The organism is Shewanella sp. MF05913 (genome assembly GCF_059758095.1).
In genome coordinates, this window is record NZ_JCAYNT010000013.1 from 57,672 (window position 1) to 115,342 (window position 57,671).

48 protein-coding genes (2 of these 48 cut by a window edge) are annotated in these 57,671 nt (G+C 43.3%); 12 read left to right on the forward strand and 36 right to left on the reverse strand.

The genetic code is table 11. The features are described 5' to 3' along the window. The 3 genes from AC19MV_RS15050 to AC19MV_RS15060 form a co-directional block, all read left to right on the forward strand. Window positions 1-1,909, forward strand: partial view of a hypothetical protein gene (locus AC19MV_RS15050; RefSeq protein WP_498308592.1) — the 3' portion only. 572 nt of this gene lie to the left of the window's left edge; only the last 1,909 of its 2,481 coding nucleotides appear in the window; its start codon lies off the left edge, out of view; it ends in the stop codon at window positions 1,907-1,909. 215 nt (window positions 1,910-2,124) lie between these two features. Beyond that, window positions 2,125-2,526 (forward strand): hypothetical protein, encoded by a 402-nt coding sequence (locus tag AC19MV_RS15055; protein WP_432400889.1) that lies wholly within the window; start codon window positions 2,125-2,127, stop codon window positions 2,524-2,526. A gap of 330 nt (window positions 2,527-2,856) precedes the next feature. Beyond that, the gene (locus AC19MV_RS15060) at window positions 2,857-3,747 is read left to right on the forward strand and encodes a LysR substrate-binding domain-containing protein (RefSeq protein ID WP_498298736.1); all 891 of its coding nucleotides are present in this window, start codon (window positions 2,857-2,859) and stop codon (window positions 3,745-3,747) included. A gap of 57 nt (window positions 3,748-3,804) precedes the next feature. Here AC19MV_RS15060 and AC19MV_RS15065 read toward each other — a convergent pair whose 3' ends face one another. Then, window positions 3,805-4,197: a hypothetical protein gene (locus tag AC19MV_RS15065; protein ID WP_498308594.1), complete on the reverse strand. Its 393-nt coding sequence runs from the start codon at window positions 4,195-4,197 to the stop codon at window positions 3,805-3,807. 353 nt (window positions 4,198-4,550) lie between these two features. Here AC19MV_RS15065 and AC19MV_RS15070 point away from each other — a divergent pair, with 353 nt between their 5' ends. Beyond that, window positions 4,551-5,063 (forward strand): tetratricopeptide repeat protein, encoded by a 513-nt coding sequence (locus tag AC19MV_RS15070; protein WP_498308595.1) that lies wholly within the window; start codon window positions 4,551-4,553, stop codon window positions 5,061-5,063. A 165-nt stretch (window positions 5,064-5,228) separates the two neighbouring features. On the opposite strand, the gene AC19MV_RS15075 is transcribed toward AC19MV_RS15070, so the two are convergent. The 34 genes from AC19MV_RS15075 to AC19MV_RS15240 all read right to left on the reverse strand — a co-directional run bounded on the left by AC19MV_RS15075 (window position 5,229) and on the right by AC19MV_RS15240 (window position 46,251). Further along, a complete protein-coding gene (locus AC19MV_RS15075; protein WP_498308597.1) occupies window positions 5,229-6,377 on the reverse strand; it encodes an ABC transporter permease in 1,149 nt (382 codons plus the stop codon). Then, window positions 6,377-7,546: an ABC transporter permease gene (locus tag AC19MV_RS15080; RefSeq protein ID WP_498308673.1), complete on the reverse strand. Its 1,170-nt coding sequence runs from the start codon at window positions 7,544-7,546 to the stop codon at window positions 6,377-6,379. Before AC19MV_RS15080 ends, AC19MV_RS15075 begins: the two co-directional genes overlap by 1 nt. A gap of 21 nt (window positions 7,547-7,567) precedes the next feature. Then, window positions 7,568-8,554 (reverse strand): HlyD family secretion protein, encoded by a 987-nt coding sequence (locus tag AC19MV_RS15085; RefSeq protein WP_498308599.1) that lies wholly within the window; start codon window positions 8,552-8,554, stop codon window positions 7,568-7,570. Next, window positions 8,544-9,941, reverse strand: a complete 1,398-nt coding sequence (locus AC19MV_RS15090; protein WP_498308674.1) for a TolC family protein — start codon at window positions 9,939-9,941, stop codon at window positions 8,544-8,546. The genes AC19MV_RS15085 and AC19MV_RS15090 overlap by 11 nt, the downstream gene beginning before the upstream one ends. A gap of 240 nt (window positions 9,942-10,181) precedes the next feature. Further along, window positions 10,182-11,630, reverse strand: coding sequence for a metalloprotease TldD (gene tldD / locus AC19MV_RS15095; protein WP_432400875.1), 1,449 nt, complete (start codon window positions 11,628-11,630; stop codon window positions 10,182-10,184). Between the two features lie 59 nt (window positions 11,631-11,689). After that, window positions 11,690-12,526 (reverse strand): carbon-nitrogen hydrolase family protein, encoded by an 837-nt coding sequence (locus tag AC19MV_RS15100; protein WP_498298747.1) that lies wholly within the window; start codon window positions 12,524-12,526, stop codon window positions 11,690-11,692. Next, complete coding sequence (locus AC19MV_RS15105; protein WP_498308601.1) at window positions 12,450-16,688, reverse strand: YhdP family protein; 4,239 nt, start codon at window positions 16,686-16,688, stop codon at window positions 12,450-12,452. Before AC19MV_RS15105 ends, AC19MV_RS15100 begins: the two co-directional genes overlap by 77 nt. Continuing rightward, window positions 16,688-18,178 (reverse strand): ribonuclease G, encoded by a 1,491-nt coding sequence (gene rng, locus AC19MV_RS15110; RefSeq protein ID WP_498298750.1) that lies wholly within the window; start codon window positions 18,176-18,178, stop codon window positions 16,688-16,690. The genes AC19MV_RS15105 and rng overlap by 1 nt, the downstream gene beginning before the upstream one ends. Before the next feature lie 83 nt (window positions 18,179-18,261). After that, entirely contained in the window at window positions 18,262-18,849 is a 588-nt protein-coding gene (locus AC19MV_RS15115; protein ID WP_498308603.1) for a Maf family protein, read from the reverse strand. A 41-nt stretch (window positions 18,850-18,890) separates the two neighbouring features. Beyond that, a complete protein-coding gene (gene mreD, locus AC19MV_RS15120; protein WP_498308605.1) occupies window positions 18,891-19,382 on the reverse strand; it encodes a rod shape-determining protein MreD in 492 nt (163 codons plus the stop codon). Next, window positions 19,379-20,473, reverse strand: coding sequence for a rod shape-determining protein MreC (gene mreC / locus AC19MV_RS15125; RefSeq protein WP_498308606.1), 1,095 nt, complete (start codon window positions 20,471-20,473; stop codon window positions 19,379-19,381). Before mreC ends, mreD begins: the two co-directional genes overlap by 4 nt. Window positions 20,474-20,534: 61 nt before the next feature. Continuing rightward, the gene (locus tag AC19MV_RS15130) at window positions 20,535-21,584 is read right to left on the reverse strand and encodes a rod shape-determining protein (RefSeq protein WP_188956447.1); all 1,050 of its coding nucleotides are present in this window, start codon (window positions 21,582-21,584) and stop codon (window positions 20,535-20,537) included. Between the two features lie 193 nt (window positions 21,585-21,777). Further along, on the reverse strand, window positions 21,778-25,596 hold the full coding sequence (locus AC19MV_RS15135; protein ID WP_498308608.1) for a DUF6701 domain-containing protein: 3,819 nt from the start codon (window positions 25,594-25,596) through the stop codon (window positions 21,778-21,780). Next, window positions 25,586-26,041: an MSHA biogenesis protein MshP gene (locus AC19MV_RS15140; protein ID WP_498308610.1), complete on the reverse strand. Its 456-nt coding sequence runs from the start codon at window positions 26,039-26,041 to the stop codon at window positions 25,586-25,588. Before AC19MV_RS15140 ends, AC19MV_RS15135 begins: the two co-directional genes overlap by 11 nt. Further along, complete coding sequence (locus AC19MV_RS15145) at window positions 26,031-26,858, reverse strand: prepilin-type N-terminal cleavage/methylation domain-containing protein (protein WP_498308612.1); 828 nt, start codon at window positions 26,856-26,858, stop codon at window positions 26,031-26,033. Before AC19MV_RS15145 ends, AC19MV_RS15140 begins: the two co-directional genes overlap by 11 nt. Then, window positions 26,858-27,418 (reverse strand): type IV pilus modification PilV family protein, encoded by a 561-nt coding sequence (locus AC19MV_RS15150; RefSeq protein ID WP_498308614.1) that lies wholly within the window; start codon window positions 27,416-27,418, stop codon window positions 26,858-26,860. Before AC19MV_RS15150 ends, AC19MV_RS15145 begins: the two co-directional genes overlap by 1 nt. After that, a complete protein-coding gene (locus tag AC19MV_RS15155; protein ID WP_498308675.1) occupies window positions 27,408-27,926 on the reverse strand; it encodes a type II secretion system protein in 519 nt (172 codons plus the stop codon). Before AC19MV_RS15155 ends, AC19MV_RS15150 begins: the two co-directional genes overlap by 11 nt. A gap of 227 nt (window positions 27,927-28,153) precedes the next feature. Continuing rightward, a complete protein-coding gene (locus AC19MV_RS15160) occupies window positions 28,154-28,666 on the reverse strand; it encodes a type II secretion system protein (RefSeq protein ID WP_498308616.1) in 513 nt (170 codons plus the stop codon). 67 nt (window positions 28,667-28,733) lie between these two features. Then, window positions 28,734-29,339, reverse strand: coding sequence for a pilin (locus AC19MV_RS15165; protein ID WP_432400851.1), 606 nt, complete (start codon window positions 29,337-29,339; stop codon window positions 28,734-28,736). Window positions 29,340-29,447: 108 nt separating this feature from the next. After that, window positions 29,448-30,050 carry a hypothetical protein gene (locus tag AC19MV_RS15170; protein WP_498308618.1) on the reverse strand — a complete coding sequence of 201 codons (603 nt, stop codon included), beginning with the start codon at window positions 30,048-30,050 and terminating at the stop codon, window positions 29,448-29,450. A gap of 33 nt (window positions 30,051-30,083) precedes the next feature. Further along, on the reverse strand, window positions 30,084-31,298 hold the full coding sequence (locus tag AC19MV_RS15175; protein ID WP_498308620.1) for a type II secretion system F family protein: 1,215 nt from the start codon (window positions 31,296-31,298) through the stop codon (window positions 30,084-30,086). 2 nt (window positions 31,299-31,300) lie between these two features. Continuing rightward, window positions 31,301-33,061 (reverse strand): GspE/PulE family protein, encoded by a 1,761-nt coding sequence (locus AC19MV_RS15180; protein WP_498308622.1) that lies wholly within the window; start codon window positions 33,059-33,061, stop codon window positions 31,301-31,303. Then, window positions 33,058-34,398: a tetratricopeptide repeat protein gene (locus AC19MV_RS15185; protein WP_498308624.1), complete on the reverse strand. Its 1,341-nt coding sequence runs from the start codon at window positions 34,396-34,398 to the stop codon at window positions 33,058-33,060. Before AC19MV_RS15185 ends, AC19MV_RS15180 begins: the two co-directional genes overlap by 4 nt. Then, window positions 34,398-35,333, reverse strand: coding sequence for an ExeA family protein (locus AC19MV_RS15190; RefSeq protein WP_432400841.1), 936 nt, complete (start codon window positions 35,331-35,333; stop codon window positions 34,398-34,400). The genes AC19MV_RS15185 and AC19MV_RS15190 overlap by 1 nt, the downstream gene beginning before the upstream one ends. Before the next feature lie 19 nt (window positions 35,334-35,352). Next, window positions 35,353-37,011: a pilus (MSHA type) biogenesis protein MshL gene (gene mshL / locus AC19MV_RS15195; protein ID WP_498308626.1), complete on the reverse strand. Its 1,659-nt coding sequence runs from the start codon at window positions 37,009-37,011 to the stop codon at window positions 35,353-35,355. A gap of 13 nt (window positions 37,012-37,024) precedes the next feature. Continuing rightward, entirely contained in the window at window positions 37,025-37,360 is a 336-nt protein-coding gene (locus AC19MV_RS15200; protein ID WP_432400837.1) for an MSHA biogenesis protein MshK, read from the reverse strand. Next, complete coding sequence (locus AC19MV_RS15205; RefSeq protein WP_498308628.1) at window positions 37,341-37,997, reverse strand: MSHA biogenesis protein MshJ; 657 nt, start codon at window positions 37,995-37,997, stop codon at window positions 37,341-37,343. The genes AC19MV_RS15200 and AC19MV_RS15205 overlap by 20 nt, the downstream gene beginning before the upstream one ends. Continuing rightward, window positions 37,994-38,614 (reverse strand): PilN domain-containing protein, encoded by a 621-nt coding sequence (locus AC19MV_RS15210; RefSeq protein ID WP_498308630.1) that lies wholly within the window; start codon window positions 38,612-38,614, stop codon window positions 37,994-37,996. Before AC19MV_RS15210 ends, AC19MV_RS15205 begins: the two co-directional genes overlap by 4 nt. Beyond that, entirely contained in the window at window positions 38,611-39,492 is an 882-nt protein-coding gene (locus tag AC19MV_RS15215) for a biogenesis protein MshI (protein WP_498308631.1), read from the reverse strand. The genes AC19MV_RS15210 and AC19MV_RS15215 overlap by 4 nt, the downstream gene beginning before the upstream one ends. A 313-nt stretch (window positions 39,493-39,805) precedes the next feature. Further along, complete coding sequence (csrD, locus tag AC19MV_RS15220; RefSeq protein WP_498308633.1) at window positions 39,806-41,713, reverse strand: RNase E specificity factor CsrD; 1,908 nt, start codon at window positions 41,711-41,713, stop codon at window positions 39,806-39,808. A 160-nt stretch (window positions 41,714-41,873) separates the two neighbouring features. Then, on the reverse strand, window positions 41,874-43,121 hold the full coding sequence (locus AC19MV_RS15225) for a malic enzyme-like NAD(P)-binding protein (protein ID WP_498308635.1): 1,248 nt from the start codon (window positions 43,119-43,121) through the stop codon (window positions 41,874-41,876). Between the two features lie 435 nt (window positions 43,122-43,556). Next, the gene (gene rpmE, locus AC19MV_RS15230; RefSeq protein WP_432400825.1) at window positions 43,557-43,769 is read right to left on the reverse strand and encodes a 50S ribosomal protein L31; all 213 of its coding nucleotides are present in this window, start codon (window positions 43,767-43,769) and stop codon (window positions 43,557-43,559) included. Window positions 43,770-43,926: 157 nt separating this feature from the next. Then, a complete protein-coding gene (locus AC19MV_RS15235) occupies window positions 43,927-45,165 on the reverse strand; it encodes a hypothetical protein (protein WP_498308637.1) in 1,239 nt (412 codons plus the stop codon). 261 nt (window positions 45,166-45,426) lie between these two features. Continuing rightward, entirely contained in the window at window positions 45,427-46,251 is an 825-nt protein-coding gene (locus tag AC19MV_RS15240) for a FimV/HubP family polar landmark protein (protein WP_498308639.1), read from the reverse strand. A gap of 81 nt (window positions 46,252-46,332) precedes the next feature. Between AC19MV_RS15240 and priA the strand changes: the two genes are divergently transcribed. The 8 genes from priA to AC19MV_RS15280 all read left to right on the forward strand — a co-directional run bounded on the left by priA (window position 46,333) and on the right by AC19MV_RS15280 (window position 56,120). Beyond that, window positions 46,333-48,528 carry a primosomal protein N' gene (priA, locus tag AC19MV_RS15245; RefSeq protein WP_498308640.1) on the forward strand — a complete coding sequence of 732 codons (2,196 nt, stop codon included), beginning with the start codon at window positions 46,333-46,335 and terminating at the stop codon, window positions 48,526-48,528. Between the two features lie 189 nt (window positions 48,529-48,717). Further along, entirely contained in the window at window positions 48,718-50,463 is a 1,746-nt protein-coding gene (argS, locus tag AC19MV_RS15250; protein ID WP_498308642.1) for an arginine--tRNA ligase, read from the forward strand. After that, window positions 50,463-51,092, forward strand: a complete 630-nt coding sequence (locus AC19MV_RS15255) for an SPOR domain-containing protein (RefSeq protein ID WP_498308676.1) — start codon at window positions 50,463-50,465, stop codon at window positions 51,090-51,092. Before argS ends, AC19MV_RS15255 begins: the two co-directional genes overlap by 1 nt. 158 nt (window positions 51,093-51,250) lie before the next feature. Beyond that, window positions 51,251-51,775 carry an ATP-dependent protease subunit HslV gene (gene hslV / locus AC19MV_RS15260; RefSeq protein WP_498308644.1) on the forward strand — a complete coding sequence of 175 codons (525 nt, stop codon included), beginning with the start codon at window positions 51,251-51,253 and terminating at the stop codon, window positions 51,773-51,775. A 25-nt stretch (window positions 51,776-51,800) separates the two neighbouring features. Further along, window positions 51,801-53,126 carry an ATP-dependent protease ATPase subunit HslU gene (gene hslU / locus AC19MV_RS15265; protein WP_432400811.1) on the forward strand — a complete coding sequence of 442 codons (1,326 nt, stop codon included), beginning with the start codon at window positions 51,801-51,803 and terminating at the stop codon, window positions 53,124-53,126. Window positions 53,127-53,297: 171 nt separating this feature from the next. After that, window positions 53,298-53,684 (forward strand): gamma-butyrobetaine hydroxylase family protein, encoded by a 387-nt coding sequence (locus AC19MV_RS15270; RefSeq protein ID WP_432400809.1) that lies wholly within the window; start codon window positions 53,298-53,300, stop codon window positions 53,682-53,684. A gap of 127 nt (window positions 53,685-53,811) precedes the next feature. After that, window positions 53,812-54,033 carry a hypothetical protein gene (locus AC19MV_RS15275; RefSeq protein WP_498308646.1) on the forward strand — a complete coding sequence of 74 codons (222 nt, stop codon included), beginning with the start codon at window positions 53,812-53,814 and terminating at the stop codon, window positions 54,031-54,033. 854 nt (window positions 54,034-54,887) lie between these two features. Beyond that, window positions 54,888-56,120, forward strand: a complete 1,233-nt coding sequence (locus AC19MV_RS15280; RefSeq protein WP_498308648.1) for a hypothetical protein — start codon at window positions 54,888-54,890, stop codon at window positions 56,118-56,120. Between the two features lie 422 nt (window positions 56,121-56,542). Here AC19MV_RS15280 and acnB read toward each other — a convergent pair whose 3' ends face one another. Beyond that, window positions 56,543-57,671: the end of a bifunctional aconitate hydratase 2/2-methylisocitrate dehydratase gene (acnB, locus tag AC19MV_RS15285; RefSeq protein WP_432400803.1), read on the reverse strand. 1,469 nt of this gene lie beyond the right edge of the window; only the last 1,129 of its 2,598 coding nucleotides appear in the window; its start codon lies off the right edge, out of view; the stop codon is at window positions 56,543-56,545.

The window sequence follows — 57,671 nt, forward strand, 5'->3', positions numbered from 1 at the left end:
CAATCAAATAGTGACCTTTAATGCCGGAAGCGCTACGTTAACGCCTACCACGGCACTCACTAAAGCCTCTGGTATCGCGACACTTAACTTCACTCCGACAGATACTGAGTTAGGCGCTAGCTTACTCACAGCAACAACAGAATATGACAGCACCACTCTAACCAGCAGCAGCGCCTATGAAGTGTTAGCAACAAGTGATGTGCCGACCGATGGCACGATAAAGATCGGCTCGTATGATGCGACCGGTGACTTTGTTGAAAACGTCTTAGGGACAACACTAACCGCAGATGCCGATGGCGAATATACCATTAGTGCTGGCGGGACTTTTGGCGTTACAGCCACCTTAGTGACAGAAGCGATAGATGGCACAATTACTCGTTTACAAAACCCAACCAGCATCAGTTTTAGCTCTGATTGTAATACCAATGCAGACGCCAGCCTAGATTCACCAGTAACCACACTATCAGGCTCTGCAAGTTCAACCTTTACAGATAATAGTTGCAGCGGCAACAGCGAACGCAGCGATACCATTGTGGCAACAGCAACCGTTAATGACATCAGCTTAACGGCAAGCTTCCCTTTCATCTTAGCCCGTCAAACCTTGTCGAATATTAGTTTTGTCTCTGCTGAACCAACCCAAATTCGCATTAAAGGGTCTGGTGGTACCAATACAACAGAGTCTTCTTTGGTGACGTTCTTGGTTAGCAGTGCCAATGGTCAACCGGCAGCTCAGCAAGAAGTTGAATTTAGCCTCGACACCACAGTGGGTGGGTTACAGTTTTCAAATAACGATACAACAGACAGCAGCATCAGTAATTCAGAAGGCTTAGTCAGTGTTCGTGTGCAAGCGGGAACAGTGCCAACTCCTGTTCGTGTCATGGCATCAACAACCGACGCCGACACAGGTAATACGATTACCAGCCAATCAGAACTATTAACCGTTAATACTGGCTTGCCACAACAACTTGGATTTAGCATCTCAGCTTCGACATCGAACCCTGAGGCAGGCGATTACAATGGCGAAGCTGTCACCATGACCGTTTATGCATCAGACAGCTTTGGTAACCCAGCGCCAGATGACACCACGATTAACTTTACTGCAGAAGGTGGCCAAATCGAACCATCTTGTACTGTCGTAAGTGGCACCTGTGCAGTTACCTGGACCTCTGCCTCACCTCGCGTAAGCGATCACCGCATCACCATTTTGGCTTATGCTCTTGGACATGAGACCTTCTTCGACACCAATGGTAATAATGTATTTGACGATGCTGACGGCGCAGCGGTTAATGGCTGTTTAAGCGGATCGACACTCGTTGCTTGTAGTGGCAACGGTATGGATATTGAAACCTATAATACTGGCGGTTTTGTTGATTTACCTGATGCCTTTAGAGACGACAATGAGTCTCGTACTTACGACTTAGGTGAGCCGTATTTTAACCTTAAATCTAGTACGTCATATCAAAACGCTGATACTAAATTTAACGGTCCACAATGTGAAGGCAGTTTATGCGACAGCACGGCCATGACAACGTATATCCGTAAAGCGTTAGTGTTGACCATGTCAGGGTCAACGGCCAACATTACCGTGAGCCAAAATGGTACAGTCATTAATGACTACGATAACGATATTCAAGCAATAGCCAACGGCAGTACCGCGACATTTAAGGTGCAACTCGCTGACAGTGCTAACCAAATCTTACCTGCGGGCACGACCTTAACGGTAACAAGCACATTGGGTGACTTACAATTTGCAGGTTATAGCGTACCGAGTCAAAGCTCCGCTGGCGGTACGTCTACATCATTCACCCTGAAAAATGAAGACGCATCGGGTATTGGCCAAGTCACCTTAACGGCTACAACGCCAAAAGGTGTCGTTACTACGTTAAGCTTTTTTGTCACCTTATCGTAATTATTTTCAATTACAGTAACCTAAAGCCTGCTGACTCAGCAGGCTTTTTTGTGGTTGGCATTCGTTGATAAGTTGTTACAATAGCGGCCGAAATACGGTAAACAGTGTTGTAGCGGTATTTCAATGGCTTTTAAATCAATTCAATTTATAAACAGGGCTAGTTTATTAATACGAGAGACAGGTAAACGTCTTTCGACGCATACTAAGGAACAATAATGCGCAAACTTTATGTAATTTCTACCTTAACTGCAGGCGTGCTTCTTACTGCTTGTGCAGCTAAACCACCTATCGTGGCACAAAATAAAACGGTTGTGGTTAATGATCAAACCATCATCTTTGGTGGCATATACGACAAAGAAAAAAACAAACTGCAACTTATTGCTAATGGCGACGCTATTATGCAAGGTCAATTCCCACCAATGACCCCAACTCAACATCTTAACGCGAAATACAAAGGTATGGCTGTTAAGGGCGATTGCTATTTTGGTTCAGTTCTAGGCGATCAAGGTGGAGCTTTTGGCGTGGTAGCCAGTATTGTGCAATCAGCGAAAAACAGCACTGCTGACAAGTGCGACATCTTTATTGATGGCGAGCAAAAAGAAACTCTTTATTTCTAGTCGATAAAATTCACTCAGCACTAGCCCTGCTTGATGTTGCCTAAACGAGGTTACCTAACCGATACTGCACTACTGTGGTGCACATACTTATCCGCTAGGCACCATCACGACTCAATAACACCCTCCTAGATTACTTAACACATTGTTTTAAATATATATTAACAATGGTCTAATCTTTGCTGTATTAACTATTAACCCGCTAAACAGTTATCAAATCAGGTTAGTGGTCAATTTGAGTTAAGTGACAATGTCAGTTATGGATAATCCCGCCAATGATTGTCATCTTTGTCATTTACCCTATGAAAAGTCATTATAGTTGTTGAGAATTGAATGCTGCCTTTACACACTTCTATGCGCGGTTTACGGTGTTTTTGCGTTGCTGCTGAATGCTTAAGCTTTAAAGAAACCGCTAAAAAGCTGTATTTAACGCCTTCTGCGGTAAGTCATCAAATTAAACAGCTAGAAGAAACATTAAACCAAAGTTTGTTTATCCGCCAAACACGCTCAATAGCATTAACTGAAGTCGGGGCACGCTTTTATCAAGCCATAGAGCCTGTTATGCAGCAACTGGTCAATACCGTTAGCGAGTTTAATCAGTCTGACCGAATGCTTGAAGTGAGCATTTCCATGCCTGAATTTTTTGCCAGTGAATTGTTTATGCCAAAACTTATTGGTTGGTCATCGAAATACCCTAATATCAATCTAAAACTTGAAACCATTAAGTCGCGCAGTGATGTCATTAAGCATACTGATGTGTCGATTATGCTGTCGGGCAAGCAACAACCGAGTGAAGATGTTTACGATTTATTTCCCATCACGTATATCCCTGCCTGTAACCCACAACTTCACAGCGAACTGCATTTTCAAGGCTTTAAAGCACTGACAACAGTGCCGTTAATACTGCATAAAGCCAGACCTTACGCCTGGCATCAATGGGCTGAGAATGTCGGTTTTGAGCAATTTAAACCAAAACAAATTATACAATTAGACAGTATGTTCAGCGTCGCACGCGCCGCAGAGCAAGGACTAGGTGTGGCTTTAATTCCACTGCCCATTAGCCAAGCCTGGTTTGATAACAACACCCTTATTCCACTATTCTCTCACCCACTTTACAGCCATGACCGCTACTACCTTACCCGCCATACAAATGAGCAACAGCGCCCCGAAGTAAAACTGCTTATCGATTGGATCCTTAAAAGCTTTCATGACGAAAGTCATTAGTTAACGTCAATCCCACATTAATCGGTACAAAAGTTAATCGCACCAAACTGCCTTATGTTAACTGCGGCCTTCAGCCTTTTCCATTCTCCAGGCTATATAAGGGAATTGGAGCCAAAATGAAAAGTAGAAAAAGCTTAAATACCAATATGCAAAAACAAAATTGATGCCTAAATCTTTGTATACTCCGAGTAGCAAATAATCGTAAATAAACAAAGGTAAGGTTAAGTAAAACGCCAGCCAGCATGAGTTAATAACATGTCTGCCATCACTCCAGTATTTTCTCAGCGTCATCTTAGTGATAGGAATGTATAGCAAGGTCACAAGTGGCAATAAGGGTAATTTTATCCAAAACGGCCATTGTTGATAATAATCAGGCAGACCAATCAGATAAAAACTTAGCCAAGTCACAAAGCTGTAACCAAGCAGTTTACAGTGTTGAAGTATCGTCATTGTTATCCTTATTATATCCTCATCGATTTAGCTTAGCGGTCCAATATACAATGAGGTTAGTTTCTTGAGTAATATTAGGGGCTGTAGTTCTTTAAAGGCGGAGACTTTGAGGTGTAATGATTTTACATAAAAAGTCGATAAGGCAGCAAGGCAAGACCTTGTTAGCCAGCCGATTGTCCTTCACTCTAACCTATAGCGCTCTTGGTTATTTTTACTACTCGCATATACCTCTTTATGTATAGGTGAGTTTTTTTAACCCATTAATGCGTTTTTTATCGTTTGTCGCCTATGTGTCTTTTCACTAAAGTTCAGCTGTAGCACGGCGCTACACAAACATCACATGGAGCGATATCATGAACAAGAACATCATTAATGGTCTAATTAGTGCCACATTACTATTAACCGCATCTGCCAGTGTAATGGCTAATACTCAAGGTCAAAACATGAGTAGTACAGCATACAAAATGGTACTTGTTGAAGACGTGCCAGGCGTGAGCGCATTGCAAGCAGGTAATATTGAAGAAGGGTTAACAGCAACACTCTCTGCCAGTAAATATACCGTAGACGACTATTCTCGCAATGTGAACTTATGTGCCGGTTACGTGCAAATGTCTGATATGGAAAAAGCAGAAAAAGCCTGCAGCGCTGCAGTTAAAAGCGCACGATCTTTAGTGGCCATTCCATCTATGTCAGTTCGTGCTTACGCTTACAACAACCGCGGCGTAATGAAGTTATTGAACAATGATAATTTAGGGGCATTAGCTGACTTTAAACGCGCAGCTAAAGTCGATAGCAGCGGTATTTATAAACATAATGTTGAACGTTTAGAAGCAGCATTAAACACAGTGCAAACTGGTATTTTGTAATTGGAGAGCGACCAAATAACCGCGAAGGTTAACGTCAATCAGTCAATACTCATTAGTATAACAACATCACATCTAACTGAGTGTGATGCGATAGACAGGCCAATCATTGCGATGCCTGTCTTTTTACTTCGGCAACACTTAACTATGTTGAATGTGATCGCGCGTTTAACTTAACATCGCTTTAGCCTGTTTTTGCCTCGCGGCTACCCTCATGATTGCGATACACGCAAACACCGCAAATAATCCCCAAAGCTGCAGCCATTTAGGCATAACCGCTAACCACCCCGCACCAAGTTGATTGAGTTCTAGCATTCCCATAATGGCGGGCACTGCAGGAATGATCTGCGATATCATCACCAAAGGTTCAGGGATTAAGGCAATGGGCCATACAAATCCCGACACAAATAACACCGGCATCGACATGAGTAAGTACACCTGAGTTGATAAGTCGCGCCGAGTAAATAAACTACTAAACACAATCCCCAACGCACCTGTGGCTAATAAAAATGGCAGCATAAATAAGCCGACTTCAATAATGGTTGCCGCAACACTAACCTGATACCAATAAAAGCAGTACCCCAAGTAAAAGCTACTGAACACACTATAAATCAATAAAAATACACTTAAACGGGCAAACACCAATACACCGGGGCTCACGTGTTGCCAATACCCAGGCCTACGCCATTGGCCTGCACCTAAAATCCCAGTGCCAATTAATAACGTTTGATGCAATATCAGTAAAAAGAGACCGGGGATCACATAGGGTGTGTAACCCAAGCTCGGGTTAAATGCAGGTACTGAGTTGATATTAATTGAGTTAACACTTTGCTGAGCCAATTGCGGGTTTTGCCCACGGGCCAGCAAACCGATAAGTTGCACTTGTTTACTGGCATCTAAACCCGCAGCCACTAGCCCTTCTGCTACTGCAGAATAAATTAAAAAGTAACTGGCATCGCCGCCATAGCTTAACGTTGCGCCCTTACCTAGCAATAAATCACGTCTAAAATTGGCTGGGATCACCAATAAACCATGAGCCTTACCCTCGCCTATCCAGGTTTCAGCTTCATCAATGCTGGCAAGATTGGCTAAAATATGAATTTTGGCACTGGCATCGGCATGGCGAGTCACTAAACGACTGAGCGATGAGTTGTCATGATCAACCACAACCACTTTTTGCTCGGTAGGTACTTGGTTTAAATACGGTAATGGATACAATACCGAATAAAACAACACGCCACCAAATAGGGTCACCATAATCGCCTTGTCGGCAAAAATAGCCTTAAACTCAGCAAGCATTAACTGCCAGAGGTTCATTAACTGACCTCCTGATTAACACCACTTGAGGTTAAATAAGTCTTTGGGACATCTTTGGCTTTATTGGCGAAAAACACAATCAAAGGCGACAACAATAAAAAGCCCCAATAACCACTGATTTGCCCCAACACATGAGGTAATTCGACCCCATAACTAATCACGCTCACGTGAGAATCTATATAATGACTCGACGGCATGATTAAGCGCCACCATTGGGCGAGTAAAGGCATATCATTCACCGGGAAGGTAATGCCCATAAATGCAAACGCAGGGGCAAATAATGCGGTGCAAAAGCTCACACTACGAGCACTGTCACGCATCCCTGTAAATATCACTAATACCATTAACCACAGCGCCATTAGCATTGCTAACTGCGCGAGCATTAAGTCAACCAATGCGCCTGCGGCTGGTAACCCTAAGTAATGATATAACCACAATAAGATGAACCCGCCATGCAGTAACATAATAGGGCTATAAAACAGAACCTTAGTAGCGATTAATGCCCAGATTTGTTTAGGAAAATAATAGCGATTTTGGTATAGGACCAGCTCTTGATTGAGGCTATTAATAAACACCAACATCGATAACAATTGCCATAATGCAATCAAAATGGGCGGCACTAAAAAGCCGACATAATTGTTATTACGATTAAATAATGCGGTGGTTTGATTGGTAATGGGGCTCAAACTAACATCGACGGTGGCTTTGTTAGCGCCATTAAGTAGCAAGCGCTGCTGGCCTATTTGGGTCAGTCCTTCTGCCAAGCTCAACTGTAACTGGCTCGACAGCAATTTACCCACCAGCAAAAACTGACTGTTGTAGCGAATATCAATGGTGGGCTGTTGACCCGTCAGCAGATCTTTTTTCAGCTGATAAGGTAACACCACCATGGCATAAACTTGAGTTTGGCGCATTGCCTCTACGGCTTGGGCTTCATTGGCATAGGATTGTGGCGCAATCACAGCGTTAGCTGCCAGCTGGCGAGTTAACATACGGCTAATTTGGCTGTTGTCGACATCAACAACCGCGATAGGGAGTTGCCGTGGTAAACCTGCGCTGAACAACCACCATAAAGCCAGCACACCAATAAGCGGAATATAGCTTATCAGGGCCAACTGCCATGGCGAGTGCCATAGGGCATTGAATTCTCGCTTAAATAACTCTGTCATCATTAAGCTTTTTACCCTGGCTTATTGTGTAAGCGTGTCGACACGAAACAATACCGACATCCCCACGCGTAAATCTGCTATTGGCTGCTTTGGCGTTAACTCCACTTCAAAGGTACGCATGTCAAAGTCGTGGCCGCTTTCGGTAGAGCGCCAGGTGGCAAAGTTGCCCATCACACTGATATGCGACACTTCAAACTCTACCTGTTGTTGTAATGCTGGGATCTCTAAAGCTAAGGTTTGCCCTTGTTTAAATTGGCTCAATTGATCTTCGCGCACCTGCATTACTGCCCAAGCATCATTCATATCAATAATACTCACCACCGGAAAACCGCTGGGTGCGAGCTCACCCGCTTGCAGTAATACGTCACTGACTTCAGCTTTTTTAGGTGAGCGCATTTGACTGTCGGCTAAAATGGCATTGACTTCTTTTACTGCCCCTTCGGCCATGCGAGTTTGCCCTGCTGCAGCAGCTTTGGTTTCACTGCGCGCGCCCTCTTGTGCCATTTGATACATAGCATAAGCAGCTTGCTCAGTATATTTAGCACCTTGCCATTGGGTATAAGCTTCATCACGCTTTTGCCTGGCGACAACGCCTTCATCAAATAAATTTTCAACCCGTTGATAGGTTTTAACTCGTAACTCTGTGGCCGCTTTTGCTTTGCGCCATTGCTCTTGTGCGGCAGTGACTTCTTGTTGTCTTGCACCATTATTGGCTTGCTGTTGTTGAGCGGTGGCGGCATCTAACCCACCCTGGGCTTGCATTAATTTGGCATCTAACTCTGGGCTACTAATGGCAAATAAAATATCACCTTGAGCAACCATGTCACCTTTACGCACTAGGACTTGTTCAACACGCCCTGGTACCTTAGAGGAGATATTATATTCTCGCGCTTCAATTTGCCCCTGTAGCACTGTTGGCTTAGGCGTAAACGCCAACATGACGCCATAGCCCAGTAAAAACAATAACAGCAGCAATGCGAATACCGCGATCACTCTATTAGTTCGCATGTGAAGCTCCCTGAATTTCAATTCTATTAATATATTCGTCGACCTGACCACTCACGGCCATGACTTTGGCATAGGCTTGCATATAGCGATACTTTGCCCCTAACTGCTTGGTTTTTACTGCCGTTAAGCTCAGCTCAGCATCGACACGGTCAATTGAGGTGGATAACCCTTGATTAAAGGCTAATTCGCGTAAGCGTAGGTTTTCAGTGGCAAGTGCGAGTGAGGTGTCGAGTGCATCAACCTCTTCTTTGGCTTGCAGCATTTGCCGATAGCTTTGGTCTATCAATAAGCTTAAATCTTGTCGAGTTTGCGCCTTGGTATATCGCGCTTGCAGTAATGCACTTTTCGCTGCAAGCACTTTACCACTGCGACCGTCACGGCTAATAAGCGGAATACTCACACCGACGCCGACCATCCAGTCTGGTTCCACTTGAGAAAATAAGCTGTCATCTTCATATAAGGTGTAATTCCCGTATAAATACACCGTTGGAAAATAGCCGCCTTTTTCTAAATCGACCAATCCATTGGCTTGCGCTTCTTTAGCCTCAAGCAGTTTTAACGCAGGATGTTGGGTTAAGGTTAGCTGGCTTAAGCGCGATAAGGACGGTTGCTGATCAAGCATAAATAACGCGGTCGTTGGATTAACCGCTGGCACGTGTAGCATTCTCGCTAATGCGATTTCGGCCATTTCATATTGGCGCTTCGCCTTACCCCAATCAACTTTGGCATTTTCGAGTGCGACTTGCGCATTAAGGCGCTCGACTTTGGCTATCTGCCCTTGTTGCTCAAGCTTTTCGGCATGTGACACATGTAAACTTAACGAGTCCACCAGCTGTTTTTGCGTATCGGCCAACGTTTGCGTTACCGACACAGCATAATAACGGTCAACTAATTGTAAAAATAACTCTCGGCTGGCTAATGCAAACTCTTGTTCTGTCTCAGAGACTTGCGCCGCATGAATCCCTTGTGCCGCGGTAATTTTACCGCCAGTATAAATCGGCCACATGGCTTGCAAGCTGGCACGAAACACATCTTGTTCAGTAAATGGCGTGACATACATTGAGCTGGGAATAGTGGCTAACACGTCGGTAATCGCGCTAGGTAATGAGCTGACATCAAGCGAGGCAAGTGGGTTTAAATCTTGTAAATCTAATTCGATAGGTTTTTCTAAGCGCGTATAGCTGCCAGCAATATTGAGTGACGGGTAGTTTAATGCATCACCGGCACTTTCTTCCGCTTTGGCTCTGTTAACATGTTGATTTTTAGCCTGCAGTTGATCGCTCACTTGCAATAGCTGCTGCCACGCTTGTACAAAGCTCACGGTTTCAGCATTCGCCAACCCGGTAAAGGCTAACGCACTAAAACATAGCGCAATACAACCCGCCATACGTGCAGGGCGCAGTATGCATTGCCTAATCACATTCATTAAAATCATAACCACCTCTAGAGCTTATGCTCTATTTTCTTAATGAATTATACCCTGTCTCTACATTGCTTATCAGTCAATCATTGAGATCCACTGCACAGGTAAGCAATACAGTTAACCCTTAGAGAACAAATCGTTTCAATACATAAACGAGCTTAATCGACTGTAGCACTCAGCATTAAGCTCATTCACTAACGTTCGTTACGCTGTACCGCCTACGGTTAAACGATCAATTTTTAATGTCGGTTGGCCCACACCTACCGGAACACTTTGGCCATCTTTACCACACACGCCCACGCCTTTATCTAACGCTAAATCATTACCCACCATTGAGATTAACCCCATGGCTTCTGGGCCGTTACCAATTAAGGTTGCACCTTTAATGGCTTGCGTCACTTCACCGTTCTCAATTAGATACGCTTCAGAGGCCGAGAATACAAACTTACCCGAGGTAATATCCACTTGTCCGCCACCAAAGTTGGGTGCGTAAATACCTTTTTTAACCGACTTGATGATGTCGGCAGGGTTAGACTCACCCGCATTCATGTAAGTGTTAGTCATTCGTGGCATGGGTAAATGCGCGTAAGATTCGCGGCGTCCGTTGCCTGTTGGCGCTTGGCCCATTAGACGCGCATTGAGCTTGTCTTGCATGTAACCTTTTAAAATACCGTTTTCGATTAAGGTGGTCTTTTGGCTTGGCACACCTTCGTCATCAATACTTAACGAACCACGGCGATTCTCCATCGTGCCATCGTCGACGACTGTCACTAATGTTGATGCCACTTGCTGGCCCATTTTGCCGCTAAATGCACTGCTGCCTTTACGGTTAAAATCACCTTCTAAACCATGGCCTACCGCTTCATGCAATAACACGCCAGGCCAGCCATTACCGAGCACGACTGGCATTTCGCCAGCTGGTGCATCAATAGCATGAACATTAACCTGAGCTTGGCGCACCGCTTCACGAGCAAATTCAAAGCTAAGGGGTAAACCAGCCTCGTCAGTGGCTAAAAATACACTGTAGTCATGACGACCACCGCCACCAGCGCTGCCACGCTCACGCTTGCCGTTATCTTCTAAAATAACGCTGCAATTAAAACGCACTAATGGACGAATGTCGGCGGCTAATGTCCCGTCGCTAGCGGCAATTAATATCTCTTCATGCACACCAGATAAACTGACCACAACTTGAATAATACGGCTGTCGAGGCTGCGAATATAAGCATCGGCTTGCTTGAGCAAATCGATTTTCTTCACTTCGTCCATCGCAGCTATCGGGTCGGCGCTGTCATACAGTTTATGAGCCGTTTGGCGAGTAAATGCTTTTACTTTGTGCTGTTCACCTGCGCTAGCTATACCACGCGCGGCTTTAGCCGCGGCATCTAATGCTGCTGGGGTAATTTCATCGGCATAAGCAAAACCCGTTTTTTCACCGGTAATAGCACGCACCCCCACACCACGCTCAATGTGGAAACTGCCTTCTTTTATAATGCCATCCTCTAATACCCAAGACTCATGACGACAAGCTTGAAAATACAGATCTGAAAAATCAACATTGTGTTGATGAATCGTATTTAAGTAACCCTGCAGTCCATCTAAGGTTAATCCATCTTGCAATAAGCTTTGCTCTACTTGGGTTAAAAATGGCATTCAAATTCTCTTTTATTAATAGCTAACGCGTAGTGCGAATGAGGTTCTTAAGCGCCCACTTAAACAGGGGTTAATTGTGGCGCAATGAAACGATTATGGCCGATCACCGGCATTTGTTGGCGTATACGTTGTAGCTCACTGAGCTCAACCCTGGCTTGGGCCCAACCACACTCTGTAGCACGTTCGGCAATGACTCTGCCCCATGGGTCAACAATCATACTGTGGCCCCAGGTTTCTCGGCTACCTTGATTATGCTGGCCCCATTGGCCGGCACCCAATAAATAGCATTGAGTTTCGATGGCCCGAGCCTGTAATAATACTTGCCAGTGCGCTTCTCCGGTCACTTTAGTAAAGGCCGAAGGCAGTGCGATGTAATCAGCACCCGCTAAACGCAGCGCTCTAAACAAATCACCAAAGCGAATGTCGTAACATATCGCTAATCCTACTTTACCAAAAGGTGTGTCGACAACACACAGGTGATCGCCTGGATGAAAGGTGTCACTTTCGCGGTAGGTTTTCGTGCCGTCGGCAACATCAACATCGAATAAATGCAGTTTATCGTAATGACCTAGGGTGACGCCATGATCATCAAAAAAATAACAACGACTGAACACTCTGCCATCATCGGCGCGCATCGGAATAGTGCCAGCAATTAAATACACTTGATATTGTTTGGCCATATTGGCTAATGCGGTTTTTAACTCGCTTTGATGTTCGCTGCCGGCATATTGTAATTGCTGGCTTTCATGGCCGCCAAACAACAAACAGCATTCTGGCAATACCACCAATTGTGGCTCGTCTTGTTCACGCGGTAATAGCTTAAGCTGCGAGTCGATAAACGCGAGGTTGGCTTGAACGTCGCGACTGCTCTGGCATTGTAATAAGCTGATTTGCATAGTGCGCTCCTTGTAGCGTAACGACATTGCTAGCATCTGTATGTGAGTATGAGTTTCTATTTGAGTTAGAGTTTGCTTGTGTAACAGGCTCTTCAGTTGCGGATTGAATTTCTGGTACCACGTTGTCGCTATCAGTATCTTTCGCTTTTGGGCTGATGCTTTCAATCGCATCAACACTGGTTTCATCTGGTTGCGGCAATATAGCCTTTGGAATTTCGATCTCTTTACTCTTGCGCTCTAGCTCTTCTAATTCAGGGTTGTCCATGGTGCCCGTGACCCGAAAGCGAATTTCTGAAATCACTTCAATTACGGGCTCTAACACTTTGGTTAATGCAAATGCCCCTAACCCTAAAGTCCATGCACTGGTGCTCAGTAATACTACGGTGGGTACGCTTGAGGCTAATTGCGGCACAAAGCGAATATCGTAATTAAGGCTTTGGGTCGTTAAGTCGGTATACCCTCTCACCTTCATATTACCGGCTATGGCATCCATTTCAGTATCGGTGGTTTTTACTACCCCGTTATCAATGGTTACATTACCCGCAAAAGTATTAAAATATAGCCCTTGGCCAAATACGTCTGAAAAATCTAACGACAATTTACGCAATAATGAATCTAAGCTAAACAATGAAAACACCCGTGCGCCTTTATCACTGATTTCCGATAAATATCCTTTACCTAGGTCAAACTTAATTTGGCCGTTTAAGGTGTCGAGCGAAAAGTGATAAGGCGCTGCTTGCCATGATATTTTGCCACTGAGATCTAACGGCGCCTCTTTGAGGCCAGGGTTAATGCCCAGTGTGGTCGATAATTCGTCAAAGTTTTCTGCCAGCAGTTTGACATCAAACTCAGTATTGTCGACACCCTCATTTAATGACCATAAACCATTGGCTTGCAGAGATAGCGTAGGCTTAGTTAATGACAGTGTTTGGAATTGATAACCTTGCTCTGTGGGCAAACCTTGTAGTACCAAATGCCCTAACGACAGGTCATAAACGCTAAAATCATCAACATCAACGGCAAGCGTTGGCATTTGCTCAATCATGCTAGCTTCATTAGTCGCATCAACAGTTTCACTTGATATGGCGGCTTGTGTAGTCGATGGTAGCTTTTGTGTCGTTGGCGATAGATGCAGTTTATTTGCCACCACTTTTATACCTTGCTCACGCCAGTTTGAGTAAAAATCGATTCGACCGTCAAATTGTTCAGAAATCGCATCAAAACGCCATACATATTCCGTTGGTTGGGCGTCAAATTGTAATTGATCAAACGATTGGCCTAATACATTTAGCTGAGCAACATTGGCATGGATCCCCACGAGTGGTGGAAATGCCGCTGGAGCGGGAACATTGTTAACCGCTGCTAAGGTGGGGTTATTTAAAGATGATAATTCGGTATCAGTTAAAATCCGGTCTCGAACTGATGATGCGATAACTTCTGGCTCAGCGGCGGCACTAAACCGTTTAATCAGTGGTAACCATTGCGCTAACTCAACTTTTGGTAAGTCAAGATGTAAGTGACCATATTGTTTTCTCAGCTTGTCCCCTAATTTAAAATGACGGCCTACCATCACATCGTAAAATGCCAGGTTATCGCCATATTCGGCGTTAAACCCGCCCCAAAACTCAACATCGTTGCCGAGTTTAATGCTCAGTGATGACTGTTTATTGTCGCCGATTAGATCAGCACGCAGTTTTTTCGGTTCGTCTGCTGATTTTGCATATGGAGTGGGTAAATCGAGTGTAACACCGACTAAGTCTGAATTTGCCGACACTTGTAAACTGTAACCGCTTGGGTCAAAAACCATCGTCAGTGCGCCGTCCCAATCAAGCTCGCCATGGTATAAACCTGTCATGGGATTATTTAGCTGGTTTGATAAAGTATCCAGATCCCAGCGGCCACCCATATTGACGTTTAAGGCAAAGTTGTCGTTTTGCTTACCCGTGTTCACACTAAACGTCAGCGGCTGTTTAAACAATTTTGCCTTGATATCTTTGGCTTCAATGAATTGATTTACAAAACTGACTTGTCCTGTGACTTGTTGTAAATCTAAGCCAGGACTAGCAATAAAGATAGGATTATTGGTTAAATTAACCTGACCTTTTAGTTGCTGCTGACCACCTTGATAAAGTGGAATCGCTAAATCTAAATTAATGCCAATAGGCTGTTTTATCTGTACCACATCTAATGTCGTGCCGACTGAATCTTTGAGTGGTGATTGATTAATGACTTGAGTCGCGGCCTGACCATCTGCACTGATCTCGGCTTCGACTTTTAATAACGATGCTTTACCAAGCTGCGGGATAGACACTCTGGCACCATCGACAACCACTTTGCCTAACATCCCTTGTTCAATATGCAGGTCCATTAAGGCATTTTCAAACAATGCCGACAAGGTTAAGTCGCTTACGGCGGGCCAATCCGGTTGGAATTTAAAGTTGCCTTGCGCTAACTCAAAACTAGCTTGAAATACACCACTACTGTCTTGATACGGATAACCGCTTAACTCACCGTGCCACACCACTTGCGCGTCTTCAATGTTACCTGCTTGTAAGCCACCGTTAAGGTAATCAACTAAACTTGGGCTCATGGCCATTAACGGAAAATATCGCCCTGCATGGGCTACATCAAAAATACTTATGTTGGCGGCTAACGCTAAATGTTTCGTCTCGCTTAAGTCAAGGTTTACCCCTGCTTGCAATGCAATATCGGCATTGCGTAAGTTGATATTGGGAATTGTAAGGCGTTGTGCCGTCAAATCGACTCGGCCCTTCATCGCCTCACCTTGCAATGCCAATGGATGACTAAAACTGTCGCCAAAATCAAATTGGTAAGCTTGTTGTGGCAGAGCAAAATCAAGTTGATTATTAGCCCATGTAAGCTGTAAATCAATGGGGTTTAATCCGGGAATGGCATTAAATGACTGCCATTGTAATTGTTCAATATCGGCGGTGGCGATAAGGGGTTGTTGTGCTTGTTTGTATAACCGAATTGGCCCGACAACGCCTTGAGGATTAAGCTGTTGCCAACGGTTAACTTGTTCTAACCCCAAATCTGGGATTAAAGGCAGTAAAGGCGTTAATAAAGGTGGGATAATTTGATTAATATAACCAAAAAGTTGCCCTTTTTGAGCGCCAAGGGCCAGTGTCAATTGTGGCCATGCTTGCTCGTTAGTCGATAATGCTAAATCGTCACTGCGTATTTTCCAGCCACCTTGCTCAGGTGTCCATTGTAATACCCCAGAATCAATGGCAAATTTTTGCAGGCTATCACTATCTTGCCACTGCAACCAACTCGGTTTAAAGATCAATACACCATCACGAAGTTTACGGTTAGCAAACGTCATCCAGGCATCTAAATTGATCACGCCTTGAAACTCAATCTTGTCAGTTGCTTGTTGAGCATTATGCTGACGAGATGCCCACTCTCCCAAATCAAGCGATTCTGCAGACACATATAACTGCCCGCTAACAGACTCTGGCTGATAACCATCACCACTAAGATCAATTCGTAAGGTCAGCTGTTCATTGTTTGATTCTAGTTGATCAACATGAATTAATCCTTGGGCGCGATGGCGATTTTGGCTGTTTTGCCATTCAAGATTATCAATAAAAATAGGGCGGTAATCATGCTCACTACTGATTAATTGTAATGATGCATCTGTAATCGAAAAGTGGGCTAACTGTTCTAATAACAAGTGATAAAGCCAGTCTACATTCGTTTGCGGTTGGCTGTTGTCGCTGTTGTCGCTGTCGTCGCTGTCGTCATTAGCTGACAATTGGTCCAAATTTAACGCCACACTCACACCGTCAAACACTACGGTTTCAACTTGTGGACTCAGGGTAAAAAGAGACTGCCAAAAATCGAGTTTAATGTGCACGTTTTGGCTAATAACCGTCATAGGCAGCGACGCTTGTGGAGGCAGGTTTAAATTTTTAATGCTCAGTGCTGGACCAAAAGCTTGCCATTCGGCATTCAATTCATCCATTTGTACCTGTAAATGATATTCAGTGTATAAATAATTAACCAGCTCGGTTCGCACTTCAGGAATATGTGGTAACAACCCGCGAATAAGGCTAACAGCCAGTGCAAAAAGCACTAGCGTAATCGCCAATATTTGCCAACAGATCCTGTTGATAGTTGCTGCCCGAGTTGTTGACACTACATCATCACCACATCATATTTGCTTTGAATATATAGAGGTTCGTTTTGCAGACGGATGCGTTTACCTATGTAAACTTCAAGCTCTGCCAATAAGTGCGACTCTTCACCGCTAAAACTCATGTAAACCGCAGGCGAGCAATACAATAAAAACTCATCGGCTTTATAGGCTCGGTTTAAGCGGATAATTTCGCGGAAAATTTCGTAAGACACCGTTTCGATGGTTTTCATGGTGCCCGTTCCCTGACACGATGGACACTCACCACACACCACATGCTCAAGGCTTTCTCGAGTTCGTTTACGGGTCATTTCAACTAAGCCCAAACCAGAAAAACCACTCACACTGGTTTTAACGCGATCAAGGGCAAGTGCAGCGTTTAAGCTTTCAAGCACCCTTGCCTGGTGTTCTTTATTCAACATATCGATAAAGTCGATAATAATAATACCGCCCAAGTTACGTAATCGCAGTTGTCTGGCAATGGCTTGAGTGGCTTCTAAATTGGTATTAAAAATGGTTTCTTCTAAATTACGATGACCAACAAATGCGCCAGTGTTGATGTCGACGGTGGTCATGGCTTCGGTTTGGTCGATAATTAAATAACCACCCGATTTAAGCTCCACTTTACGGCCAAGTGCCCGCTGCACTTCATTTTCAACATCGTATAATTCAAAAATAGGTGCAGGCCCAGCATAGTGCTCAATCTTGTCGGCTATTTCTGGCATAAACTCTTGGGCAAACAGCTGTAATTCAGCATAAGTGCGGCGTGAATCGACTTGAATATGGTCAAGCTCAGTGCCGACAAAATCACGAATAATGCGAACAGGTAATGCTAAATCTTGATAAAGTAGCGTGGCACCTTTTCGTTTACGACGCTCACTCACTTTGGCCCACACTCGGCGTAAAAATGCTGCATCTTGCGCCAGCTCGTCTTCACCAATATTTTCTGCGGCGGTGCGGATAATAAACCCGCCGTCATCGTCGACGTACGGTAAGGTGATATTTTTAAGGCGTTGACGCTCTTCTTCAAGCTCAATGCGTTGCGACACACCCACATGGCTAGAACCAGGCATAAACACTAAATAGCGCGACGGTAAAGTAATGTCCGTAGTGAGGCGAGCGCCTTTGGTACCCAGCGGATCTTTAACCACTTGCACCATAATATCTTGGCCCTGGCGAACCAGCTCAGCAATGTCGCGCACCACAAAGTTGCCTTTTTCGACATCGGCAACACATTCGGTATGGGGAACAATATCAGAGGCATGTAAGAAAGCAGCTTTGTCTAAACCAATATCCACAAACGCAGCTTGCATGCCAGGGAGCACACGACTAATTTTGCCTTTGTAAATATTGCCGACCAAACCGCGCTTCATGCGGCGCTCGATGTGGACTTCTTGCAACACACCATGCTCGACTAATGCAACACGCGCTTCGGTTGGCGTAACATTGATGAGAAGTTCTGTGCCTTTTTTACGTTGTGCTTTTATGTTCATAGGCCACCTGTATTCAGGTCATGCTCCAATCGTAATATTGACAGCAGTTGCGCCACCGTATGAAGACCGATTAAAGCAAAAGGTTAAGTTTGCTGCATCATGCAGGCTAATAATTCTCGAGTTTCAACTAACGGTAAACCAACTACTGCAGAATAACTGCCCGTAATCGACTTAACAAAACAGCCACCCAAAGCTTGAATACCATATGCACCCGCTTTATCCATGGGCTCACCAGAAGCAACATAAGCATCGATATCGGTGGCAGATAATTCGCAAAAGCTAACTTGAGTGCGGCAAAGACGATTTACGGTGTGCTTGCCATCGGTTAACGCCACTGCGGTCATCACTTCATGGGTGTTGCCAGATAACAAGGTTAACATGCGCTTAGCGTCGTCAGCATCGACAGGCTTACCTAAAATGACGCCGTTAAGCACCACAATGGTATCTGAACCCAGCACTATTGGCTGGCTAAACTGTGCACTTAATGCCAGCCCAGCCTGGGCTTTTTCTATGGCTAACCGACAAACATAATCTGCCGCTAATTCATTGGCGTTGGGTGTTTCATCTATATCAGGCGCGACAAGTTCAAAACTAAACTCTGCAAAACTAAATCCCGCTTGCGCCAGTAATTCTTTTCTTCTTGGTGAAGTTGAAGCCAGTACCCAAGTCATGTTTATTCACTCTATTGATGCCATTTAATCAGGAGGCCTAATTAACGTACTTTATATCGACGGCGTATATTGCGTAAAACCCAAAATACCCACCACCAAATAAATAAACTCGACACGGCAGGTAAAAACATATTGAAATCAAACGGTGTAGCACCAACCACCACAAACTGCACCCAAAAAATCAGGGCATGATAAATACATATCAAACTGGCGATAACCAGCGACTGTTGCCAACGAGGGTAATTTCGCAGACGTTGACATATAAGCACCACAATATAAATCACTAGCGATAGCGCTAAGGAGCGAATACCTAACGTCGCGCCCAGCAATACATCGAGCATCACCCCGAGTATCCACGCAGTAAGAATACTGTATCTATGCGGTAGTGCCATCGCCCAATACACCATGACCATCAACAACCAATCTGGTCGCCAATTTTCTACCATGCTCGGCAAGGGCATAATTTGAAACATCATCCCAGTAAAGAGCGTTAGCCATACCACTAAGCGGCCACTGGCGATATGCGCACTCATTGGTTCACCTCACTGGTGTTAGGAATTGGGGTTGACGATGAAGCGGGTTGGTTTGTATTCGGTGTAACCACTGAATTAGAAGTAGGATTAAGGGATGAATTAGGCGCTGTATTATTCGCCGCAGGATCCGTTCCAATGGTTGTCGTAGGTGACGTTTGTGTTGGTGTTGTGGCTTGTCCAAGAGGTTGTTCACTATTAGCTGGCACACTATTTTGCGGTGCACTTGCAGGATCGGTGGCAACAACGCCGACCAAATCAGCAGGTAAAGTAAAAGGCTTGGTTTCATCAGGCCAAATCAACAACACATAACGAATACGGTCTAGCGCAGCTAACGGTTGGGCATTGATCACCGCATAGCTTTGGCCATCGTCACGAGAGACACTAATCACCCTCGCCACAGGGTAGCCTTCTGGAAATCGATTTCCTAAGCCAGATGTCACTAATAAATCACCGGCAATAATATCGGTACTTTTCGCCACATGGCGCAGTTCTATTTGGTCAATATCGCCCGTACCGTTGGCAATCGCTCGCACGTCGTTACGGGTAACACGAACCGGAATGCCATGAGTCGTATCAGACACCATTAACACGCGACTGGTAAATTCACTGACCTCAATAACCTGTCCCACAACCCCTTGAGCATCAACCACCGGCTGACCGACATAAACGCCAGTTTGCGAACCATGATTGAGCACCACAAACTGACGAAACGGATCGCTGGCCACTTCCATGACTTCGGCAACCACTTTACGTGAGTCCATGTGAACAGGAGAACCGAGTAATGCGCGCAGTCGTTCATTCTCTTGGCGAACATGTTCAAAACGCTGCAAGCGTTCAGACATCACCAATTGTTGACGCAACAGTTCTTTATTTTGCAATTCAAGCATATTACGCGTCGCAAATGCTTCAGCAGACCAATCAAGCATCACACCGGGTACATTGGCTAAATATTGTAATGGGCTTAACAGAGAAGAGAGTGATTGGCGGATAGGATCAAGGCGATGATTAGCAACAAGCAAAGCCACCGACAAAATAATTGCCAGTGTCAGTCTAAATTGATTTGAAACGCCACGAACGAAAATTGGTTTCATAAATTGTGCGCGGCTTTGCTAGCACATATTGCTGTTAACAAAGCCACTGTGCAGTTAATCATTAATTCTCTTCTGAGAACAAATCACCACCGTGCATGTCAATCATTTCAAGCGCTTTACCGCCACCACGAGCCACACACGTCAGTGGGTCGTCGGCAACCATTACAGGGATACCGGTTTCTTGCATCAGCAAACGGTCTAAGTCACGCAATAATGCACCACCGCCGGTTAACACCATGCCACGCTCTGAAATATCTGATGCTAATTCTGGAGGAGATTGCTCTAAAGCCACCATCACTGCGCTGACAATACCTGATAAAGGCTCTTGCAGCGCTTCTAAAATCTCGTTGCTGTTTAGCGTAAAGCTTCTTGGCACACCTTCAGCAAGGTTACGACCACGCACTTCGATTTCGAGCACTTCATCGCCAGGATAGGCTGTACCAATAGTATGCTTAATACGCTCAGCTGTTGCTTCGCCAATTAAGCTGCCGTAGTTACGACGAACGTAGTTGATAATCGCATCATCAAATTTGTCGCCACCAATACGCACAGATGATGAATACACGACACCGTTTAACGAAATAATCGCCACTTCGGTAGTACCACCACCAATATCAACAACCATTGAGCCTGTTGCTTCTGATACCGGAAGACCAGCACCAATTGCAGCAGCCATTGGCTCTTCAATTAGGTAGACTTCACGTGCGCCTGCACCCATTGCTGATTCGCGAATTGCACGTCGCTCAACTTGAGTTGCTCCAACAGGAACACACACAAGTACACGTGGACTTGGGCGAAAGAAACTGTTGTTGTGGACTTGTTTAATAAAGTGTTGAAGCATTTTTTCAGTCACATAGAAGTCGGCGATGACACCGTCTTTCATTGGACGAATTGCTTGAATATTACCAGGCGTTCGGCCTAGCATTTGTTTTGCGTCTCTGCCAACAGCAGCAACTGACTTTGGTCCATTGCTATTGCGTTCGCCACGAATGGCAACTACTGAAGGTTCGTTTAGCACGATACCTTCATCGCGAACATAAATAAGAGTGTTTGCCGTACCTAAATCGATCGATAGGTCGTTAGAAAAAATGCCGCGCAGCTTTTTGAACATGTATCAGGCCTGTATTCTGTGAAGTCAGAAGAAAGAAAAATCAGGTAACTTTATCAATGACACCCCTATTCTACAAGACCGAACAGGTTAACAATTGCTAATCTGGCGTTTTTTTTTACAAAAGTATGTAAAAAAACGTCAATCGAGCAATTTTAATCCTAAAAAGCGTAAAAGCGATGCTTTTTTATTCCGATTATTGACCGACCTCACGCCAATAAATGATCCTATCATGACCTCGATAGCGACCAAAGAAGGCACTTGCTCTTGGGTCATAAAGTACAGTCGGGCTTGCCTCATCCCAATTCCAATACCATTTGAGCCAATTGTCGACTTGTAGTGGTGCAGTCACTTGACCACGATATGGAACAGAACCCGTGTTTTTCCATAATAAGGTTAATTGGCCATTGCTCACTAAACTGCCCGCATCACTGCGGCTCACGCTTTGCCCAGTTGTTAATAAAGGTGCATAAATTTCAGCGCCATCAAGCGGGTCAATGACCTGGCTACAACTGTCGCTGGTATTAGTTATCCAGCCTGCTCCATTCCAATATTGGGCATAGGTTGGCATGCGCAAAATTTCAGTTTCTGGGCCAAAAGTATTGTCCATTACCACACGGCCATGGCGAAAATCCTGAGTCGACAATAATTTAGCGTTGCAATTGCTGCTGTCACTGCAGACTGAATTTGTGTCTGCTCGCATATCGGGTGATGCGACAAATGACACATTGCCATCGTTATCAGCAACCTGAACGCCAATAGCTAATTGGCTAAAAGGACCATCGACACCTGGCGCAAGGATACGGCTAAGATTTGCTTGATACGTTATACCAACACTCGCAGCACCTAAACTCCACGAACTGGCATTGATTGGTAAAGTACTTAAGCGGCTGCTAAAATCAACGCCATCATTAAGGTTCTCTCCAACTAAACTGGCACTGGCTTTGGCAAAAGCCCCCTGATAATTCTGGGTGATATAAGAGCCAGTATTGTATGCACTTAAGGTAAGGGTTAAGCCAAAAGGCTGGTCCATATAGGTAAAGCTGCCACAACTTGGTATGACACTTGAGCTGGTAACGGTAAACCTGTCTGGTACAAACCGACCAATATTAGGTGATGCTGCCAGCGGAATATCGTAAAAGCTCGAACCTAAAAAAGAACTGGGTGGATTAGCGCTGAATTTAAATACACCGACTTCACTGACGGATTGAGCAACGGTATTCGTGTTTGTTGCTTCTGCTACATGGTTATACTGTGATGAGCCAACCGCACCTAATACACCGCCCGAAGGTGACACTAATTGATGGCTTAAGACGATATTACTGTGGACATAATTAGGCGTATTGAGATTGTCGCAATAATTAGCATCGCCATCGACTTGCCATGCCTTACCTTGAATGACTAAATCAAACGATTCACCGGCTTTTTTATAGCGATTACAACTGCTGTTTCCTGCCGAACACTCCGCGGTACTGTCTTTGGGTGTGACACACAATCCCACAGGGAAGCTCACAAATTGATCAGAGCCCAGCATCACCAATCCGGCTTCATCGCCACTGCCAGTGTATTTTGCATCAAGCTGCATTTTGCCCGCATCGGGGTAGTTAACATCAATATTGGCTTTACCCGTTACATCAAAAGCCAACGCAATCGAGGTAGCGGCCGAGCTTTGCTTGCCGACAGTGGTATTATTCACTGTAACCGACTGCCCACTGATTGGCGTAACCGGCTCAATGTACGTACTCCAAAAGCTGACATTTTTTGTGGTGTTGGCAAAGGTCGGAATACATTGCAAAGTTTCATCAGATTTTTTCACCGCACTAATGGCAATATTACCCGTAGGTTTATTGGCTAACTTATCTGGCACATCAAAAATAAAGCCACTGTCGGCAAAACTAAATTTACAGCTTGCAGTATTTAACGCACCTGAACCACTGCGGCACAAAGTATTACTGCCTGCAATAGTAGAAGGGACAGAAGATTTTACTCCTATCGTGATAGGTGTAATAACATTATTACGCAATGCAACTGTCGCAATACCACTGTTAAACTGAACTAAATTAGTTTTAGCCGCATTGACGTACCACGCTCCATTCGTGCTTGGATCAAGAGATAACTCAGCTTGTACGGGGTCGGTAAACAAATCACATGCAGCATTTTTACAGGCCTTAACGGTCATCGTTTCGGCCTTACAAGTCAGTGGAGAGCTAGTGTAATCAAACTCAAAATGATGAATTTGCTGACCAACCTCTCTGGATTTAAGAGCGCAAACCTTAAAATTATCCATCTCATGATTATTGTTTGAGCCACCAGTTGAACCTGTTATAGACAAATAAAAGTCTTCAGGGACAGGAGCTTGCCCTGAAAAACTTAATGCATCAAAAGGAGCAACTAAAGTTTCATAATTCTCAGTGATGCCATTATTCGTGGTATCACGCAGCACTGAAACAATTGCTGTTCCTGACACTGTTGAGTCAATAATGATTTTATATTTATGATTTGGTTGAGCACTGGATGTACTGCGTACATCAATTTTAGGATTAATACTGGCATTTGTTCCAGTTAAATATCGGTAACTAGTTCCTGTAGAGCCTCGAATAGCCACTGCTTGCGACCTACGCCCGGGACCTCCGTTTTTACCTTCGTTGGGACTAGAAAAATTACCGTATTCATCTAAAGCTATGCCTAACCAGCCACCAGCAAATCCAGGGGTACCATTATTTCGCTGGGCATAGCCTAATGATCCACCAAAACTACCAGGTTGTGGCGTAATACTGGCATCAGACAAAATAATTGCGATACCATCGGCTCCTGTACCCGACTGGCTCGACCAAGCAAAATAATCAAACTCAATTTCAACTAAATTATTCGCAGCAGGAAATATACGCTGATAAGTGCTCGATGTCGCTTGATTGCCTCTAGCGGAGGTAAAACGCAGTCTATTACTCACGATTGAAGGGGGCAATGAAGACCCTAATACCTTAAGCGCCCAATCATCACCAACGTCAGTACGATCAAAATTATCTGTAAAACATTCTCTAGGTTCCAACGCAACAAAGCTGTAGTTTTCACTGAGATGATTACGTTCACTGTCACTATAGGTATCTTCATCAACAACCATACTCACTGTCTCGTTAGTTAAACGACAACGACGCAGCCATCCCCCATTACCACCTAAGCGACTATTTTTACCCGCCACCAAAATTGGAGCATCAGTAAAACCGACTAACTCAGTTGTTTTTTTACATTGTTCAGTGATATTTCCCACTGAAGAACCATCAAGCGTATTGGAAGTACCAAAGTGATAATAGGTGTCGACACCATTTAACGTCATGCGACCGTTGGCAGTCATTGTATCGTTAGGGGTGTTCAACGATAAATAACCAATGGTTTCATTTTGAATTTGGCTATTATTTAAATCTCCAGGCTGACATCGATTATTACTTTTCACCTCAGAAGTATCTAACGCAAGCTTGATCCCCGAACTCGTAAACTCGGAGGTACTCGTTAACCAACAATTATTATTTTTTGTTTGAATCTGATTCAACAACACATTTTGGCTTGCAGGTAAATCAACAGGGACATAGGGTGAGTTAGAACCAAATAAAGCCTGATTATAATTAACTGAACCAGCAATAAGCTTGATGTCATTGGGCAGTTCATAGGTCCCTGGAGTGACAGCAATCCAATGTACTTCAGGCATTTCAATTGGTGCTACATAACGGTTATCAGGTGATTCTGGTTTTTTTTGTGACCATGTGAAACCTTGTGCTGATACACTATCAATAAATACCGATGCTGGACCATCGTTAGTCGCGTTTTCTGTGGTCGGCATTAAAAAAACCAAAGGAGTTACACCTGAAGGAAATGACGTGTCAAATGTAATATTCTTGACATCTGCTTTACCATATTGAATATGAAAATTACTGTCATTTGCATTGGCGCTATGTATCCAAAAAGCAAAAATAATCGAGCTTAATCCCAGCCACACTTTTTGTAGTCGTTTAATTTCCACGCGCTTCTACCTCTACTTGGCGACTCACTCGTAAACACGTTGAGCTGCTTGAGTTACCCGCACAATCACCGGTTTCGCATACCGCTAAGCTATTAATTCGATATTGAACAACACTGCCAACACTGGCGGTATTACAACTAATACTAACGCTACAATTATGAAATCCAACGGCGTTGCTCGGAGGCGTCCAAGATGATGACACATTACTACAGGTTGCCGCACTGCCACTGAGCGGGAACAACTGCGCTAATGCAGCATCAGCACCACTGTTAGCGCTAAACAATGCTCGCGTTCCCCACACTTCCATATTCACCGACTCATCAGCATCGCCCACGATACGAATTAAACTCGCCGCAACCAGAAACATCACGGTTAACACAAAAACACCAATAATTAATGCGCTACCATGTTGAGCATGATGAGTTAACTTATGCTTAGGGAACATTCATCACCTGCACTTGATGTTGATATTGAAACGTCTCACCATTAACCGCAAACAGTGGCTGTAAATGCACTATCGCATTGGTGACTAAAGTTGCAGGGGTTAAAATAATGGCGGGGTTAACGGTTAAGTTATTAGTAATATTTTGCGCCATCAATACGCCTGCCCCCATGATCGTTGGCGAAGGTTGAGTGGCCTGATAACCGTAATTTTGATAAAGCCGCAATTCAACCGCACTTGCAGAGGAGACAAAGCAATAGCTTAACGGGCTATCAGCAACGTATAAGCGCTTTAAGGGCGACGCTTCAGTAAAGCGCACTGATTGCGTTAACGTGATGGTTAATTGGTCGCCCGCTATAGCGACGCTTTGAACGGTAAAGCGTTTTGCCGTTGTCCCTTGAGGGTTGTATACCTCAGCATGGGTTAACGGGTAAATTAATGCTGACTGCCCAGCATCAATGGACCTAATACTGTTAATCGCAGTAAGGCTATTACGTGCGGTTTCTGGAACAAAAGGCGCGTCAAGGTAAGAGGTACTGGCAGAAATAGGCAGTAACTCCAAACATTGATAACTGCCATCGGCAGCTGTATTTACCCGAATACTATTGGGCACTGCACGGCGAATATCTCGGGTGATCCTTTCAATACCAAAACGACTTTGACTCAATACTTGATCGACCGCACTCGACTCAACAAAAATACGCGTACCAAATATCACAAAGCCACTGACGCCAATAATCACAATACCTAAAATCAAAATAACCGTGACCATTTCGATTAAAGTAAATCCAGCAGCTTTTACTTGTGAATATCGCGCCATTAGTAATTACTCCTTACCGCTTGGTAAGTAATCACTTCATTGCTAGGCGTGGTGACATCTACGCTAATTAATTTTTGCGCCTTCGTTACTGAATCGAGATAAGTCACCGACACTTGTAATTCATAATTAGGATAGGCTTGGGCATAAGTTTGGCTTGAATCGAGCATCATGCTCACCTCGCTCAACCCTTGGTAATCATCAACATCATTAAACGCATCACGGCTTTCACCGTCATTGCCCATTGATGTCGAGCAAATAGTGCCGGTTGGAGAATTACAGGCTGGCACGCCGCCATTAGCGTTTGTTTGTTGATCATAACGCTTACCCCAGATCTCATTCATGACCGAATGAGCGAGCTCAGCAGATTTCACACGTTGCAGCGTAGCGGCTGCTCTGTCGGCTTGAGGGAACAACATGCTGGTTAACATGACAATACCGATACCAATGACCATCATGCCAATCACTAACTCAATTAACGTAAAACCGGCATTAAGGCGACGAGCGGTGATGTTATGTTGCTTACTGAAGTTGACGATGTTGACATTAAATTTATTGGGCATAAATATAGCCCTCAGACTCAACTGCGATAGCGAGTGTTTCATCTGCCACCGCATTAAAACAATGACCAGCACATACAGGAGAAATTATACGCCCAAGGCTATCAAACGTAATCGAAAAAGCCTGGCTCGCAGTACTGGCAAGTGCGATATGGGCACCACCACTGAAAGTTTGTGGCTGCTCTGCACGAAATTGATTACTACAGCTATTCCCTGCTCTGTCATTAAAGTAACGCAAGGTATAACCGCTGGCGCTCACGTCGAGTTGGTAACATTGATCGGTATTTTGAATCGCTTTTAGCTGTACGTATCTGAGCTCACTGATAAACTCATTACGTAAGGTGTAGGCACTGTAGGAACTTGCTCCGATTAAACGAGGTAAAATTGAAACAGCAAGAATGCCAACCAAAATAATCACTGTCACCAACTCGATCAAACTAAATCCTTTCGAGGTTACATTTTGATATATAGGTTTAGTGAATAGGCGGCTTCGTACTTTGCTGTGATTCATCGCGTTCATTCTGTCCTATGCTTAAATGTTGCACCAATACCAATAAGAACGATTACTTAAATGTGAATTGCTCACCTGCACTAACAATTTAAGCGACGATATTTTTAGTTTCTTACAACTTTAGCAGTATGGCAAATTTAATGCTCGCGATCACTCAAGGTGGGTGATTTTATTATTTATTTTTGCAAAAAAAAACCTGCAAAGCAGGTTTTTTTGTTGCCATTTATTTAACAACCAGTTGTATTTAAGACATAAACTGGCGTTACCGTCGCTGTTGCATTTGTATACTGCAAATAACAAGCATTAGCCGCTGATGTAGAAGCGATCTTACCTTTGGGGATAATTCTGAAAACAGAGTTACTCACACGACGTACGCCCCAATCACTAGTAACTACGGTAGTATCATCAGCTAAAGCTTCAAAGTCTGACTCTAAAGCTGATTCTAAATTTGTTTCAACTAACTCTACAGTCGTTGATGACGCAATGTAACCATAGACAACATTTACCGTTGCAGGGACAGTAACACTAGAACTCGCTATGGTATTACTACCGGCAATAATTGATTTAGAATAAACTAAACTATTAGCACCTTGAATAGCAGCTTTCATTCCACTTAACGCCGACACGCGTGCATCACTTTGTAAGTTAATAAACTTAGGCGCTGCGGTAACAGCTAAAATACCGAGAATAATGATCACAACCACTAATTCGATTAATGTAAAACCTTGTTGCTTCTGCATATAAAACACCTCTATTCAAATGACTCTTTATCCATATATGATGGATCAATCGACTTGGTGGTTAAAATTAATTATTGGTAAAAGAAACAACTTGTCCTGTACCTGGGTTATATGTCACGCCTTTAGCACCTGCGGTCGTTAAATCAGGTGCGGGTGTTGCCACACCACTAGCCTGGTTCAATACTAATGAAGCCACTTGATGGTATACGCACAAATCTAGGTTATTCACTGTAACGCCATCAATAGTGGTTGATGAACCGCCTGCAGCATTAATCACCCTTACAGTGTAACGCTGGTCACTTGCGTCTTCATTAAACAACACGTTTCGTGGTGCATTTTGCAATACCGAATCAAACACCTGTTGGCATGCCGCATTACCCATTGAGTTGGCGCTGGTGTTTGTTGTACCGGTTGGGAAACCAAAACGAGTATCTAATGACACAGTCGTTCCATCTAACACCACACTGGTATTACGACGGCCATCCACTTCCCACTGTGCACGCACAAAGCTTACTGCTGTGGCTAAACCACCAGCGACACCATCAACACTGGCATCTTCTGCATCATCGGTAACATTTAAAAAGCGTGGAATTGCTGTCGCAGCTAATAAGCCTAAAATGACAATCACAATAACCAACTCGATTAATGAAAAACCTTGTTGTCTTAATTTCATATTACCTCACTTTTTTAAATGTTCTTATAATAGATAAAAATGCTAATACGCCTATAACTTACATAATATTAGCAGCTTATTAAACTTTTTACGTCAGCGATAGCTTTTTTACTGTTCCGCCGATAAAAATATCACACGCCCAGTTTGTAACTGGTAACTTAAACTCGATTGATTAGGTGAGACGTAGCGACACACCTGCTCTGTTTTTTGATACACAACGGTTAACGATAATTCAGTGGTGCTTGTTGCCAGCAATTGCTGCCAAAGCTGTTTACAACCCTTATCATCATCGGTATCAACAATAGGCCAACCCTTAGGTGATATTTGAATCCAATTGTTTGTGCCGATTAAATCCGCTTCTGTAGAATCTACTTCTGTGGAATCTACTTGCCCAAAAGCGCTAGGCTGTCCAGTTTTTGACGATGCAACGCCTGCATTGCCCTTCGTACCATTAAGCACATTTGGTGCCACATCATACCAGGATAATAACATTTTTTTAGGCCGACCCGAAGCTAACCACTGACTTCGTACCATAGCTAAGACATTCAAAAGCCGATTATGTTCAAAAGCTAAACCTTGGCTGGTTAAATTGGGTGCAGTGTTAACATAACGCGCGCCCAGTATCACCAATACAATCAGTAACACTACGATGGCGACTATTTTACCATACACGCTGAGTAAATCATCATCGGCCTTTTGTTGACTTAACATAGTGTTATCCAATGAAGTGTGAACATGTTGAGTTTACCCACCTTTCACTACTTTTAGCATATCCCACATTGGTAAATAGATACCTAGCGCAAGGATCAGCACAATACCGGCAACAAAACCAATTAAAATAGGCTCTAATTTTGCGGTAAGGTTTTTTAAATCGTAATCAACTTCGCCCTCATAAAAATCTGCAGCATCGTTTAATAGCTGATCTATTTGGCCAGTTTCTTCACCCACCGCAACCATTTGCAATACTAATGGAGTAAACAGATGGCTGGAATTTGACACTCTTAACATCGACTCGCCAGATTCAATGCCACGGCGCATCCCGACAATTTTGTCATGCATGTAGGCGTTATCAACTGCATCGGCAACCAAACTTAGCGCTTGTGTCATTGGCACACCAGCGCTAAGCATCATTGAAAAACTTCGGCAATAGCGCGACAAAGTAGAGCGTTCAATAATTGAACCCACTATCGGAATGTGTAACTTCCACAAATCCCACTGTTTTTCGCCCTTTTCGGTATGATGCCAATAACGTATACCAATAAAGGTCCCGATTAATACCACCAACATCAATGGCCAATAATTCACAAACAGGTTTGAGGTGGCGATGAGTATTTTAGTGGCCCAGGGTAAATCCGCGCCAAAGCGCGAAAACATATCGGCAAATTTAGGGATAACCATAATATTAAGAATAACCATCGCAATCGTAATCGCTATCAGCACAAAAAGAGGATAACGCATCGCCGCTTTAATACGTCGACGAGTTTCTTGTTCGCGTTCGATGTAATGCGACAGTTGAATGAACGCATCTTCCAATTTACCGGTGTTTTCACCCACGTGGATCATCGATACAAATAAAGAATCAAATACATCAGGGTGCTGGTTCATTGATGACGATAACGGCCGACCTGATGTTAACTGCTCTGATATGTCACCTAGAGCATTTTTCATTCGCTGCGAGTGAGTGGTTTCAGACAACCCTGCAATCGCGCGTAAAATAGGAATGCCAGAACGCGTCAGCGAATACATTTGACGACTAAATATTTGTAATTCTTCTAACGATACCTTGCTCTGAAATAATGCCACAGGAAACGATTGCTTAGGCTTAACTTCAGTGAGTTCTAACGGGATAATACCTCGAGACAGTAACATATCGGCAGCGGCACTTTCGCTCGCTGACTCAAGCAAAGCTGTCACCGCTTTACCTTGTGCATCACGACCACGATATTGATAAGTAGGCATAATTACGCCCCAACGCCAGGCGGATTAACTAAATCTGCTGACAATGCCATGTTTGATTCAGTGACATCTTCGACTAACTTCGCCACCTCTTCTAATGTGGTCGTCCCTTGAAATAAATACTCCATTGCCGAATGGGCTAACGGAATAAAGTTCGGGCTACGCAAAGCAGCTCGAGCAAAATCTTGTGGATTACCAGTGCGCATAGCATCAATCATATTTTCATCGAGTTCTAAAATCTCAAAAATACCAATCCGACCTCGATACCCTGAGCCATTACACGTTTGACAACCACTACCCACTTTAAAGGTCGCACTGTTAATATCTTGCTTAGTCACACTCGACAACCAACTGCGCTCTGCTGCCGTAGGTTGATAATCTACCGCACAGTTATGGCACACTCTGCGCACTAATCGCTGGGCAATAATAACTCGCAAGGCACTTGCAACTAAGTAACTTGCCGCGCCCATATCTAGTAGTCGCAAAGCACTGGTTACCGCATCATTGGTGTGCAAGGTTGATAACACAAAGTGACCCGTTAATGCGCCTCGTAAACCGATTTCAACGGTTTCTTGGTCACGCATTTCGCCCACCATGATGATATCGGGATCTTGGCGCAAAGTGGTACGCAGTACATTCGAAAAATTTAAGCCGATTTTGTGGTTTACTTGCACCTGGTTAATACGTGGTAACTGATACTCTACCGGGTCTTCAACGGTAATGATTTTTCTATCAGGCGTGTTTAACTCACTTAAAATACCGTACAAGGTCGTGGTTTTGCCGCTACCCGTTGGTCCGGTAACTAATAACATGCCGTGAGGACGTTTAATTTGTTTACGAATACGTGCCACAATGTGTGGTGGCATGCCGGTTTCGTCTAGAGTGCGCAGCCCCGTGGTTTGATCTAGCAAACGCATTACCACAGATTCACCATGATAAATGGGCATGGTAGACATACGCACATCGATTTTATGACCTTTAATTTCGATATGAAAGCGACCATCTTGTGGCATACGCTTTTCTGAAATATCTAGACCCGCCATTAGCTTAAGGCGAAGCACTAATGCCGAGGCAATATTCACTTCGCTTAGTGTATTCTCATGCAATTGGCCATCAATACGCTGACGAATACGCAACACTTTTTCGCCGGGTTCAATATGGATATCCGATGCCCGCATTTGCACTGCATCTTCAAAAATTGACTGCAATAACTTAACCACTGTAGTTTCGTTATCGGCATCACCCTCAGTTAAACTACTAAGGTCGAACATGTCGTCGGCGGCATACTCTTCTTCAAGCTTGCCGGCAATTTCAGCAATTTGTCCTGTGCGGCGATATAAGTTATCGAATGCATCTAATAGCTGCTGCTCGGGGGCAACCGCCAGCATTAATTGCTTAGGTGCGACCAACAATTCTAAATTATCGATGGCTTGTAAATCGGCAGGATCGCTCATTGCAATCAATACATGATCAGCGCCGCTTTCAACTACTAGAGCACGATAACGACGAGCTTGTACCTCAGGCAGAATGTTAACCACTTCTGCGGCGATAGGCCTGCGGCTGATGTCTAAGTAAGGTAAATTCAACTGCTGCGACAAAAACTGCAATAATTGATCTTCACTAATACTCTTTAAATCAATTAGTGTGCGGCCGAGTTTTTTACCGCTATTACGCTGCTCTGTTAATGCTTGTTGCAATTGTGCTTCGGTAATAATCAGCTCTTGCACCAGAAGATCACCTAAGCGCATCTTTAACTTTGGTTTCATCGGTTTTCTCCTAGCTGAGCTAATCGGGTTTCAATAAAGTTCATGGCTGACGTCGATAATCCTTCATAGCTTAATGCTGAACGATACGCTTGAGCCGCTGGAATATATTTTGTTTGAGAGTCTAAAGCATAACCTAGCCCCATCCACCAGCGGGCCTGAGTAGATTCGGCTTGCAACAAATTTCGGTATGCTTGCTCTGCTAATATAAAATTTTGGCTACTTTGCGCTAACTCGGTTTGTGCCACCCATTTGTCGCGGGCCCAGCTTGAATTATCGGGGATTGCCGCCAAAGTGCTATTGGCACTATCAAAGGCTTTCACTTCAACTTGAATCCGCGCCAGAATCACATAAAACTCCCACTCTTGCGGGAACATACTAATCCCACTTTCTAATAAACGCATGGCGGTAGTGGTATTGTTTTGAGCGTAATAAATAGCCACCAGCTGCTTGCGGGCTTTATGTAAACTTGGCTGCAAAATAATGGCTTCTAAATAAAAACTGGCTGCGTCATCTACATTTTGCGATTTTTCAGCATCAACCGCTTTGCGATATTGTAATTGCGCCATTTGAGTTTTTGTTAACACAACCTCTTTAACCGTCATGTTATTTGAGGCCGCAGTGGAGTCGACTGTAGCTTGCTCAGCACTTATATTGGCTTTTGCAACGAGTGGCTTATCGCGAGATACAACGTCTGAAGTCCTATTTTTTGCTACTACCAGTGATGATTCTTTAACTTCTTCATCTCTATCTGTTGCAGTTAACTCAGAGGTACTGATTGCAGGTTCATCGGCTTGCTTTAAAATAGTCGGCTCATTTGAGGCTAACGCCGCAGATGTAACAGGTGCAGTAACCACCGATTCGGAAGCTAGTGCAATAGGCTCGCTTTCACTCTCTGTTAACGCGGTGCCACTTACGATTTTGACTGCGTCATTATCAAGATGATTAACTACCGTAGCCGATACCGCAGCGCCACTGCTGGTTTGAGTGGAATCGGCAACGTCTGGTTGCTGTTCATTTGGCAGGTTAATAGACGCGTCTGCAGCGTTATCATCTGCATTATTAAGCCTTATGCCTGTTGTGCTCAACTCAGCCAATTGTGGCTCAACCGATGAGTCGACTTGTTGGTACATTGACACACCAAACCATGCCGCAGGGATTAATAACAGTAAACAAACACCCGCAGCGATTAATGGCGAGCGTGACTTTTCAGTTGGATAATATTGAACTTGCGGACGAACAAACTCCCCTTTCGGTTGGGAAGATGCTGAGTCTGATTGTGTTGAATCGGGTTTTTCACGCTGCTCTAAATCTCGCAGCATTTTTATTATCACACTCATTAATGCTCACTTATCCGTGTCAACCACTCACCGCCTATATCCATGAATCCCAGCATTAGCATCAACGCGAGTAATAACATAATCACTAGCATACTAGAGCGTGAAAAACCTGAGCGATCGGTTAAATTAATATCTTCAGTGTCACGTATTGCGGCTCGGCAATGCTTGGTCGACACACGTTGACTCCCTTCACCATAACAAAGCAGTAAACTTTTATGGGTCAATATATTTACCAAGCGTGGGATGCCGCGAGCGGCTTTGGCTAACAATTTAATGTCGCTTACTGCAAATAAATCGGGGCCTTGATAACCTGCAATACTCAGCCGATATTGAATATAAGCACGTATTTCATCCCAACTTAATGGTCGTAAATGGTAGCTAAATGTGATCCGCTGGCGCAATTGTCTAAATTTAGCTTGTGCGAGCCGCTCATCTAACTCGGGCTGACCAAATAACACCACCTGCAATAACTTACGACTTTCGGTTTCTAAGTTTGTAAATAACCGCAATGCTTCAATACTGTCGTCGGGTAAAGCCTGGGCTTCATCGAGCACGAGCACGACATGGAAGCCTTGATGATTTAATTCGAGTAATCGCTCATGGATCAAACGCGTTAATTGTTGCTGATCGAGTTTATTCGGTAGTGCTAATCCTAACTCTGCCGCCACCGCAAAACGTAATTCTTTTGGGGTTAGGTAAGGGTTAGGCAAATAAGCGCAGTGATATTGATCAGGCAAATCATTCAATAATTTCCGGCAAACTAATGTTTTCCCCGTTCCCACTTCACCGGTGACTTTGATAAATCCTTCACCGGTTTCTAACGCTGTTTGCAACACTTGCAAGGCTTCTACATGGGGAGCTAAACCAAAAAAGAATCCAGTATTGGGCGTCAGCGTAAAAGGCAGCTGCGCCATGCCAAAGTGTTGCAAATACATAACTATTTACGTTCCATCATTACTTAGAAGGATACCAACGTTCAATCAAATCTTGCGAACGCTTGAGTTCATCTTTCCAGGTGTCTAAACCCACCACAGTTGGCTTAAGTAAGATAATTAATTCGGTTTTTTGCTTTGATTTACTACGGCTCGTAAAGGCTTCGCCCAAAAATGGGATATCACCTAAAAATGGTACTTTCGATACAGTTTCGATGTTCTCACTCTTCATTAAGCCACCAATCACCACCACATCACCTGATGCAGCTCTAATGACCGTATCCGACTCGCGGATCTCACTTTGTGCTAATGGTAGCTCTAACGTTGAATCGCTAATTTGAATGGTTTTGGTTTGCTCTTGCACGTCAATAACCGACGGATGTACGTGTAGTAGTACATTGCCATTTTCGTCAATTTGCGGCGTTACATCTAAAGCAATACCAGAGAAAAAGGGTGTTAACTCAACCTCTGGCGTGGTCACGGTGGTGGTCGATGACACTGTTGTGGTCGACACATCGGTCACAAAGTATTCGTCGTTACCCACTTTAATCACCGCTTTTTGGTTGTTGGTCGCGGTCACTCTTGGGCTTGATAGCACATCAACATCACCTTGAGTGTCGAGTAAACTAATCATGGTACTAAAATCAGTACCTTTAACGTTAATGGAAGTCACACCACCGATCACTGAAGATATAGTATTGCCTAAACCCTGACCAGCGGAGGTACTAAAATCAATGTTAGTATTACCCACATGCCCTAATACATTTTCCCACTGTATGCCTTGCTGATAACCATCAGACAAGGTCACCTCTAAGATTTTGGCTTCTAATATGACCTGGCGTTGTAAATGGCTTTCAGCTTTAGTCAAAAAAGCCCGAACTTGTCTTAACTCATTAGGAAAAGCGCGAATGGTCACTAAACCCGCCTGCGGAGTCACAACCACCTGACGCCCGCCACCGGTTTCACCAATAATTGACACTAATGTGGCTTGTAGCTCACCCCAAAAGTCAGTTTTAGTAGTGGAGCGGATAAAGGTACCGTTACTTTGTTCATTACTGCCCGAGCTGCTGTTGCTGTTAGAATTGCTCGAGCTACTAGAACTACTATTGTTATTGCTACCGCTACTTGAGTTGTCATTATCATCTGAGATACGCCCTGAACTCACGGACGTTAACGATAAACCTTCACGTTGCATATACAGGTAATTTAATGGGTATGTTTCTGTGCGCATTCCTGATGGGAAAACCCGTAAAATTCGGCCCTGGCGGCTCACTTCGTAACCGTAAATATCTTCAACGACTTGAAGTGCTTCAGACAAGGTGACCGCTTTTAGTGATAACGAAATGGTGCCTTGTACATCGGGATGCACTGCCACACTTAATGGCGTGTCTTTAACTAAGCTAGGGAAAAAAACTCGAGCATCAACATTATTTGCCGACACATCAAAGCGACGCTCTGCAGGGAGCACTTTTGCCGAGGTAAGCGCATTACTACCATTCAACTCGCGCTGCACTTCTGCAGGCATGGTGGCTGGCGGCGGAGTAACATCTGCATTAGCTTGTGCTTGCTGCCTTGACTCAGATAACGCTGACTTAACCGTTTCAGGATCTGGTCTATCTGTTGTTTGACAAGCAACCAAACACAGCGACATCAGAGGGGTAACATATTTAATTACTTTCATTTTTATTCTTATCCTATCGCTCTGTTATCGACTGAAATAGCTGAAGTTTTCTGCCATCTGACAAGGTAACGCTGTCTTGGCCTATCGAAGTTACACGTAGCCCTACACCACTAATCGTGTCACCCACTGAGAGAATATTGTTATTAATTACCGCATATGCACGCTGCCCATTGACGATACTGTTAAGCACCATGGTTTGCTGGGGAGCGATATTCGAACTCACAGCAACATAACCCTGGCCGGGCAAAGTTGGGTCTCGTAACGATTGGGCTTCTGCGTGGGAAGCAAGCACTATTACGCTACTGACCATCACAGCCAGTGCGTTAACGCTAATTCTGTTTAGCAACACTGATAAAGTCCTTATTCACACTCAGTGTGTAAAGTTCTAATTGAACGAGCGCATTAGGATGTGTCTCAACACGATAATCCAAGCGCTTCCAATACAATTTGTCTGGCATATTTTCCACCGCAGAGACAAACGCTAAAATGGCAAAATAATCACCTTGTAGACTTAACTTAATACCATGACTGTATAAATTAACGTTACTGCCCTCACCCATATTTAATAATGGAGTAGGTGCAATGGAGGCGAACGATTTAAGGGTCACGCCTTTTACATTACCCAGTAAGTTGGCTAATACTGTCGGCATATAATCTGCTGGCACCATATCAACCATTTGTGCATCTAACTCGGCATCAATGGCTAACATCTGCTCATTCACTAGCAATAAACGTTGCTGGTAATCTTGATTAGGATCTAGCTGCAAGCGCTCTTGATATAAAGTAATTTGTTGCCGTGATATATCATTTTCTTGGTTTAAGCTAGTCAATTGCCTTTGCATTAATTGCCGTTGCTTCCAAAGAGATTCCAAGGGTAAATACAACAACATGCCAATCACAACAACACTCGCAAGCGCAATTAAGACTCGCTCCCGTTGACTGAGCTGATTAAACTTTTCTGACCAGTTCGCCCATTGTTGCTTCATTGTGAGGGCTCCTTGTCAGCAGTTTGACTGGTTAATTTGAACATTAATGGTTGATCATCACCCCGGTCCATCGTCATCGCTGAAAAAGCATAGCCCTTTAACGTCGAGGTATTTTTTAGTCTATCAATCCATAATGGAATGCTTTGTGGATTGCGACCATAACCTTCAAACTCGATGCGCTGCGGAGCATTATCTTGCTGAGAAATACTGATATGGCTGAGCCATACGTTGGCATCTGCGACGGCGGCTAAATCAGTCAACATAGGCGAATAGCCTTGACTGATAAGGTTTTTACGCTGGCCGAGTTCATCTTTTAAACGTATTTTTAAATCTAGACGCTGCTCTTCCAACTCAACTTGCGCCACTAAGGCTGAATCAGGTTTTCTCGCGGCAATTTGCGCTTCTAACTGTGTTTTTTGTGCCGTTAACTGATCTTTATCATTACTCGCTTGCTGCTGAACAGCGTGTAACTGATTTTGCTGCCACGATCCGATGCCATAAAAGGCAATGCATAGCCCAAACAAAAGCAATAAAGTCACCGCCAGGCGTGTGAAGGTTAATCGCTGCTGTTGCGGCAATAAGTCGGCAGTATATAAATTAACGCTGGTTTTTATCACGCATCACCTCGTGTTAATTCTTGTAATGCTAACTGAGCGAATAATCCACTCATACCATCATGGGTTTGTGCATGCACTTTTTGATTGAAATTGGCCCCAACTAAGTTGGCTAACGCGCTACTATCGCCATCTGCGGCAATGGTAATAGATGTTACAGGCGCTTGGCGAAGTTGGCTTTCGAAATAATCCATCGAACGTTGGATTTCAAGACTTAAGTTATCAGCAATACCTTGTTGTAATTCATCGTAAGTTGCTGAGCTGAGCTGATTAAAACCACGCACTCGACGTTGCATTAACACTTCACCCGCTTTCACTACCATGAGCAAAAGCTCTTGCTGGGGTAAATGTGCGACTAACATGTGCGCCATATTGTCGTTAGGTAGCATATGCCTTAGCACTAACTCCTCAATGCTAATACCTGCAATGGTTAAACTGCTTGCTTCACATGCCGACGCAAACTTCATGAGTAACTCACGGCTCGTCACCACGACGCTGAGTTTGGCGCTTGGGATAATGCTAGACTCAAAATAGTCTAAATGAATGTTGCCTACCGGTTCTGACACCATATCTTTAATCGCCCAAATTAATGCTTGGGCAATTTCAGTTGTTTCAACATTGGGTTTGTCGGCTTGTAAAAGTTGATAATGAGCATAAGACAAGACTAATTGCATTCGAACATGGCCAAATTGTACTTTTAGCTGTTCAAATGCTTGGTTCCAATTGTGTTTAACCACCGGAATTTTCGTAATGGTATTAGCAGATGTCCCTTTTTGAGTTTTACACACCCATAACGAGCTGTCAGAGATAAAAACACCGACCTCTCCCGTTATTTTGGATGACTTCCAAAAGGCTAATTTACACAAAAAACCACTTTTCATTACGCGTCCCATACTCACTAACGTGATAATTATTCGAGATTATTGGTTTACTATACGATGAAAAAACTCAATAAAACCCATTCTACCCCAAAAATCCTGAACATAACGATGACTAAAACAATATCTCATTAGCGGGTTAGTGTTTTTTGCGTAATAGCTCATCATAAATGATGAAAACTTCACCTCAAATACATTGTTAATGTTTTAATATTGTTACATTAATAACAATATAGCATAGCTAATTAAAGACCAATGCAAAAGTAAAGAAACTAAGCACTTAAACTTTAAGATTGAAGTATTAGCTTTTTTGACGTTAGCTCTCAACTATTTGATCTAAATACTCACCCTGCGCCGCACTAACGCCTAAAATTTTCAATGTTTGCCACTCTTCAAAACATTCTACACCTTCAGCAATTACCTTTACCTCAGCACGGTATAGGCCACCAATTAAGCTTCGAATAAACAGTTGATTTTCTGAACGTTGATGCACTTGCCTAACAATCGAACGGTGCAATTTTACTAAATCAAAATGGTGCTCTTGAATATAGTGCGTCCCTACGACATGTTGACCAACATGATCTACGGCTAATTTCGCCCCCATCTTTCTCAGCATGTCTAATGATTTAACGAGAGCAGGATTACTTTGATGTTTAACAATAATATCTTCTGACACCTCAAAAATAAGCCTTGAAGCCAAAGGTCGATGCTCAAGTAAGGTTGACTGAATCCAACGCACAAAAGCACGACTCACTAACGTATCGAGACTCAAATTTATACAGTAAGTCGCGGTGTTTTGAGGCATCAAATCAAACAATACTTGCGATAATATTTGCCGTTCGATTTGCGGCATTAAGCCACACTTATTGGCCATTGGAATAAACAAGGTCGCACGCACTTCATTACCCTGATTATCAAGGGCTCGGCTAAAGACTTCGTAATGCAGGATACGGTTATCACTGTCGACGACCGCTTGTTGCAGGGTAAAGAAACGTTTTGCCACCAGTGCATTTTCAAGAAAGCTGCGCCACCGCACAGAACCTTTGGCAATTTCTTCATCAACAGCGCCTTTGTCATACATAAACCAGTTATTCACTCGTTGTAATTGCGCCGCGCGAAGTGCCATTTCGGCCTCTTCAACCAGCTGAACCTGCAAGTCGCCCGCTTTAAAAAATGCACTGCCTAAATGTAAAAAGTTATCCGGATTGCCTAAACCATAAAAAGGTAACGCTAAGCAGGTTTTTAGTACCCGCTGAGCCAATTGATCCGCTTCAGTAAGCGATAATTGTGGAACAACAATCACTAATTGCTGATAGCTTCTGCGGGCAAAAATACTGTCTTCGTATTGAGCTAATACCGCAGTTATGGCTTCTGTGGTTAAAGTAAACATAGCTTTAAGGCCACTTTCACCTAACTCTTCTTCCACTAAATCCATGTCGTCAAACTCAATCAACATCAATACCCCATGGGCAATCATTTTTTGATTATGACTTAATGCATCTAGGCGATTTTGAAAAAAGATGCCGTTACCGATTTGAGTTTGTTTGTCTAAAAAGGTGTCTTTGCGAATAAACTGGTCTAAACGTCCACGTTCTTTATGAGCATCATCCAGATCGCTCAATAATTTGCTGATCGCCCGATTAATCATTCGCGGCTTACCGTTTGTGGGCACTTGAGCTGCTTGAACTAAATCGCCTTCTAAAATTAATTTACTGCGTAAAGCAAGTTGTTCAATGCCGTCAAGTTCTCGGGAATACCAGCCATGCCCAAAACGAACAAAAATCCCGATGGCAATAAAACCGATAATAACAATAACCAATTCCGACCAACCAAGATGATATAAAGAAAATGGCGGTGGCATGGTGAGTGATAATCGCAAACCATTATCAAGTTGATTCTGATATAGAGTAAGGCTATTTTTGGCAACACTTAAGTTGTCGTGATGATATTCATACAATAATTTATCACCCTGACTTAAGCTGAAATCAACGGCATTATAAGCAGACAATAATGGTGGCAACCAAGTAGACAGCTGGCTATTATCTTGCCGCTTACTGTGCTCAACCAACATAATTTCGAGTTCAGTGACTTTTTGCTGCTGAAAAGTATAGGTGAGTTGTATAAAACTCATGATTGCGCACAGAAGAAACACAAAGGCGACTGCCGCTAATGAAAGTAACCAAAAACTGGTTAATTTTTTTGTAAGGATCTTGGTGAGTTTCATTTATCCGCTATCCTGCTGGATTTATTTTTATGGTCTAGCCCAATTAAATCTTTATCAGTATAACGATTGTGCTCTATAAGTTCACTAGTCGTTTAAGCGCATATAAAAAAGGGGCTTTCGCCCCTGAGTTTATCGTCGATATAGCTTAATACTTTAGACTTTAGACTTTATATTCACTCGGCAATGTAGTGATTTTAGCTACGCCAGAATCTATTGCCGCTTGCGATACTGCACGAGCAACAATAGGCAGTAATCTAGGATCCATCGGTTTTGGAAGTACATATTCTGCACCAAAACTTAATGAAGTCACTTTAGGATAGGCCGCTAGCACTTCTGCTGGCACAGGCTCTTTGGCCAAATTAGCGATAGCATACACTGCCGCTAATTTCATTTCATCGTTAATAACAGCAGCACGCACATCTAATGCGCCTCTAAAAATAAACGGGAAACACAATACGTTGTTAACTTGATTAGGGTAATCACTGCGGCCAGTCCCCATAATCAGGTCATTGCGAATAGCATGTGCTAATTCGGGTTGAATTTCAGGGTCGGGATTTGAGCACGCAAAAATTACTGGATTAGGTGCCATTAAGGCAATGTCTTCAGCCGCTAGCAAATTGGCACCTGACAACCCTAAAAACACGTCCGCATCTTTAATCACATCTTGCAGAGTACGTTTGTCAGTATTATTAGCAAACAGCGCTTTGTATTCGTTTAAATCTTCACGGCGAGTATGGATAACCCCTTGTCTGTCGAGCATATACACATTTTCGCGCAGCGCACCACACTTAACAATCATGCTCATACAGGCAATGGCCGCAGCCCCAGCACCTAAACAAACAAATATCGCATCATCAATTTTTTTACCTTGAATTTCTAAGGCATTCAACATCCCTGCGGCGGTAACAATGGCCGTGCCATGCTGATCATCATGAAACACCGGAATACTACAACGCTTAATGAGTTCGCGTTCAATTTCAAAACACTCTGGTGCTTTGATGTCTTCTAAGTTGATGCCACCAAACGTGTCCGCTATCGACTCAACAGTATTGATAAAGTCTTCGGTGGTCCGGTGTTTAACTTCAATATCAATAGAGTCAATGTTGGCAAAACGCTTAAATAAAAGCGACTTACCTTCCATGACAGGCTTTGAGGCTAATGGGCCTAAATTGCCAAGGCCTAAAATCGCGGTACCGTTAGTAATGACCGCGACAGTGTTGCCTTTATTAGTATAGCGATAGGCATTTTCAGGGTCTGAGGCAATCTCACGTACGGGTTCGGCTACACCAGGGCTATACGCCAAAGCTAGGTCGTGACTAGATTGGGCTGGTTTCGTGAGACACACAGCCGTTTTGCCTGGAACGGGGAATTCATGATAATCGAGAGCTTGTTGACGAATATCTGACATTGTATACATCCTGAAATGCGCTATTTAGTATCATTAAAATTGTGACTAGCACTATGAACACATTGATTATGCTAATCATCGAAAGTGTTTTAACGATACGCTATTACCGTGTTGATAGAAATCAAAAACTCAGTGACAGGATGAGTTGACCGGCCTAAACAAGCTTAGGTTTTGTTAATCAAACTAAACTAACATGAATATATATAAATCAAAGAGTTAAAAATGTAGGAAAATAACAAGATTTAGCAGAATAAACCGTTTTAACAGGCGTTATTTGTTATTTATTTTGCTTAAATAACAATAAAAATAGTTTTAGGCATTTTTGCATTGTTTACAGCTTAAAAATAAGTTTCCACTACAGCACAATGTCATTATGCGAACGCTAAAAACAAAAAAGGCGCCAAAGGCGCCTTTATGAAGTTAATTGCAGGGCAATTACTTCTTAGCAAGCACGCTGAAACGCTTGTTGAACTTGTCAATACGACCACCAGTATCAACAACTTTCTGAGTACCAGTATAGAATGGGTGACATGCGCCACATACGTCTAAGTGCAAGTTTTTACCAGCAGTAGAGTTTACTTTGATGATGTTACCACAAGTACAAGTTGCAGTGATTTCAGCGTAATTTGGGTGAATACCAGTTTTCATTTGGAGTACCTTAAATTGAAGGCCATGTCGCCATCACAACCCGAAGTTGGACACCACATGAAGTTAATAACAATATGTTTTAGGCGCGAGATAATACAGTGTCCGACAAGCTCAGACAAGTAGAATTTATAAACGCCCATGCTTTAGCAAACTAAGACTACCTCTGCTTACGCTCAAGCGCTTCATAGGTCAGCTGATCTTTAACTGCGTTTTGATATTGCTGTAGCACCTGGTTTGATGGGCAATCTAAGTGACTGTCGGCCATTAAGAGGTAAATTTTCTGTTTAAAGAATGCATTAGGGTTGGCATGGTATAACGCTAGCATGGCACCATAGACATTGGTGTGTAGCTGTTGATGATTACGCGTTGCCACACGCCATAAATTGTCGTCAGGGCGCTTATCAATTGAACATTGCTGCACACTTTGATTTTCTAGCACATCAGCTTTTACTACATCAGCTACAACTTCAGTCACATCGGCGACATTAATACGATTACTCGTGGTGACCTCAGTGTCTATTTTGGTATGATCGACTGAAGCGGCTGCTTCGTTCACCTGGATATGTTGTGATGCCGCTTCTGGCGCTTTGTTAGGAAGTGCGCGTGTTGGCGCTTGGGCTATCGCGCGAGTTTGACCTTGCTGACTGGCCACTAAGTCGTCAAATGTCACTCTATCAACATCAACATTTTGGTACTTCACTAAAATATTAGCAGGCGGACAACGCAATGAGCTGTCTAGCTGTAACATACTAATTTTGTTTTGATAAAAAGCTTGTGGATTGGCCTCATACAAAGCCAGCATGGCCCCATAAATGTTAGACCCCCACTGTTTACGATATCTAACCGCAATTTTCCATAATGAGTCATCCTGCTGCTTAAGAATATTGCAGCCCTCTAATAACTCTTGGGTGGCAGCCAGCACAGGTGCTTTAGCCACAACGCGGGTGATTTCTGCAACCTGTTGTACAGACGAGGACGAAGTGGGTAACTTCATTTTTTTGATGGCAACAGGCTGGTGATTACTGGTTGGTAATACTTGATTAAATAACGGCACAGGTGAATATTGTTGCCATTTAGCATTGCGATACTCAGAGACAATTAATGCTGAGTCAGGATCACGTAGCTGTTCTTTACCCGACAAAATAAACACGTCGTTACCTTGGCGTTCTACATCGAGTTTTTCTAATACAATATTATCTTGATAAATCTGGCGTAAATAAAACGTTAGTCGAGACAAATCATGATGTTCAGTCACAACATTAACGGTTAATGTGGGTAATTGACCTTGTTCAAAGGCGGCGGTATCAATACTAATATGACTGACTTCTGCAATGGCTGCAGGAATATAACCCACAGCGAGTAATGCCATTATGGCTAGCACCTTTACGCATTTCATCAAATCAATCCCTTACTTAAAACGGCTTCAAAACAACGCAACTGACGTTGTAAATTTACTTAATACAGTCTTTATTATTGTTTATCACTCTCGAGATAATATTGTTGAATTATTTGCACATGGGCTTATTTTTGCTTAAATAACCTGTATTAACGCAAACAACTATATAAATTAACATCCGCGGCTGCAACCAATTACTGACCAATAAGAGTAATTACTCAACACTTTGTGTACCTTAATCACAGTTACCGATTAAATAAGCTATCTCGCAGCATGTTTAGCTTCTATCACTTCAAATACTTTTTTATCGACTGCTTTATTATCGTATTGCGCCAATATTTCTGTCGACGGACACGCCAATAGCGCATCTTTAAGCAATAAATGAATTTTTTGTTTAGAAAAAGCCAACATGTTGGCCTCGAAAATCGCTAGCATTGCACCGTAAACACTGGTGTTCCATTGCTCTTTATAACGATCGGCAATACGCCACAATGTATCTGAATTATCTTTGACAATTTCGCAATTATCGGATGTTCTTGGCTGTAACACGGGTTCGCTAACAGTATTCGTCTTAACCGCTTTTACCGCATTGTTTTTAACCACAGTAACCGCAACGTGATTTGTCACATCTGCTTCTACTGGCCTAGGTGCGTTGGTTGGTTGATTACTCGTACTCGGTAACGGCTGAGCCTCAATAAATGCAGCACTCGTAAATGAAAGTGGCGCATCAAATAAAGCTAATACCGCTAATAATACCGCTTTGTTTTGCTGGTTTTCAGTAATCACTAACTGCGCATAACGGTCTGTGACGGGCTTTTTGCCATCGAGTTGCACTAAAAAACGATTAATCGGTTGTATCGATAACCTTTGTTGTTGCATGTCTCCATCAACTTGTTGGCGTATATAAAAACTAAGTTGTGACAAATCATCATTTTGTGCCACAACATTCACTTTTAATCGCGGTTGCTGGTTCAACTCTGACTGACGACTATTAATGCTGACATGATTGACTTGCGCTAACGCTTGTTGAGCATTAACACATAATCCGAATACCAAGAATAAGACCCTATAAAGTCTTTTACGCATAACACTTACCCTATCTCTTTGATGACACTTAGAGGTAAACTGATCCACAATCCCTAATAGAATTGAAAAATGTGAAACCCTATGCCCGTGTTTGTTGAAGTCGCCTTACCCGTCCCATTACGCCAAAATTTTAGTTACCGCGTAAAAGACGAACAGCAAACAACACTGCAAATTGGGTTGCGCGTTAAAGTGCCGTTTGGGCGCCAACAGCTCATAGGGTTAATCACCGCAATAACCGACACTTGTGATTTAGCACCGCAACAAATTAAATCTGTTACAACAGTGCTAGATGATGCCCCATTACTGCCCGACTCGCTATATAAATTAACGCTTTGGGCGGCAAGATATTACTTTACTTCGCAAGGTCAAATGCTCAGCCAAGCCCTTCCCGTCGCCCTGCGTAAAGGCCTCGATGCTACACCGCAAGCCATGGTTGAATATCATTTAAGCGAACAAGGTCGCCAAGCTGACTCAAGTGTTCTTAAACGCGCTCCAGCACAAAAAAAACTGTTCGATTTATTGCTGAAAAACCCGCTAACTCAAGATGAATTTACCACCCAACTATTAAGTAAATCAGCGCTTAAAGCATTGCAAGATAAGCAATGGATTGAACAAAAAAGTGCAGTCATTACTCATGACTTAAGCTGGCGTCAGCACCTCATCATGAACGAGTCGCCACACAAATTAAATAAACAACAAGCCGTAGCGGTTTCTGTACTCACACAACAACAAGGGTTTCATTGCACCTTACTAGAAGGGATTACGGGATCAGGTAAAACCGAAGTCTATTTAACCTTACTCGAAACCATTTTAAAACAAGGCAAACAAGCGCTTATTTTAGTGCCCGAAATCGGCTTAACCCCACAAACCATCAACCGCTTTAAACGCCGGTTTGAAGTCAAAGTGGCGGTGATTCATTCAGGATTAACCGACAATCAACGGCTTGAAGCCTGGCGACAAGCACGCGTTGGTGAAGCGGCGATTATTATTGGCACTCGTTCCGCATTGTTCACCCCCATGGCGTTTCCTGGTCTTATTATTTTAGACGAAGAACACGACAGCAGCTTTAAGCAGCAAGAAGGTGTGCGCTACCACGCCCGAGATCTAGCCGTAATGCGTGGGCATTTAGAAGATATTCAAGTGGTGCTTGGTTCTGCTACACCCTCGCTTGAAACCCTACAAAATGCGTTGTCTGGCCGTTATCATCACCTTGAATTAAGCGAGCGCGCGGGAGCTGCACAAAAAGTCAAACAAGGCATCATCGACATTACCTCGCAGCCCTTAAAAGCCGGCATGTCAGCCTCGTTAATTAACGAAATGCGCATGCACCTTGATGCAGGCAACCAAGTATTACTGTTTTTAAACCGTCGCGGCTTTGCCCCTGCGTTGTTGTGCCACGAATGCGGCCATTTACATGAATGTGACCGTTGCGATGCTTTTTTTACTGTGCATCAAGGTTTAAACGAAATTTGCTGTCACCACTGCGGTAATCAATATGCTATCCCTAAACAATGTCACGAATGCGGTAGCACCATGTTAATGGGACATGGTTTAGGCACTGAACAACTCGAGCAAGAGTTAATTAAGCTTTTTCCTAAACATCCGGTTGTGCGTATTGATCGCGACACCACTCGGCGCAAAGGCTCCCTTGAGCAACAACTACAAGGGATTTACATGGGAAAATATAAAATTCTGGTTGGCACCCAAATGCTGGCTAAAGGGCATCACTTTCCCGATGTAACTTTAGTGGGGTTATTGGATGTTGACGGTGCGTTATTCAGTGCCGATTTTCGGGCGCCTGAGCGTTTTGGTCAGCTATACACTCAAGTATCTGGCCGTGCTGGTCGCGCCGACAAGCCTGGCAAAGTCCTGCTGCAAACCCACCAAAGTGACAACCCTATTTTGCGCGACTTACTGCAACGGGGTTACGGCGAATTTGCCCGAAGCCAGTTAATTGAGCGCCAACAAGCATTATTGCCGCCCGCATGGCACATGGTGTTAATTAGAGCGGAAGCGCATTTAGCACAAGACGCGGACGCTTTTTTAGCCCAAATAAGTCAACTTATTCCGCAAGATAAAGATCTTGAAGTCATCGGCCCCATACCTGCACCATTAGATCGTAAAGCCGGAAAATATCGACGTCAGTTAATGTTACAAGCCAAAAGCAGGAATCGATTACAAAGCGTATTTGAACATGTGTTAACTCAAATTGAACAACTACCTGAGGGTAAACGCTGCCGCTGGACCATAGATAGAGATCCGCAAGATTTAATGTAAACCACGTTATAACTGGCAATCGACTACACGAATATGGGTAATACACTTCAGATAAATTGCTATTCAAGTTTAATTAAACAAAAAAACCAATATTTCCGCTAAAGCAGATAGCAATTTCACCCCATAAACGGCTAAAATACGCGGTTCCGTCATGTCATTCATTTAACGAATTAGTGCAAGCAAACGCCCATGAAATCACATATTGAATCTTTACTAGAACAAACCCTCGAATCTTTTAAACAGCAAGGTATTGTGCCTGCTGATTTTCAAGCGCGCATTCAGGTCGATCGCACTAAAGATAAAAGTCATGGTGACTTAGCGACTAACCTTGCAATGATGCTGACCAAAGTCGCGAAGAAAAACCCACGCGAATTAGCCCAATTGATTATCGACACCTTACCTGCATCATCTCACGTTGCTAAAGTCGAAATTGCTGGCCCAGGGTTTATTAACTTTTTTATCGACGACAATGCATTAGCTGATCAGCTACAACAAGCATTAAACGATGACCACTTAGGCGTGACCTTACCGGCTAAGCAAACTATTGTTGTCGATTATTCATCGCCAAACTTAGCCAAAGAAATGCACGTAGGTCACTTACGCTCAACCATTATTGGTGACAGCGTGGTCCGTGCACTGGAGTTTTTAGGCCATCACGTGATCCGTCAAAATCACGTTGGCGACTGGGGCACGCAATTCGGTATGTTATTGGCATACATGGAAGAGTTACGCGCAGCCAATGGCGAACAAGCCAAAATGGAATTGTCTGACCTAGAAAGTTTTTACCGTGCAGCCAAAGTACGCTTTGACGAATCGACAGAATTTGCCACCCGTTCACGTCAGTTAGTGGTTGCCTTGCAATCGGGCGATGAATACTGCAATAAGCTTTGGCGTGAGTTTAACGACATTTCACTCAACCACTGTCATGATGTCTATAAGCGTTTAGGTGTGAGTCTAACTCGCGCTGATGTTCACGGCGAAAGTGCTTATAACGCAAACCTTGCACAAGTGGTTAAAGATTTAGATGCCCAAGGTTTATTAAGCGAAAGTAACGGCGCTAAAGTGGTATTCCAGGAAGAGTTTCGCACCAAAGAAGGCGAGCCATTACCAGTTATCATTCAAAAAGCAGACGGCGGCTATTTATATGCCACCTCTGATTTAGCCGCCATGCGTTATCGCTCAAACGTACTTAAAGCCGACCGCGCGCTGTACTTTGTCGACTTACGCCAGGCGCTGCATTTCCAGCAAGTATTTAATCTTGCCAAACTCGCTAAATTTGTACGTGCAGACATGTCACTAGAGCACACTGGCTTTGGCACTATGAACGGCGAAGATGGTCGTCCATTTAAAACCCGCTCAGGCGGTGTCGTTAAACTAGTCGACTTATTAGATGAAGCTAACGTGCGTGCACTTGAACTGGTTCGCAGCAAAAATCCAGACATGGACGAAGCTACACTCACTGAAATCGCCCGCGTAGTCGGGATCAGCGCAGTTAAATACGCTGATTTATCTAAAAACCGCACCAGCGATTACATTTTCAGCTTTGAGCAAATGCTAAGCTTTGAAGGCAATACTGCGCCATACTTACTGTATGCCTATACTCGTGTAGCCGGTATTTTTAAACGTGCTGAAGACATCGATTTAAGCCAGGCTAAAATCGTTCTTGAACACGAAAAAGAAAAAGATTTAGGCACCAAGTTAGCCCAGTTTGGTGAAGTGCTTACCCGCATGACAGACAAAGGCTTGCCACATGTACTGTGTGGTTACCTGTATGAACTTGCGAGCGAGTTTTCAAGCTTTTACGAAGCCTGCCCAGTTTTAGCGGCAGACACGGAAGCGCAAAAACAAAGCCGTTTATTGTTATCGCAATTAACCGCTAATACGCTAAAAACCGGCTTGTCATTGCTTGGCATTGAAACTTTAGAGCGGATGTAATCATGAGTCGCGACTACGCAAACCGCAAACCCAGAGCAAGTAAACCGAACAAAAGCCGTGCGCCAAAGCGTAAAAAAGCACCTGCGCGTAGCTTTCCGTATTTGCCTGTATTTGTTGTGTTAGCGCTTGTTGCCGGCTTTGGCTATTTTTTATGGTCGATAAATGGCAGCTCAGAAACTCAAGTCACTGAGCCTGCACAGCAACCAAAAAAGAAAACCGTACAAGCTGAAACTAAAACTGAAACTAAAGCTGCGCCAACACCGGCAGCCAAAAAAGTGGTTAAGCCAGATCCAAATGCATTACCGCCTAAGCCACAAGAGAAATGGACCTACCTTGAAGAGCTAGAAAATAAAGAAGTTGAAATTGATCTGCCCTCAACCGGTGTGGTGTCCAGTGGTATTTATCAAATGCAATGCGGCTCGTTTAGACAAGAGTCACAGGCCAATGAAATGAAAGCCCGTATTGCCTTTCAAGGTATGGAAGCACAAGTTCGTCGCAGTGAAGGCACTAATGGTATTTGGTACCGCGTAGTATTAGGTCCGTTCCCGAACAAACGTGAAGCTGAAACCAACCGCCATAAAATGCAAAAGTCAGGCATTAACACCTGCCAAATTTGGTTATGGCAATAGCACTAATCAGGCTCTAAACGCGATAAACATTCATCAGCCCTGTTCACTCGAACGGGGCTTTTTTTATACTGTCCTTGATATCTATCATTTTGACCCCATATCCAATTTAATCATGAATCAACAATTGCATTCGTTGATGCATTTAAAGAGGATTTACCGTGACTACTATCGTATCCGTACGCCGCAACAATCAAGTTGTCATCGCTGGTGATGGCCAAGTTTCTTTAGGCAATACCGTCATGAAAGGCAACGCGCGTAAAGTGCGTCGTTTGTATCATAATAAGGTATTAGCCGGTTTTGCTGGCGGTACTGCCGATGCATTTACTCTTTTTGAGCGCTTTGAATCCAAGCTCGAAATGCATCAAGGCCATTTATTAAAATCAGCCGTAGAGCTTGCCAAAGATTGGCGCAGTGACAAAATGCTCCGCAAACTCGAAGCGATGTTGGTGGTAGCTGACACTGAATCATCATTAATTATTACCGGTAACGGTGATGTGGTTCAGCCAGAACATGACCTTATTGCCATTGGCTCTGGCGGAAACTATGCCCATGCAGCAGCCTTAGCATTGCTGCAAAATACCGAGTTAAGTGCAGAAGATATTGCCGAAAAATCGTTAACGATTGCTGGCGATATATGTGTGTTTACCAACCAATTTAAAACCATCGAAAAGTTAGACTACTAATTCGAGCGTAAATAAAGGAACCGTTATGTCTGAGATGACACCTCGTGAAATTGTTCACGAACTAGATGCACATATTATCGGCCAACAAAATGCTAAACGCTCGGTTGCAGTCGCACTTCGTAATAGATGGCGTCGTATGCAATTAGAACCTGCACTTCGCCAAGAAGTCACCCCAAAAAATATTTTAATGATTGGCCCAACCGGTGTCGGTAAAACCGAAATTGCCCGTCGTTTAGCTAAGCTAGCGAACGCGCCTTTCATTAAAGTCGAAGCAACTAAATTTACCGAAGTGGGCTATGTCGGTAAAGAAGTTGAGCAAATCATCCGAGATTTAACAGACTCTGCGGTTAAAATGACCCGCGAGCTGCAAATGAAAAAATGCCGTCATCGTGCAGAAGAAATGGCCGAAGAGCGCATTTTAGATGCCTTATTGCCTAAGGTAAAAGATGACTGGGAAACAGAGAAAAAAGATGAGTCGAACACCCGCCAAATTTTCCGTAAAAAACTACGTGAAGGTCAGCTAGACGACAAAGAAATCGAAATTGATATTGCGGCACCGCAAATTGGCGTTGAAATCATGGCCCCTCCAGGCATGGAAGAAATGACCAATCAGCTACAAGGGTTATTCCAAAATTTAGGCCAAAGCACGTCTAAACGCAAAAAGCTTAAAATTAAAGATGCCTACAAGCAGTTAGTTGAAGACGAAGCCGCAAAGCTGGTTAATCAAGAAGACCTAAAAGAGCAAGCTATCGAATTAGTTGAACAAAATGGCATTGTGTTTTTAGACGAAATCGACAAAATCTGTAAGCGCGGCGAAAGCTCTGGCCCAGATGTGTCACGTGAAGGTGTACAACGTGATTTACTGCCTTTAGTTGAAGGTTGTACTGTCACCACTAAACACGGCATGGTAAAAACTGACCATATTTTGTTTATTGCTTCTGGTGCATTCCAGATGTCTAAACCGTCTGATTTAATCCCCGAGCTTCAAGGTCGTTTACCGATCCGCGTTGAATTAGACGCCCTTACAGCAGCCGACTTTAAGCGTATTCTAACAGAGCCATTTGCATCACTCACTGAACAGAGTATTGCATTAATGAACACTGAAGGCGTGACCATAGAGTTTACAGAATCTGGCATTGATCGCATTGCAGAAGCCGCATGGCAGGTTAACGAGCGCACTGAAAACATCGGTGCACGTCGTTTACATACTGTGATGGAAAAGCTGATGGAAGAGATTTCTTACGATGCCTCTGAAAAATCAGGCTCTACCTTTGTCATTGACGCACAATACGTTAACGACCACCTTGATACCTTGGTACAAGATGAAGATTTAAGCCGCTTTATTTTATAAGCACGCGGTAAACGGGTTATCCTTGTCGGTTTGTTACCCACGAGGGTAACGTGAATGTGTTGATACGAATCGACATCACGAATGCAGGTTCAAACAATAGGATTAACAGCAAAGTCGCGTATGATGATAATCTGCGATTTAGCGTTAATCCTTTTTTTTATAGGTATTCCCATGACCCAATCAACGCCTACTGTTAGCGGCATTAAACTGAAGCGTCAATCTAAGTTATTAGAAGTCACTTTTGATAACGGCCAAACCTACAACATCAGTTGTGAAATGCTCCGCGTATTCTCCCCGTCTGCTGAAGTACAGCGTCATGGTGACCCAATATTGGTCACTCATAAGAAAGCCGTTAATATCAAGGCTCTTGAACCTGTTGGACATTATGCGGTAAAAATCACTTTTGATGATGGCCATGATACCGGTTTATATTCTTGGCAGGTGCTATATAACTTATGCAGTAATCAAACTGAATTATGGCAACAGTATTTAGCCAGATTGCGGGCAGAGAAAGGTTCACGAGAACCACTGATTGATATGAATATTAAGTATTCGTGATGACGGTACGTTTTAACGATAGACGTTGATTTCAACACTATATTTGCATAACTTTACTCACCACGATCAGCAATTGACACTCAAACGATTATGCTTAGTCATCGTCTTCACTCGTATCGAGGTGTGTATGAAACAGTCAATTCAATTTCCGATGATTAAAGTTATATTGATCGGATTAGCAATTATAAGCTTGAGTGCTTGTGCACCACGAGCTCATAATGGACACGCAAAAGCGCCTACTAATAAAACGACGGTAACTAAAGTGGTCGTTGTTAAACCAGCGGCATATCGCGTCGTTAATGTTAATAACGTTCATCAAAAGGATGTTGTTATCATTCAAAAACGTTAAATGACGCTACTATAAGTGCCAGCTATTTCGCTGGCATTGTTGAATGATGAACTTAGTTAACTCGTGTTAATAATGGCCTGCTGCCACTAACGTCGTGGCGCTTCACCCACACCAGAGCTAGTGTCAAAGTTGCACTTCCAGCAATAAATTTAATCCATATAAATCTATCAACCTCGTCTTCCCAGTAATGCTTTTTAGCCGGGATCCAGGTGTTTGCACTTATGTCGTTTTGTACTTATGGCCTGTGGACACTAACGTCGTGGGGCTTCGCCCAAGCCGGAGCTAATGTCAAAGTTGCACTTCCGGCAATCAATTTAATCCATATTAATCCCGTCTTCCCGGCAATGCTTTTGAGCCGGGATCCAGGTGTTTGCACTTATGTCGTTTTGTACTTATGGCCTGCGGCCACTAACGTCGTGGCTCTTCGCCCACACCAGACTAAGATAGCAAGGTTCCACCCTGCAGCTGCGAAAAAATTGCGACGGAAATTTATCCAGCGTTGAACTTCGTCTGAGTGTTCTTCGGCCACCTCTTTATGATAAAGAATGAAAATGCTAACGCTTGCGATGGGGCGTCCCTTCCCCTCTAAAGCTAGCTGGCTCTGATAGGCAGGATGCCTGAATGCCTTTAAGCACATGGATGTGCGAGAAAGGCCATGGCTAGCTCACGTCATTTTCTTCAACGTCCTCAAGTTCAGAGTTCAATTTATATTGCACACTTCACTGGTACCAATGAATAGTACATGGTGTATTTGTTAAGAGCTGTCAAAATATATTGGTGGTAGTATATAAAATGTATAACGATGGATTCGTTGTAATAAAATGCATCATCAAGGACTTTTCAGGCAAATAGATATGACTCATAAACTAATAGATAGAACTAATGCTACGTTTGATGCGTTACGAAATGAAATAAAAATTAGTAATTCTGGTACTCAAAGTTGGTCTCTTGAGGCGGATTTTTTAATTGATAGCTTGCTATCTAGGATTTCAGACAAGAATCCTTTGAATGTAGAATTGGGTCATGACCTTTTACGTAAATCTATCTGCGATGTATTAAAGGAAAAGCCAAATTCAACAACGGGAGAGTTTAGAGATCTAGTATTACGAGGTTATCAAGTTTTATGTTCTAAAGCTAAACGACATCAACAGAAATACAAATTAATAACAACTATTAACTTGTCGAATAAGAAAATATTAAAACGTAGAAAAATCGATGACTGTACTTTAAATTTTTATCAAGAACTACCTAATCAATTAAAACAACAAAGGCGTGCTATTTTCGCTCAAGTTGAAGATAATTTTTCACCTAATGAACTTCATGATTATCTTTTTGTTGTTATTACTTTAGAAGCTCCAAATAGTCAAATGGCAGTATACAAAGCGCTTAATGCATTGGCTGTGCATCGAGCTTTCATACATTCGATTATTCAAAAAAATATCGACATATTGCCTCAAGCCAAGGGCTCGAGATATCCTTCACATAGTAGGATTAAAACAGGAGAGTTTCATACCTTACATACATATGAAGGTAAGCCATGTGAGGATTCTGCATTTTGGTACGAAATAGCTTATGTGCCTAACACACTTTCAGTAGCCAATCATAATGAGGTGGATTATTTATTAGATAAGAAGTTAAAGATATATTCAAAAAGTAATATCAAGCCACATTTGCGTAATTGTTTAATTGCATACATCGAAGCTCTTGATGCTGGAAACATGGAGTTTCGATTTGTTAAATTATGGACAGCATTTGAATTATTACTTAAATCAGACACAACAAAGGAACTTATGAGAAAAATATCTTCATTTTACTCAGAATATGATTTAGTTTCTGAAAGAGTTGAATCATCCAGAGAAGCAAGAAATAAAATATCCCATTCTGGCACCTCCAATTTGAACCTTGACTTAAAGTGTTTCGAAATAATGCAGATGTATGAAAATTGTTTCAAATTTTTCCTTTCAAACCCTTTTAAATTTGAAGTGTTAGAACAGTTTATTAGCTTTATCTCTGCCCCAAGAAGAAAAAATGATATTGAAAAGCAAATAGATATGCTTAAGGTAGTGAAGCGATATTGTCGGCATTAATTGTCATCTTTTATGGTTGTTGAGATGCAAGTATATTTAGTGAGGTCAGGTAAACTTTTATAGAGCGACAAGCACTTTCACACTACTGTCCACAAACGAGTGAGCTTCACTTGCAAAAGCCTAAATTCAACTCTGGACTTGAGGCCATTGAAGAAAATAGCGTGAGCTGGCCATGGATGGCCCGCTAGCTTTCGCGGTACAGGATGTACCATCGGAAGCGTTAGCATTTTCGAATAAGGCCGAAGATGGTTATAAACTAAGTTAAAAGCTGGTGTGGGCGAAGCGCCACGACGTTAGTGGCCGCAGGCCATATCTTAATACACTTTTGTCTAAAAATAAGTTACCCACACCATGATTTTACGCCAACAAAAATGCCAGCATTTCTGCTGGCATTTTTAATTCAACGATTAACTAGTTCAAGCTTATAGCGCGGTTTGGAAAATCACGCTGTCGGCTTTCTTAGTGTAAGAGTCGATTTGATCGAAGTTCAAGTAACGGTAAGTGTCAGCTGCAGTTGCATCTAACTCTTTAGCGTAGTTTTGATACTCTTCAACTGAAGGTAATCGACCTAACAAGGCTGCTACCGCGGCTAGCTCAGCTGATGCTAAGTAGACGTTTGCGCCAGTACCTAAACGGTTAGGGAAGTTACGTGTTGAAGTAGAAACAACCGTAGCACCTTCAGCAACACGTGCTTGGTTACCCATACATAGAGAACAACCAGGGATCTCGATGCGAGCACCGACACGGCCGAAGATTGAATAGTAACCTTCTTCCGTTAACTGGTCGCGGTCCATCTTAGTCGGTGGCGCAATCCATAAGCGTGTTGGCAGTGTTTTAGCAAACTTGTCTAACATCTTACCGGTGGCACGGAAGTGACCGATGTTTGTCATACAAGAACCCACGAACACTTCGTCAATCTTAGTTTGAGCAACGCTTGATAACAGTACGGCATCATCAGGATCGTTTGGTGCACAAAGGATTGGCTCTTTGATGTCATTTAAGTCAATTTCGATAATTTCAGCATATTCTGCATCTTTATCGGCTTCCATCAACTCAGGGTTAGCAATCCACTCTTGCATAGCGGTAATACGACGTTCAATCGTACGACGATCGCCATAACCTTCACTGATCATCCACTTTAACATCACGATGTTAGAGTTTAAGTATTCAATGATTGGCTCTTTGTCTAGCTTAATAGTACAGCCAGCTGCGCTACGTTCTGCTGATGCGTCAGACAGTTCGAATGCTTGCTCAACTTTAAGTTTTTCAAGACCTTCGATTTCTAATACGCGACCAGAGAAAGCATTGATTTTGCCTTTTTTCTCAACGGTCAATAAGCCAAGTTCGATAGCTTTAAGCGGAATGGCATGTACAAGATCACGCAAGGTGATACCTGGCTGCATGGTGCCTTTAAAGCGAACCAAAATTGACTCTGGCATATCAAGAGGCATTACACCTGTTGCTGCAGCAAATGCCACTAGGCCAGAACCCGCTGGGAACGAAATACCAATTGGGAAACGAGTATGCGAGTCACCACCAGTACCTACGGTA

Bases quoted from the DNA above. Each gene is read 5' to 3' on its own strand.
- AC19MV_RS15055 (WP_432400889.1), top strand. From the start codon at position 2,125: ATGCGCAAACTTTATGTAATTTCTACCTTAACTGCAGGCGTGCTTCTT.
- AC19MV_RS15060 (WP_498298736.1), top strand. From the start codon at position 2,857: ATGCTGCCTTTACACACTTCTATGCGCGGTTTACGGTGTTTTTGCGTT.
- AC19MV_RS15065 (WP_498308594.1), bottom strand. From the start codon at position 4,197: ATGACGATACTTCAACACTGTAAACTGCTTGGTTACAGCTTTGTGACT.
- AC19MV_RS15070 (WP_498308595.1), top strand. From the start codon at position 4,551: ATGAACAAGAACATCATTAATGGTCTAATTAGTGCCACATTACTATTA.
- AC19MV_RS15075 (WP_498308597.1), bottom strand. From the start codon at position 6,377: ATGAACCTCTGGCAGTTAATGCTTGCTGAGTTTAAGGCTATTTTTGCC.
- AC19MV_RS15080 (WP_498308673.1), bottom strand. From the start codon at position 7,546: ATGACAGAGTTATTTAAGCGAGAATTCAATGCCCTATGGCACTCGCCA.
- AC19MV_RS15085 (WP_498308599.1), bottom strand. From the start codon at position 8,554: ATGCGAACTAATAGAGTGATCGCGGTATTCGCATTGCTGCTGTTATTG.
- AC19MV_RS15090 (WP_498308674.1), bottom strand. From the start codon at position 9,941: ATGGCGGGTTGTATTGCGCTATGTTTTAGTGCGTTAGCCTTTACCGGG.
- tldD (WP_432400875.1), bottom strand. From the start codon at position 11,630: ATGCCATTTTTAACCCAAGTAGAGCAAAGCTTATTGCAAGATGGATTA.
- AC19MV_RS15100 (WP_498298747.1), bottom strand. From the start codon at position 12,526: ATGCAAATCAGCTTATTACAATGCCAGAGCAGTCGCGACGTTCAAGCC.
- rng (WP_498298750.1), bottom strand. From the start codon at position 18,178: ATGAACATAAAAGCACAACGTAAAAAAGGCACAGAACTTCTCATCAAT.
- AC19MV_RS15115 (WP_498308603.1), bottom strand. From the start codon at position 18,849: ATGACTTGGGTACTGGCTTCAACTTCACCAAGAAGAAAAGAATTACTG.
- mreD (WP_498308605.1), bottom strand. From the start codon at position 19,382: ATGAGTGCGCATATCGCCAGTGGCCGCTTAGTGGTATGGCTAACGCTC.
- mreC (WP_498308606.1), bottom strand. From the start codon at position 20,473: ATGAAACCAATTTTCGTTCGTGGCGTTTCAAATCAATTTAGACTGACA.
- AC19MV_RS15130 (WP_188956447.1), bottom strand. From the start codon at position 21,584: ATGTTCAAAAAGCTGCGCGGCATTTTTTCTAACGACCTATCGATCGAT.
- AC19MV_RS15140 (WP_498308610.1), bottom strand. From the start codon at position 26,041: ATGTTCCCTAAGCATAAGTTAACTCATCATGCTCAACATGGTAGCGCA.
- AC19MV_RS15145 (WP_498308612.1), bottom strand. From the start codon at position 26,858: ATGGCGCGATATTCACAAGTAAAAGCTGCTGGATTTACTTTAATCGAA.
- AC19MV_RS15150 (WP_498308614.1), bottom strand. From the start codon at position 27,418: ATGCCCAATAAATTTAATGTCAACATCGTCAACTTCAGTAAGCAACAT.
- AC19MV_RS15155 (WP_498308675.1), bottom strand. From the start codon at position 27,926: ATGAATCACAGCAAAGTACGAAGCCGCCTATTCACTAAACCTATATAT.
- AC19MV_RS15160 (WP_498308616.1), bottom strand. From the start codon at position 28,666: ATGCAGAAGCAACAAGGTTTTACATTAATCGAATTAGTGGTTGTGATC.
- AC19MV_RS15165 (WP_432400851.1), bottom strand. From the start codon at position 29,339: ATGAAATTAAGACAACAAGGTTTTTCATTAATCGAGTTGGTTATTGTG.
- AC19MV_RS15170 (WP_498308618.1), bottom strand. From the start codon at position 30,050: ATGTTAAGTCAACAAAAGGCCGATGATGATTTACTCAGCGTGTATGGT.
- AC19MV_RS15175 (WP_498308620.1), bottom strand. From the start codon at position 31,298: ATGCCTACTTATCAATATCGTGGTCGTGATGCACAAGGTAAAGCGGTG.
- AC19MV_RS15180 (WP_498308622.1), bottom strand. From the start codon at position 33,061: ATGAAACCAAAGTTAAAGATGCGCTTAGGTGATCTTCTGGTGCAAGAG.
- AC19MV_RS15185 (WP_498308624.1), bottom strand. From the start codon at position 34,398: ATGAGTGTGATAATAAAAATGCTGCGAGATTTAGAGCAGCGTGAAAAA.
- AC19MV_RS15190 (WP_432400841.1), bottom strand. From the start codon at position 35,333: ATGTATTTGCAACACTTTGGCATGGCGCAGCTGCCTTTTACGCTGACG.
- mshL (WP_498308626.1), bottom strand. From the start codon at position 37,011: ATGAAAGTAATTAAATATGTTACCCCTCTGATGTCGCTGTGTTTGGTT.
- AC19MV_RS15205 (WP_498308628.1), bottom strand. From the start codon at position 37,997: ATGAAGCAACAATGGGCGAACTGGTCAGAAAAGTTTAATCAGCTCAGT.
- AC19MV_RS15215 (WP_498308631.1), bottom strand. From the start codon at position 39,492: ATGAAAAGTGGTTTTTTGTGTAAATTAGCCTTTTGGAAGTCATCCAAA.
- csrD (WP_498308633.1), bottom strand. From the start codon at position 41,713: ATGAAACTCACCAAGATCCTTACAAAAAAATTAACCAGTTTTTGGTTA.
- AC19MV_RS15225 (WP_498308635.1), bottom strand. From the start codon at position 43,121: ATGTCAGATATTCGTCAACAAGCTCTCGATTATCATGAATTCCCCGTT.
- rpmE (WP_432400825.1), bottom strand. From the start codon at position 43,769: ATGAAAACTGGTATTCACCCAAATTACGCTGAAATCACTGCAACTTGT.
- AC19MV_RS15235 (WP_498308637.1), bottom strand. From the start codon at position 45,165: ATGAAATGCGTAAAGGTGCTAGCCATAATGGCATTACTCGCTGTGGGT.
- AC19MV_RS15240 (WP_498308639.1), bottom strand. From the start codon at position 46,251: ATGCGTAAAAGACTTTATAGGGTCTTATTCTTGGTATTCGGATTATGT.
- priA (WP_498308640.1), top strand. From the start codon at position 46,333: ATGCCCGTGTTTGTTGAAGTCGCCTTACCCGTCCCATTACGCCAAAAT.
- argS (WP_498308642.1), top strand. From the start codon at position 48,718: ATGAAATCACATATTGAATCTTTACTAGAACAAACCCTCGAATCTTTT.
- hslU (WP_432400811.1), top strand. From the start codon at position 51,801: ATGTCTGAGATGACACCTCGTGAAATTGTTCACGAACTAGATGCACAT.
- AC19MV_RS15270 (WP_432400809.1), top strand. From the start codon at position 53,298: ATGACCCAATCAACGCCTACTGTTAGCGGCATTAAACTGAAGCGTCAA.
- AC19MV_RS15275 (WP_498308646.1), top strand. From the start codon at position 53,812: ATGAAACAGTCAATTCAATTTCCGATGATTAAAGTTATATTGATCGGA.
- AC19MV_RS15280 (WP_498308648.1), top strand. From the start codon at position 54,888: ATGACTCATAAACTAATAGATAGAACTAATGCTACGTTTGATGCGTTA.